At 72.5% G+C, this 54,974-nt stretch carries 65 protein-coding genes (1 of these 65 running past the window's edge); 46 read left to right on the forward strand and 19 right to left on the reverse strand.

The window, feature by feature from the left end:
- Window positions 1-627 precede the first annotated feature (627 nt).
- Window positions 628-1,038 carry a hypothetical protein gene (locus tag P3T34_RS00295; protein WP_280663890.1) on the forward strand — a complete coding sequence of 137 codons (411 nt, stop codon included), beginning with the start codon at window positions 628-630 and terminating at the stop codon, window positions 1,036-1,038.
- A gap of 70 nt (window positions 1,039-1,108) precedes the next feature.
- Window positions 1,109-3,589, forward strand: coding sequence for a DEAD/DEAH box helicase (locus tag P3T34_RS00300; RefSeq protein WP_280663891.1), 2,481 nt, complete (start codon window positions 1,109-1,111; stop codon window positions 3,587-3,589).
- A gap of 174 nt (window positions 3,590-3,763) precedes the next feature.
- On the opposite strand, the gene P3T34_RS00305 is transcribed toward P3T34_RS00300, so the two are convergent.
- Window positions 3,764-4,447 (reverse strand): hypothetical protein, encoded by a 684-nt coding sequence (locus tag P3T34_RS00305; protein ID WP_280663892.1) that lies wholly within the window; start codon window positions 4,445-4,447, stop codon window positions 3,764-3,766.
- Window positions 4,448-5,603: 1,156 nt separating this feature from the next.
- Here P3T34_RS00305 and P3T34_RS00310 point away from each other — a divergent pair.
- The gene (locus tag P3T34_RS00310) at window positions 5,604-6,491 is read left to right on the forward strand and encodes a replication-relaxation family protein (protein ID WP_280663893.1); all 888 of its coding nucleotides are present in this window, start codon (window positions 5,604-5,606) and stop codon (window positions 6,489-6,491) included.
- 347 nt (window positions 6,492-6,838) lie between these two features.
- Complete coding sequence (locus P3T34_RS00315) at window positions 6,839-7,807, forward strand: replication-relaxation family protein (protein ID WP_280663894.1); 969 nt, start codon at window positions 6,839-6,841, stop codon at window positions 7,805-7,807.
- A 1,204-nt stretch (window positions 7,808-9,011) separates the two neighbouring features.
- On the opposite strand, the gene P3T34_RS00320 is transcribed toward P3T34_RS00315, so the two are convergent.
- Window positions 9,012-10,532: a hypothetical protein gene (locus tag P3T34_RS00320; protein ID WP_280663895.1), complete on the reverse strand. Its 1,521-nt coding sequence runs from the start codon at window positions 10,530-10,532 to the stop codon at window positions 9,012-9,014.
- A 939-nt stretch (window positions 10,533-11,471) separates the two neighbouring features.
- Window positions 11,472-12,944: a hypothetical protein gene (locus P3T34_RS00325; RefSeq protein WP_280663896.1), complete on the reverse strand. Its 1,473-nt coding sequence runs from the start codon at window positions 12,942-12,944 to the stop codon at window positions 11,472-11,474.
- Between the two features lie 1,058 nt (window positions 12,945-14,002).
- On the opposite strand from P3T34_RS00325, the gene P3T34_RS00330 reads away from it, so the two are divergent.
- Genes P3T34_RS00330 through P3T34_RS00340 form a run of 3 tightly spaced genes read left to right on the forward strand, consistent with a single transcriptional unit; the run spans window position 14,003 to window position 15,129 of the window.
- A complete protein-coding gene (locus tag P3T34_RS00330) occupies window positions 14,003-14,365 on the forward strand; it encodes a hypothetical protein (RefSeq protein ID WP_280663897.1) in 363 nt (120 codons plus the stop codon).
- Window positions 14,365-14,847: a hypothetical protein gene (locus P3T34_RS00335; RefSeq protein ID WP_280663898.1), complete on the forward strand. Its 483-nt coding sequence runs from the start codon at window positions 14,365-14,367 to the stop codon at window positions 14,845-14,847. Before P3T34_RS00330 ends, P3T34_RS00335 begins: the two co-directional genes overlap by 1 nt.
- A gap of 33 nt (window positions 14,848-14,880) precedes the next feature.
- On the forward strand, window positions 14,881-15,129 hold the full coding sequence (locus P3T34_RS00340; protein ID WP_280663899.1) for a hypothetical protein: 249 nt from the start codon (window positions 14,881-14,883) through the stop codon (window positions 15,127-15,129).
- Window positions 15,130-15,297: 168 nt separating this feature from the next.
- Here P3T34_RS00340 and P3T34_RS00345 read toward each other — a convergent pair whose 3' ends face one another.
- From P3T34_RS00345 to P3T34_RS00355, 3 genes are all read right to left on the reverse strand, one after another.
- Window positions 15,298-15,981 (reverse strand): hypothetical protein, encoded by a 684-nt coding sequence (locus P3T34_RS00345; protein WP_280663900.1) that lies wholly within the window; start codon window positions 15,979-15,981, stop codon window positions 15,298-15,300.
- A gap of 266 nt (window positions 15,982-16,247) precedes the next feature.
- Window positions 16,248-16,550, reverse strand: a complete 303-nt coding sequence (locus P3T34_RS00350) for a hypothetical protein (RefSeq protein WP_280663901.1) — start codon at window positions 16,548-16,550, stop codon at window positions 16,248-16,250.
- Window positions 16,547-16,963 (reverse strand): hypothetical protein, encoded by a 417-nt coding sequence (locus tag P3T34_RS00355; RefSeq protein WP_280663902.1) that lies wholly within the window; start codon window positions 16,961-16,963, stop codon window positions 16,547-16,549. Before P3T34_RS00355 ends, P3T34_RS00350 begins: the two co-directional genes overlap by 4 nt.
- 139 nt (window positions 16,964-17,102) lie before the next feature.
- Here P3T34_RS00355 and P3T34_RS00360 point away from each other — a divergent pair, with 139 nt between their 5' ends.
- Complete coding sequence (locus P3T34_RS00360) at window positions 17,103-17,441, forward strand: hypothetical protein (protein ID WP_280663903.1); 339 nt, start codon at window positions 17,103-17,105, stop codon at window positions 17,439-17,441.
- A gap of 91 nt (window positions 17,442-17,532) precedes the next feature.
- Here P3T34_RS00360 and P3T34_RS00365 read toward each other — a convergent pair whose 3' ends face one another.
- Window positions 17,533-18,078, reverse strand: coding sequence for a hypothetical protein (locus P3T34_RS00365; RefSeq protein ID WP_280663904.1), 546 nt, complete (start codon window positions 18,076-18,078; stop codon window positions 17,533-17,535).
- A gap of 85 nt (window positions 18,079-18,163) precedes the next feature.
- Here P3T34_RS00365 and P3T34_RS00370 point away from each other — a divergent pair, with 85 nt between their 5' ends.
- A complete protein-coding gene (locus tag P3T34_RS00370) occupies window positions 18,164-18,397 on the forward strand; it encodes a hypothetical protein (protein WP_280663905.1) in 234 nt (77 codons plus the stop codon).
- A 605-nt stretch (window positions 18,398-19,002) separates the two neighbouring features.
- Complete coding sequence (locus P3T34_RS00375) at window positions 19,003-19,965, forward strand: hypothetical protein (RefSeq protein ID WP_280663906.1); 963 nt, start codon at window positions 19,003-19,005, stop codon at window positions 19,963-19,965.
- A gap of 134 nt (window positions 19,966-20,099) precedes the next feature.
- Here P3T34_RS00375 and P3T34_RS00380 read toward each other — a convergent pair whose 3' ends face one another.
- The 11 genes from P3T34_RS00380 to P3T34_RS00430 form a co-directional block, all read right to left on the reverse strand.
- Complete coding sequence (locus P3T34_RS00380) at window positions 20,100-20,393, reverse strand: hypothetical protein (RefSeq protein ID WP_280663907.1); 294 nt, start codon at window positions 20,391-20,393, stop codon at window positions 20,100-20,102.
- Window positions 20,390-20,728, reverse strand: coding sequence for a DUF6247 family protein (locus P3T34_RS00385; protein ID WP_280663908.1), 339 nt, complete (start codon window positions 20,726-20,728; stop codon window positions 20,390-20,392). Before P3T34_RS00385 ends, P3T34_RS00380 begins: the two co-directional genes overlap by 4 nt.
- 95 nt (window positions 20,729-20,823) lie before the next feature.
- A complete protein-coding gene (locus tag P3T34_RS00390; RefSeq protein WP_280663909.1) occupies window positions 20,824-21,261 on the reverse strand; it encodes a hypothetical protein in 438 nt (145 codons plus the stop codon).
- Between the two features lie 65 nt (window positions 21,262-21,326).
- Window positions 21,327-22,184: a DUF721 domain-containing protein gene (locus P3T34_RS00395; protein ID WP_280663910.1), complete on the reverse strand. Its 858-nt coding sequence runs from the start codon at window positions 22,182-22,184 to the stop codon at window positions 21,327-21,329.
- Complete coding sequence (locus P3T34_RS00400; protein WP_280663911.1) at window positions 22,181-23,572, reverse strand: helix-turn-helix domain-containing protein; 1,392 nt, start codon at window positions 23,570-23,572, stop codon at window positions 22,181-22,183. Before P3T34_RS00400 ends, P3T34_RS00395 begins: the two co-directional genes overlap by 4 nt.
- Before the next feature lie 1,121 nt (window positions 23,573-24,693).
- Entirely contained in the window at window positions 24,694-24,867 is a 174-nt protein-coding gene (locus P3T34_RS00405; protein WP_280663912.1) for a hypothetical protein, read from the reverse strand.
- Window positions 24,861-25,403, reverse strand: coding sequence for a GNAT family N-acetyltransferase (locus P3T34_RS00410; RefSeq protein WP_280663913.1), 543 nt, complete (start codon window positions 25,401-25,403; stop codon window positions 24,861-24,863). Before P3T34_RS00410 ends, P3T34_RS00405 begins: the two co-directional genes overlap by 7 nt.
- A complete protein-coding gene (locus tag P3T34_RS00415) occupies window positions 25,400-26,188 on the reverse strand; it encodes a GntR family transcriptional regulator (RefSeq protein WP_280663914.1) in 789 nt (262 codons plus the stop codon). Before P3T34_RS00415 ends, P3T34_RS00410 begins: the two co-directional genes overlap by 4 nt.
- A 141-nt stretch (window positions 26,189-26,329) precedes the next feature.
- Window positions 26,330-27,241, reverse strand: coding sequence for an FAD-dependent oxidoreductase (locus P3T34_RS00420; RefSeq protein ID WP_280663915.1), 912 nt, complete (start codon window positions 27,239-27,241; stop codon window positions 26,330-26,332).
- The gene (locus P3T34_RS00425) at window positions 27,238-27,780 is read right to left on the reverse strand and encodes an isochorismatase family cysteine hydrolase (RefSeq protein WP_280663916.1); all 543 of its coding nucleotides are present in this window, start codon (window positions 27,778-27,780) and stop codon (window positions 27,238-27,240) included. The genes P3T34_RS00420 and P3T34_RS00425 overlap by 4 nt, the downstream gene beginning before the upstream one ends.
- 46 nt (window positions 27,781-27,826) lie before the next feature.
- Complete coding sequence (locus P3T34_RS00430) at window positions 27,827-29,029, reverse strand: XRE family transcriptional regulator (protein WP_280663917.1); 1,203 nt, start codon at window positions 29,027-29,029, stop codon at window positions 27,827-27,829.
- A gap of 415 nt (window positions 29,030-29,444) precedes the next feature.
- Here P3T34_RS00430 and P3T34_RS00435 point away from each other — a divergent pair, with 415 nt between their 5' ends.
- The 15 genes from P3T34_RS00435 to P3T34_RS00505 all read left to right on the forward strand — a co-directional run bounded on the left by P3T34_RS00435 (window position 29,445) and on the right by P3T34_RS00505 (window position 42,553).
- The gene (locus tag P3T34_RS00435; protein ID WP_280663918.1) at window positions 29,445-30,233 is read left to right on the forward strand and encodes a hypothetical protein; all 789 of its coding nucleotides are present in this window, start codon (window positions 29,445-29,447) and stop codon (window positions 30,231-30,233) included.
- 109 nt (window positions 30,234-30,342) lie between these two features.
- On the forward strand, window positions 30,343-30,570 hold the full coding sequence (locus P3T34_RS00440; protein ID WP_280663919.1) for a hypothetical protein: 228 nt from the start codon (window positions 30,343-30,345) through the stop codon (window positions 30,568-30,570).
- Between the two features lie 267 nt (window positions 30,571-30,837).
- The gene (locus P3T34_RS00445; protein ID WP_280663920.1) at window positions 30,838-31,332 is read left to right on the forward strand and encodes an ATP-binding protein; all 495 of its coding nucleotides are present in this window, start codon (window positions 30,838-30,840) and stop codon (window positions 31,330-31,332) included.
- 35 nt (window positions 31,333-31,367) lie between these two features.
- Window positions 31,368-31,619: a WhiB family transcriptional regulator gene (locus P3T34_RS00450; RefSeq protein ID WP_280663921.1), complete on the forward strand. Its 252-nt coding sequence runs from the start codon at window positions 31,368-31,370 to the stop codon at window positions 31,617-31,619.
- Window positions 31,620-31,721: 102 nt separating this feature from the next.
- Window positions 31,722-32,387 carry a hypothetical protein gene (locus tag P3T34_RS00455; RefSeq protein WP_280663922.1) on the forward strand — a complete coding sequence of 222 codons (666 nt, stop codon included), beginning with the start codon at window positions 31,722-31,724 and terminating at the stop codon, window positions 32,385-32,387.
- A 140-nt stretch (window positions 32,388-32,527) separates the two neighbouring features.
- Window positions 32,528-33,100, forward strand: a complete 573-nt coding sequence (locus tag P3T34_RS00460; RefSeq protein ID WP_280663923.1) for a hypothetical protein — start codon at window positions 32,528-32,530, stop codon at window positions 33,098-33,100.
- A gap of 388 nt (window positions 33,101-33,488) precedes the next feature.
- The gene (locus P3T34_RS00465) at window positions 33,489-35,030 is read left to right on the forward strand and encodes a DUF2637 domain-containing protein (RefSeq protein WP_280663924.1); all 1,542 of its coding nucleotides are present in this window, start codon (window positions 33,489-33,491) and stop codon (window positions 35,028-35,030) included.
- Between the two features lie 143 nt (window positions 35,031-35,173).
- On the forward strand, window positions 35,174-35,326 hold the full coding sequence (locus tag P3T34_RS00470; protein ID WP_280663925.1) for a hypothetical protein: 153 nt from the start codon (window positions 35,174-35,176) through the stop codon (window positions 35,324-35,326).
- Window positions 35,327-35,457: 131 nt separating this feature from the next.
- Window positions 35,458-36,006 (forward strand): hypothetical protein, encoded by a 549-nt coding sequence (locus P3T34_RS00475; RefSeq protein ID WP_280663926.1) that lies wholly within the window; start codon window positions 35,458-35,460, stop codon window positions 36,004-36,006.
- Complete coding sequence (locus tag P3T34_RS00480) at window positions 36,003-36,206, forward strand: hypothetical protein (protein ID WP_280663927.1); 204 nt, start codon at window positions 36,003-36,005, stop codon at window positions 36,204-36,206. The genes P3T34_RS00475 and P3T34_RS00480 overlap by 4 nt, the downstream gene beginning before the upstream one ends.
- Window positions 36,207-36,332: 126 nt before the next feature.
- Window positions 36,333-38,732, forward strand: a complete 2,400-nt coding sequence (locus P3T34_RS00485; RefSeq protein WP_280663928.1) for a hypothetical protein — start codon at window positions 36,333-36,335, stop codon at window positions 38,730-38,732.
- 14 nt (window positions 38,733-38,746) lie between these two features.
- Window positions 38,747-39,178: a conjugal transfer protein TraB gene (locus P3T34_RS00490; RefSeq protein WP_280663929.1), complete on the forward strand. Its 432-nt coding sequence runs from the start codon at window positions 38,747-38,749 to the stop codon at window positions 39,176-39,178.
- 75 nt (window positions 39,179-39,253) lie between these two features.
- Complete coding sequence (locus P3T34_RS00495; RefSeq protein WP_280663930.1) at window positions 39,254-41,572, forward strand: hypothetical protein; 2,319 nt, start codon at window positions 39,254-39,256, stop codon at window positions 41,570-41,572.
- 78 nt (window positions 41,573-41,650) lie between these two features.
- Window positions 41,651-41,836 (forward strand): hypothetical protein, encoded by a 186-nt coding sequence (locus P3T34_RS00500; RefSeq protein WP_280663931.1) that lies wholly within the window; start codon window positions 41,651-41,653, stop codon window positions 41,834-41,836.
- 105 nt (window positions 41,837-41,941) lie between these two features.
- A complete protein-coding gene (locus P3T34_RS00505; RefSeq protein ID WP_280663932.1) occupies window positions 41,942-42,553 on the forward strand; it encodes a hypothetical protein in 612 nt (203 codons plus the stop codon).
- Between the two features lie 16 nt (window positions 42,554-42,569).
- Here the strand turns inward: P3T34_RS00505 and P3T34_RS00510 are convergent, their stop codons facing one another.
- Entirely contained in the window at window positions 42,570-42,800 is a 231-nt protein-coding gene (locus P3T34_RS00510) for a hypothetical protein (RefSeq protein ID WP_280663933.1), read from the reverse strand.
- An 88-nt stretch (window positions 42,801-42,888) separates the two neighbouring features.
- Here P3T34_RS00510 and P3T34_RS00515 point away from each other — a divergent pair, with 88 nt between their 5' ends.
- The 21 genes from P3T34_RS00515 to P3T34_RS00615 all read left to right on the forward strand — a co-directional run.
- Window positions 42,889-43,356: a hypothetical protein gene (locus P3T34_RS00515; RefSeq protein ID WP_280663934.1), complete on the forward strand. Its 468-nt coding sequence runs from the start codon at window positions 42,889-42,891 to the stop codon at window positions 43,354-43,356.
- A 97-nt stretch (window positions 43,357-43,453) separates the two neighbouring features.
- Window positions 43,454-43,723, forward strand: a complete 270-nt coding sequence (locus P3T34_RS00520) for a hypothetical protein (protein ID WP_280663935.1) — start codon at window positions 43,454-43,456, stop codon at window positions 43,721-43,723.
- A 13-nt stretch (window positions 43,724-43,736) separates the two neighbouring features.
- Window positions 43,737-44,540 carry a hypothetical protein gene (locus tag P3T34_RS00525; RefSeq protein ID WP_280663936.1) on the forward strand — a complete coding sequence of 268 codons (804 nt, stop codon included), beginning with the start codon at window positions 43,737-43,739 and terminating at the stop codon, window positions 44,538-44,540.
- A gap of 74 nt (window positions 44,541-44,614) precedes the next feature.
- Complete coding sequence (locus tag P3T34_RS00530; RefSeq protein ID WP_280663937.1) at window positions 44,615-44,785, forward strand: hypothetical protein; 171 nt, start codon at window positions 44,615-44,617, stop codon at window positions 44,783-44,785.
- A 17-nt stretch (window positions 44,786-44,802) separates the two neighbouring features.
- Entirely contained in the window at window positions 44,803-45,246 is a 444-nt protein-coding gene (locus P3T34_RS00535; protein WP_280663938.1) for an RRQRL motif-containing zinc-binding protein, read from the forward strand.
- Between the two features lie 163 nt (window positions 45,247-45,409).
- Window positions 45,410-45,739: a hypothetical protein gene (locus P3T34_RS00540; RefSeq protein WP_280663939.1), complete on the forward strand. Its 330-nt coding sequence runs from the start codon at window positions 45,410-45,412 to the stop codon at window positions 45,737-45,739.
- A 264-nt stretch (window positions 45,740-46,003) separates the two neighbouring features.
- Window positions 46,004-46,666, forward strand: a complete 663-nt coding sequence (locus P3T34_RS00545; protein WP_280663940.1) for an OB-fold nucleic acid binding domain-containing protein — start codon at window positions 46,004-46,006, stop codon at window positions 46,664-46,666.
- Window positions 46,666-46,803, forward strand: coding sequence for a hypothetical protein (locus tag P3T34_RS00550; RefSeq protein ID WP_280663941.1), 138 nt, complete (start codon window positions 46,666-46,668; stop codon window positions 46,801-46,803). The genes P3T34_RS00545 and P3T34_RS00550 overlap by 1 nt, the downstream gene beginning before the upstream one ends.
- Window positions 46,804-46,925: 122 nt before the next feature.
- A complete protein-coding gene (locus P3T34_RS00555) occupies window positions 46,926-47,429 on the forward strand; it encodes a hypothetical protein (protein WP_280663942.1) in 504 nt (167 codons plus the stop codon).
- 173 nt (window positions 47,430-47,602) lie between these two features.
- Window positions 47,603-48,316, forward strand: a complete 714-nt coding sequence (locus P3T34_RS00560) for an RNase adapter RapZ (RefSeq protein WP_280663943.1) — start codon at window positions 47,603-47,605, stop codon at window positions 48,314-48,316.
- Window positions 48,313-49,041 (forward strand): hypothetical protein, encoded by a 729-nt coding sequence (locus P3T34_RS00565; RefSeq protein ID WP_280663944.1) that lies wholly within the window; start codon window positions 48,313-48,315, stop codon window positions 49,039-49,041. Before P3T34_RS00560 ends, P3T34_RS00565 begins: the two co-directional genes overlap by 4 nt.
- Before the next feature lie 143 nt (window positions 49,042-49,184).
- Complete coding sequence (locus P3T34_RS00570) at window positions 49,185-49,460, forward strand: hypothetical protein (protein ID WP_280663945.1); 276 nt, start codon at window positions 49,185-49,187, stop codon at window positions 49,458-49,460.
- Entirely contained in the window at window positions 49,457-49,672 is a 216-nt protein-coding gene (locus P3T34_RS00575) for a hypothetical protein (RefSeq protein ID WP_280663946.1), read from the forward strand. The genes P3T34_RS00570 and P3T34_RS00575 overlap by 4 nt, the downstream gene beginning before the upstream one ends.
- Window positions 49,669-50,070 (forward strand): hypothetical protein, encoded by a 402-nt coding sequence (locus P3T34_RS00580; RefSeq protein WP_280663947.1) that lies wholly within the window; start codon window positions 49,669-49,671, stop codon window positions 50,068-50,070. Before P3T34_RS00575 ends, P3T34_RS00580 begins: the two co-directional genes overlap by 4 nt.
- Window position 50,071: 1 nt before the next feature.
- Complete coding sequence (locus P3T34_RS00585) at window positions 50,072-50,959, forward strand: hypothetical protein (protein ID WP_280663948.1); 888 nt, start codon at window positions 50,072-50,074, stop codon at window positions 50,957-50,959.
- A gap of 2 nt (window positions 50,960-50,961) precedes the next feature.
- A complete protein-coding gene (locus tag P3T34_RS00590) occupies window positions 50,962-51,492 on the forward strand; it encodes a hypothetical protein (RefSeq protein ID WP_280663949.1) in 531 nt (176 codons plus the stop codon).
- 30 nt (window positions 51,493-51,522) lie between these two features.
- A complete protein-coding gene (locus tag P3T34_RS00595) occupies window positions 51,523-52,227 on the forward strand; it encodes a GGDEF domain-containing protein (RefSeq protein WP_280663950.1) in 705 nt (234 codons plus the stop codon).
- Between the two features lie 20 nt (window positions 52,228-52,247).
- Window positions 52,248-52,472: a hypothetical protein gene (locus P3T34_RS00600; RefSeq protein ID WP_280663951.1), complete on the forward strand. Its 225-nt coding sequence runs from the start codon at window positions 52,248-52,250 to the stop codon at window positions 52,470-52,472.
- Between the two features lie 20 nt (window positions 52,473-52,492).
- Complete coding sequence (locus P3T34_RS00605) at window positions 52,493-52,999, forward strand: hypothetical protein (protein WP_280663952.1); 507 nt, start codon at window positions 52,493-52,495, stop codon at window positions 52,997-52,999.
- Window positions 53,000-53,231: 232 nt separating this feature from the next.
- On the forward strand, window positions 53,232-54,080 hold the full coding sequence (locus tag P3T34_RS00610; RefSeq protein WP_280663953.1) for a ParA family protein: 849 nt from the start codon (window positions 53,232-53,234) through the stop codon (window positions 54,078-54,080).
- Window positions 54,077-54,974, forward strand: partial view of a hypothetical protein gene (locus tag P3T34_RS00615; protein WP_280663954.1) — the 5' portion only. Its footprint extends 14 nt past the window's final position; the window shows 898 of its 912 coding nt (coding positions 1-898); its start codon is at window positions 54,077-54,079; its stop codon lies beyond the right edge, outside the window. Before P3T34_RS00610 ends, P3T34_RS00615 begins: the two co-directional genes overlap by 4 nt.

Here is a 54,974-nt window from a genome sequence, read left to right on the forward strand (position 1 = left end):
CCCGGCTACGCCGGGTAACCACGGGCCTTCGGCCCGGGTTGCTTGCGCCTTCGGCGCTGCGCGGCGCCTTCGGCGCCGGTACTGCCCCGGCCTTTGGCCGGGGGCCCTCGGCTTCGCCGAGGGCTGGCCCGCGCGGTGCGCGGGCGGCGGGCCGGCTGCGCCGGCCGGATCGGGCTGCGCCCGATCGGGTGGGGTGGCGGGCGCTGCGCGGGCTTGGGTGGTGGTGGGTCAACTCCGCGCTTCGCTGCGTAGTTGGGTGGGTGTCAGGGTGGGGCCTTCGGCCCTTGGTGGGGTGGGGGTGGGTGCCGGGCTTCGCCCAGGCTGGCTGGGGTGGTGGGTGGGGGGCTTCGCGCCTTGGGGGGTGGTTGGGTGATGGGTGGTCATGTGGTGGGGTCACTCGTTGGGGTGGTGGAGGGGCGGGCTTCGCCCGTTCTCGTGCATCAAAGACAGCAGCCCGCTAGACTCTGTGCTGTCAGCTGGGCTTCGGTAGGGCCTCCGGCCCGCTGGATGGCGCGGTTTCAGTAGAGGAGAAATACGGTGGCTGAAAGCTCCTACGGAATCTATCTCGCTCGATCCGCTGTGCGCCATAAGGCCCAGGGGAAATCTCCGGAGTATCTCGCCAACCAGGTGGGACAGGCTCGCTGGTGGGAGCGGGAGGCCGGCCTGCTGGACTATGGGCCCTCCGCGAAGGAGGAGGCCGACGAGTGGGAGCGGATTGCCGAGCTCGTCCGCGCCGAGGGGCTGGCTGCCTACGACGCGGCCCACGACGAGCAGGCCCAGGTCTGGGACGCGGAGTACCGGGACCTTGTAGCGGCGCAGCAAGAGGGGACGCAGCGGCTTCGCCGCACCCGCCGGGTGGAGGCCGGGCAGCAGCTGGCGGTGGAGCTGTCCGCCGAGGCGGAGCAGCGCCTGGTGGCGCTGGCGGCTGAGTTGGGGGTGTCTGCGGAGCGGGTGCTGGAGGTCTTGGCGGAGAACGTCGAGAGCACCGGTGAGGGCTTGGTCCGCGTGCCCGGAGTTCGGGTTTCCCCTTCGCCGTGAATAGCTGAATTACCCCGTACTGGTCCTGCTACCGCGTCACCCGAATTCCAGCTGGAAGGAATTGCCCGTCATGTCTAAGAAGCTCCGTCCTAATCAGGAAGAGGCGTGTGACGCTTCGGTACGACTTCTGACGCCTCCGGCGTCGGGTCTGCTGCCTCCGGAGGGGCTGCGGTGTCAGGTTCGCGCGGCGACGGGTTCCGGCAAGAGCTTGACGGCCGTGCACGTGGCCGGGCGGCTGCGCTCGGAGCGGACGCTGGTGCTGGTGCCGTCGCTGCCGCTGCTGGAGCAGACGGTGGCCGTGTGGAAGCGGGAGGGGCACGGCGGGCGGATGGTGGGGCTCTGCTCCCTCAAGGGCAGCGAGCAGCCGGGGATCGCGTGCACCACCGATCCGGTGGAGTTGATCCGCTGGACGGCCGGGCCGGAGCGGGTGACGGTGTTCGCCACGTACGCCAGCCTGGGCCTCGGCCACTTGGAGAAGGCGCATCAGGAGGGTTTGGAGCCGTTTTCGCTGGCGGTAGTTGATGAGGCTCACCGTGTCAGTGGCCAGGCTGGGAAGCCGTGGGCGGCGATCCTGGACAACACCCGGATCCCGTGTGACCGGCGGTTGTTCATGACGGCCACGCCGAGGCTGTGGGCCGTCAAGGAGCGGGATCGAGAGCGGGCGGCGGCGGCCGGCATCGGGTCGGCCGAGCTGATCGCGAGCATGGACGACGAGAGCCTGGCTGCCTTCGGCCCCATCGCCCATGACTATCCGCTCGGGCAGGCAGTGTCGGATGGCGTGATCGCCCCCTACCGCATCGTGTGCGTCGACGTCTCGGACCCGGTCCTCCAGGGGCTGGAGCAGCGCGGTGCGAGCGAGATGTCGGTGGAGTACCGGGGCGCCCGGCTGGCGGCCCTGCAGACGGCTCTGCTGACCGCTGCCGCCGAGTGGGACCTGGCCCGGGTGCTGTCGTTCCATCACATGGTGGCGGAGGCGCGGGCGCTCAGCACCGGGCTGCACGACGTGGCGAAGGTGCTGTGGGAGCAGGACCCGGCGCTGCACGCGGCCCCGGAGCTGATCGGTACGAGCTGGCTGGAGTCCGAGCACACCGCCGCCGAGCGGCGTAAGACGCTCGGGGACTTCTCCTCGCTGCTCGCCGACGACGGGCTGCGGCTGCTGCGCTACGTGCTCTCCTCGGTGAAGGTCTTGAGCGAGGGCGTCGATACGTTCGACTGCGACTCGGTCTTCTTCGCGGACGTGCGCGGCTCGATGGTCGACCTGGTGCAGGCCGTGGGCCGGGCGCTGCGGATGCACCCGGGCAGCGGGAAGGTGGCCACCATCGTCGTGCCGGTGATCCTCGGGCCTGGGGAGAGCGGCACGGAGCTGCTCAGTTCGAAGGCGTTCGATGGGCTCGCCAAGCTGTTGATGGCGCTCCGATCGCACGACTCCGCTGCCGTGGAGCGCCTGGCGATGCCGCAGTCCGAGACCCGGCCTCCCCGTGAGCCGAGGCACGCCGGCGACCCGGACGAGCGCCGCTCAGGCGAAGCCGGGGAGCAGCTGCTGCAGTTCTCCACCCAGCGCGACCCGGCGCTGATTGCGGCGTTCGTGCGCACGAGGGTGCTGGAGCCGGAGCGGGCCGAGTTCCGGCGGGGCCTGGAGGAGCTGCTGGCCTACAAGAAGGCGTTCGGGGACGTGAAGGTCGCCTACGCCTACGTCGCGCCGTCCGGGCACCGGCTCGGGGCGTGGGTGGCCGACCAGCGCCGCTACAAGGCCGCCGGAGTCCTCGACGACGAGCGGGTGAAGGAGCTGAACGCGCTCGGGTTCGTCTGGTCCGCATTCGACTCGGCCTTCACCGACAACCTCACCGCGGTCGCCGGGTACGCCGCCGAGCACGGCCACGCCTGCCCGCCGAACGAGGCCGTGTGGGGCGGGCGGCCGGTCGGGACCATCATGAAGAACCTGCGCACCGCGCAGCGGCGCACCGAAGCGCTCCAGCGGCGTGCCGAGGCCGGCGAGACCGGCCTGGACTGGACGGGAGCGCTGACCGCTGACCGCAAGGCCGCGCTGGATGAGATCGACCCGGCATGGTGCCCGGCCTGGTCGGTGGAGTGGCAGCGGGCCTTCGCCCTGGCCTGGCGTCACGTCAAGGACGACGGCACGCTCGCCGGTGCCGCGCCGGGCAGCGTCGTCGTCCAGGGCGAGGACCTGGCCGGGTGGGCCCGCATGCAGCAGGTCGGCTGGGACAAGCTCGGCCCGGCCCAGCAGTGGGTGCTGGAGCACGTCCTCGGGATCGAACCCCTGCCCGAAGAGCAGAAGCCGGCGGCGAAGGTCTCGCACGCGGAGAAGGAGGCTCGCAACCTCGCGGCCGCCGCCCAGTACCGGGCCCGCGAGGGGCACCTGAATGTGCCTCGCAAGCACAAGGAGCCCCTGGTCGTGGACGACGGCACCGACGACGGCGCCACCGTGCTGATCAGCCTGGGCCTGTTCATCGCCAACAGCCGCAGCAGGCGTGCCGACATCCCCGCCGAACGCGCCGCCCGGCTCACCGAACTGGGCATGCGCTGGGAGTAGGCGGGCGCCGGGGCCGGGCCGTTCAGGGTGCAACACGCCCACTGCAACACGGCCCGGCTGCCCCCCGGAGGAGGCAAAGGCCCAGGTCAGGGGTGCAACGCGGAGCCCGCGTTGCACCCTGTGTTGCAGTCGGCGGCTGGGATGCGTGGGGAAGGTGCCGCAGACCGGGCGGCGTCAGGCGTACCGCGCGGCGATGTCGGCGGCGGTGACGACGGTGACCACGGGGCTGGGCATCTCGGCATCCTCGTCGCCCTCGCAGGGCACGTGGTTGCCGAACAGGGAGCCGAACACCAGCGGGTCACCGTGTTCCGCCGCCAGCACGTCCAACGCCCGCTCGGCCGCCCGGTACAGGTCCGCTGGCGCCATCAGCCGGGCGACCGCGTAGATGTCCGCCAGCTCGCGCACTCCGAAGCCGTACCGGTAGGCGCTCAGTGAGTAGGCCCGCGCCATGCGGCGGAAGCCCGCGTCACCGCGCTCCAGCATCTCCCGGGAGAGGTCGTTGTAGGTGTCCATCACGTGGCTGCAGACCCACATCGCCATCGCAGCCACCAGGGCCGGGTCGCCCCCGAACGACTCCAGCAGGAGCTGACGGCACGTCCGGCAGCCGTCCCGGACCACGCGCATCTGGTGCAGCAGGATCTCAGCCAGCCCGTGGAGACCGAACAGGTTCACCGCCCCGTCCACGACCCCGGCCCGCGCCCGGTCCCGGGTGCGCACCGGGCCCTTGGCTCGCACCAGGTCGCGCAGCTGCCCGCTCCACTCCGCTATCTGATCGTCAGCGCTCTCCCCGCCGTACCAGGCCCACCCGGTCGTGCCCTTGGGGTAGACGTGGTGCGCGAATCCATGGTTACCGGTCATTTGGTGTCAGATCCTCTCGTTCGGGCTACGGCAAGATCCAACCCAGATTCACCTGTGGACAACTTTTCGCGCCCCGTCGCCATACCGTCATGAACGCTGCTCAATCCGGATGGATCGGTCACCGGGCCACAAGAGTCCGCCATCGTCTCCAGCACGGGTCCGAGCCGGTCACGGCGGCGACGGAGCAACAGATACGGGTGCAACACGCCCACTGCAACACGGCCCGACAACCCTCCAGAAGAGCCAAAAGCCCAGGTCAGGGGTGCAACGCGGGGCCGTGTTGCACCCCGTGTTGCACCCCGCGTTGCGGTGCCGCGTTGCAGTCGGGCCGGGGTGCGCGGTGAGCTGCCGCAGGTCGGCACCCGCCCCGGCGGCTACTGTCGCGCGCAGCTGTCGCGCCCGGACCTCGCACGGGGGTAAGCGCCCATCCGCCCAGGTCACAGGGCGCGACAGCCCCCAACGCGACAGGGGGCGCGACAAGGGGCGCGACAGGGCCGCCGGGCAGACCACCAGGCGGAGCCAGGGCGATCTGACGACGCTGTCGGAGAACGTGCGCACCGAGCAGTTGGACCGGCTCGCCGCGCTCGGGTTCGACTGGCGCTGAGACCGGCCGCCACTGCGCCCGCCGAGAAGCGCTCCAGGCCGTCTCTGCCCGCCTGCGCCCGCCGTGTCCGAGGAACACGGTAGCCGGGCCCGGCGGGGCGGCCTGGCGGCCTTCCGGGGCCGCCCGCGCGCCCCGGCCCCCGCCCCCACCGCGAGCGGCCGGCACCAGCCGGACGCGAGAGAAGAAAGGCCCGCCGCAGGCGCAGCGACCCTCACCGCCACCGCCCCACCCAACCAGCCAACCACCACCCACAAAGCCAAGGACAGGAAGGGGAAGGAGAGGGTTGTCGGGGTGGTGAGTTTCGCCTTGATGCCTTGTTACCGTGCCGTCTGAGCTGCGGGTTTACCCGAAATCCGGGCGCCGTGGCCGGGGTGGGCGGCCACCGGTTGGCGCACCGGTTCTCACCACCGGTTGTCGCACCGGTTAGTGCACCCGTTGTCGGATCGTGTCCGGATGGGGCGATCTTGGTGAGAAATCCGGTGAGAACCGCGGGCTTGTCTACGGGTGCTCGCCGCCACCGGGGCGGTGGGCACCGACGTTGAGGAGCCCGTGATGGCGACGCCGCCCGAGATCGACCACGCCGTGGTCGCCGCGCTGTACCAGTTCCGGATGGCCACGGCCGAGCAGCTGCGCACACTCCACACCCCCGGCAGTCGGCCGGAGCTGATGCGCCGACGGCTGCGCCGGCTGAAGGACGAGGGCCTGGTCGAGGACGTCACTCTCCCGCAGGCCGGGAAGCTGCGGGCCTGGTTCCTGACCGAGCGGGGCGCGCGGATCGCCGCCCGCTTCCCGGAGCTGGAGGGCGTGGCCTCGCCGCCGCTGCCGGAGGACAAGACCGAGGCGCGGCTGCGGGTCGGGCACATCCTGGCCGTCACCCGTACCCAGGCCGCGTTCGTGGCCGGCGCCCGCAAGGCGGGGGACGAGTGCGCGCCGCTGGACTTCCTGCCGGAGGTCTACCACCGCTTCGGCGAAGGCCGGGACGGTGCTGTCATCGCCGACGGCCTGCTGCACTACGCGACCGGCGGGCCCGGCCGGACGCTCAGCCGGGCGTTCGTGGAGGTGGACCGCGGCACGATGGCCAGCGAGAAGCTCGCCGCCAGGCTGATCGGCTACGCCCGCTTCCGCGAGCACCACCCGGTCCCGCCGCACCTGCGGCGCACCGCCGGAGCGCAGAGCATCCTGCCGGCCTGGCAGCAGCACTACGTGGTCTTCCCGCGGCTGCTGTTCGTCCTGGCCGACACCGGCGAGCGCGCCGCCCGGCAGCGCATCCGCGACCTCCAGAGCATCGCGGACGCCCACCCGTTGGTCGCCCGGATGCTGATGACCGTGAAGGCCGGCGCGGCCCGCCTGGACGACCTCGAGCAGCACGGCACCAGCGCGGCGGTGTGGCACACCCTCACCGACCACCAGCGGCCCCTGTGCGGGGCCTGGGAGCTGTAGCCCGCTCGGCGGGATCTGTCGGGAACCCGCCCCCGCCCGGGGGCGGGTGTGCCGGTTCTCCAGGGTTCCTGACCCGTCATCAAGGTGTCCGGCCGCTTCATCAAGGTGCCCGGGGCGGTCATCAAGGTGTCCGACGCCCCCTCATCAAGGTGTGCGGCCGGTCCACCAAGGTGTCCGGGGCTGCCATCAAGGAATCCGCCAAGGTTGGCGGCTCACCTTGATGGTCGCCGTTGCGTGATCGTTGTACTGGAGGGGCTGTTCACCAAGGTATCCAGCAAGGGTCGGGGGGTTCAGTTCGGCGACCGCGCGGACATCCGGTTCCGCGCCGAAGCCGAGGAGAGATCCCGATGGTGTCGACGACCAGGACGCGGGCGAGGGCGAGGACGGGCACGGAGCCGGACGGCGAGACGCGGGAGGTGGAGATCACCTGGGCCGTGCTCGCCTCCCTGTTCCAGTTCCGGATCGCCACCGCCGAGCAGCTGCGGCAGCTCCACGCCCCGGACAGCGGGATCGAGAAGATGCGCGGCCGGCTGCGGCGGCTGCGCGTCGAGGGCCTGGCCGAGGAGTTGGTGCTGCCGCAGTCCGGGCGGACCAAGGGCTGGTTCCTGACCGAGCACGGCGTCCGCATCGCCGGCGCCTTCCCGGAGCTGGCGGACATCCCCGCACCCAGGCTGCCCGGCGACGAGACCGCGTTCAAGTACACGCTGTGGCACCAGCTCGCCGTGGTCCGCACGCACCTGGCGTTCCTCGCCGACGCCCGCAAGCGGGGTGACGTCTACGGGGCGTTCGACTTCATCCCGGAGATCACCCACCGCTTCGCCGAAGGCAAGGAGGGCAGCGTGCGCCCGGACGGGCTGCTCCACTACGCGCGCGAGGCCGGCGACGGAGCGCGGGTCAGCAGCCTGGCGTTCGTCGAGCTCGACCGCGGCACGATGGGCGGCACGCGCCTGGCCGCCAAGCTGAACGCCTACGCCCGCTACTGGGCGACCGCTCCCCTGCCGGCCGGGGTACGGCCCGGCACCACCGAGGCGCAGGGCGGCGGCGTGCCGCTGTGGGAGCGCCGGTACCTGCGCTTCCCCCGGTTGCTGTTCGTCCTCACCGGCACCGGCCAGGCTGGCTTCGCCAACCGGGCGGGCGACCTGGAGCTCGCTGCCCGCACCCGGTACGTCGCCAAGATGCTGCGGACCGTCCCGGCCGGTGTCGCCAAGCTGGAGGACCTGGAGGCCGAAGGCCCGGGCGCCGAGCGGTGGTGGCCGCTCGCCGACCTCGACAACGGCCCCGTCCCCTGGTGGGAGCTGACCGGCACCCAGCCGTGACCAGCACCCGCCCGCCGATACCTTGATGCCCGTCCCGGGAGGCCCGGGGCGGGCATCAAGGTATCCGGACCGCCCTTACCAATGCTTTGACCTGTGGCGTTATCCCGCCGTGACCAGACCACCAAGGTATCGGCGCGGGCAGCGGGCCAGCCATCAAGGTATCGATGCGGACGCCTGGGCGACCATCAAGGTCGGCGGCCGGCCAGCGGCCCTACCCGGCCACCGCCCCCGGCGCTCCCCCCTGCCCTTCCTCGCCCTCCCTCCCGCCGGTGGCGCCGCGACGCAGTGCCGCCGGGCCGCCGCGCAGCGGACAACCCATCACGCCGTCGGCGCGCAGCACCAGGTTGCCGGGATCTCGTCTCCGCTCCTGCTCTGCGCGCCTGCTCTTCCCCAGCTCTTCCTCTGCCCTTCGTCCCACCCCGCCCCCGCTCCAGTGCCTGGACTTCTCCCGGCACCGCCAGGGGTCAGGGAGAAGTAGTCGGCGCTCCGCGGCCCTATGGACAATGCGCTCTGAGCTGCGAAGACACCATGATCACCCGAAGGGGCCGAGGCAACCCCGAGTAGCAAGCCCAGCGGCAAGCCCGAGTAGCAAGCCCGAGTAGCAAGCCCAGAGGCAATCTCAGAGGCAACCCCCGCACGGGCGCTTCCTCGGCTGGCCCAGGCTGATCGTCCGGCAGCATCCTGCGCCGCGCTGCCGGGCCGAGGCTGGTGGAGCCTGGGCACGGATCAGCGCTGCGGGTGCGGCAGTGGCGGGTGCAGTCGGGCGGCGGCGCCGACGGGGGCGCCTGGTCGAAGAAGACGTCGTCACGTCGAGGGCTGTGCCCGCCCCACCACCCCGCCGAACCCCACCGCCACCCGTACGGAGCAGCCGCGCCGTTTTCTAACCGGCCTCTGAGCTGCGCGGATGCGGGAACTAACCGGCCCGGCCGGGACCTGCGCGGGCAAACTCACCAGGTGCCCGGCCGGAACTCACCACCTTGGTCGGCGAAACTCACCGGGGCGCCGGGGAACTCCCCAGTGCAGGTCAGACCGTGTGGGGCGGGGTGCAACGCAGGACTGCAACGCAACCGCCCGCCCCGGGCCCGGTTTCCGGGTATCGGCGCAGGTCAGGGCCGCAACGCGGCGGCTGGGCGGCCGGGCGCGTTGCAGTGTGTTGCACCCCCGCGTTGCAGTATCCGGCCCCCGGGCCGGGGCAGACGGCGGGTCAGGATCGGCGCCACCAGGAGCTGGACTTCGCCGCCGCTGCTTCGGCGGCTGCGGCTTCCTCGTCGGCCTGCGCGCGCTCCGCCCGCTTCTGCTCGGCCTGCTTGGACCGGCAGTCGTCGCACAGCCCGTCGCTCCAGCCGGACCGGGACCGGGTCCACTCGTTGTCGGTGAGCGCGGACTGGCAGCGGGTGCAGGCCGGGCGGTCCGCCTCGCGTTCGGCCTCTTCCCGGGCCCGGCGGGCCTCGGTGGCGGCCTGGCGCTCGAGGGCGAGCAGCCGGTCGCCGTCTGGGTTGTCGAGCGCGGAGTTGAGGGTGTGCAGGCCGTCCCGGCCGAACCGTCGCCACACCGGACCGCCGGCGCCCTCGGCTTCGAGCAGCTGCAGCGTGGTGGCGACCACCGGCAGCGCCTGGTGGAAGTCGCGGGCACTCACCCCCTCGAACCGGTACGGGCGCGGACCCCAGTACGCCTCGGAACCGGCCTCCACCTGGTCGAGGCGGCGCAGCAGCCGCTCCCGGTCCAGCTCCGCCTTCGCGGCGAGCTCCGCCGGGGTCGGCGGCTTGTCGCCGGGGCGGGTGCGCTTGCGGCCGGGGGTGAGGACCAGGGCGACGGGCGGGTAGCCCTCGCGGCCGGTCGGCGGGTAGAGCGTCGCCCAGTGCCGGTGGGCGTGGACGGCCGCACCGTCCCAGCGGGCGGCTTTCGCCTTCACCTTGTCGGCGCCCTTGGCCAGCAGCTCGCACCACGCGGTGTAGGAGGCGAGCTTCTCGACCAGCTGGCCCACCGTCATGTTGTCGCGGTCCACCTCCACCAGGAGCACCGGCACCCTCGCGCCGGGCTCGCGCAGCACCAGGTCGGCGTACCGGTCCTGGCCGCCCGGCAGCGCGTGGCGGACCTCCGTGGTCAGGGTCAGCGGGGAGCCGTGGCCGGCGCGGACCAAGTACCCGGCCGTGGCGGCGACGTCCAGGGCGTGCTCGTCGTAGCCGGCGCTCTGCTCGTCGGGGCGCAGCACCGACACCTTCGTGCCGGGCGGCAGCAGTCCGGTGGCCTCCTTGTAGCCGGCCTTGGTCAGGCACCACAGCTTGCGGCCCCGCGCCCGGCCGTCCTGGCGCACCCGGCCCGCGTCCCGCAAGTCCAGCACGGCGTCCCGGACCGCCCGGTCCGACCGCTGTCCGGGCAGGACCAGGTGCCACAGCTCCCGCGGGGTGGCGCGCTGGAAGAGGGCAAGCGCCACCAGCACACCGCAGCGGACCGGACCCGTCGATCCCCGCTTCCACAGTTCACCGTCGGCAGCAGAGATAGAAGGGTTGTCGCCACGCCCGCGACCCCTGGTCCGGGGCGGCTGGCCTGCGGAAACAGGCTGAGCAGCCGTCGAGGGCGTGGAGGTGGCGGCGGAGGTGCCCGTGGAGGCCGGGCCGGACCCCTTGTCCCGGCCGGGCGAGGCCTTCGCCGCCCGGTCCGGCAGGTGGTCGGCGGCCTGGTCGCCGTCGTCCGGGTCGGGCGCGGCAAGAGCGGTGGTGGACATCGGGTTGGCCTTCCGTCAGCAGGAAGCCGGAAGCGGCGCGGTGGCCGGGCCCGGCACCCGGGCGAGCGCCCAGGTGCCGCCGACACTGCACAGCACCCCCTTGTCCGCGGTCTGACCCCACCCCTTGTCCGACCCCTTGACCAGGCACCTTGTCCCGCCCGGTTCGTCCGGGTCTTGGGCCTTGTCCTCCCGGTATGTCCGTGACCGACACCACAGGCCGTCAGAGGGCGGCGCGCGCCCAGGAACCGATGCGCGCGCGGTGCGGTGCGGACCGCGCGGCGCGGTGCGGGCGAGGCCGCACGGCGAGCGCAAGAGATGGTGCGGTGCCGCGCCCACCGCACCCGCCGGTGCGGCGCGGGCAGCGCGGCGCGCGGCCCGGAGATGGTGCGGTGCGGTGGTCGGGCTTCCTCCGGACCGCCGCGCGCGGCTCTTGTCCAGGGGAAACGCGGCCTTGTCCAGGGGAAACGCGGGGCGCACCGGCACAGCCGACGCGCGGCGAACTGGCGCGCGACGGAATCTGCAGGGTCTGTCCATCGCGCGCGGGCACCGCGCGGTGCGGTGCGGTGGTGCGGACGCGCGGTGCGGTGGTGCGGTGCGGTCGACGAACCGCCTCCGGACGACCGGGTGCGGGTCGTCTCTGTCCAGGGGAAACGCGCCTTTGTCCGGAAATGCGTGGCGCGGTCGGCCCGCAGTCCGGCGCGCTGACCGCGTGACTGCGGCACGCGGCGCGCTCTGCAGGGTCTGTCCATAGGCGCGCCGCGCGCGCTCGGACGCTGCTGGGGCTGTCCATCGCGCGCGGGAAGGCGCGCGGCGTGGCGGGGTCAACCGCGGCTGGGCGCGTCATGCCCGCGCGGCCGCGCGGCGGCTGGGACGCGCCACGCCGCCCCAGCCTGCGCGGTCCGGCGGTGTTCAGTCGTCGGCTGAGTTCGGCCCCGGCTGCTACAGCGTGAGTTCCTGCACCAGTGCCCGGCGCAGCAGGGTGAGGGCGTCGGTGCTGGTCGCGCAGAGCAGGGGTTCGCCGCTGGCGTCGTCGGCGACGATGGAGCTGTCGATGAGGGCGGCCCAGATGCCGCGTTCGACGTCATACTCCTCGATCCAACCCAGTACCCGCCCGCTGCGCTCCAGCGCCTGGACGCCGTGGTGGCGGGGCCAGATGAGGTGGACCAGGGCGCCGCCGAGTGCGGAGCGGCTTGGGGTGCCCAGGCCGCGTTCGGTGGGCACCGTCCAGCCGGTCGGTCGCTTCAGCTTCAGGGCCGGGCGCGGCCCGGTCGGCACCGTCGGCGGGCGGTGGGCGGCGTCGGCGAGCATGAGGGCCTCCAGGGCCTCGCTGTAGTCGAGGTGGGTACGCGGTCGGCCCAGGTCGCCGGTGAGGACCTCGGCGGTGCGGCCGTCGGCCCGGTGGCGCAGGGCGACCCAGCCGCCCAGGCCCCACGGGCCGTCCGGCAGCGGAGCGGTCCAGCCCACCGGCAGGCCGTCGGGGTGCACCAGCTGGAACACGCCGTCCGCGTCCGGGCGGGTCCAGGACTCCAGCGTCCAGCCCGCGCCGAAGGTGATGGACAGGTCCTCGACCCGGTCGCCCACGCCGAAGCGCAGCGTCGGGTCGGTGAACGCGCGCCGCCGCGCCGCCTCCTCCAGCTCTTCCCGCTCGCCCGAGGAACCGGTCCCGTCCGGGTGCCAGCCACCGGAAGCCGGGAGCGCGGCCGCGGGCATGGGCACCGGCGCGCCCGTCACGCGGGCAGGCCGCTTTTGGGACCGGTCCGAAACTGCGGGCACCGCCGACCCGGCCAGGACGGACGCCTTTTCGGATCGGCCCGAAATTACGGACCCGCCCGAGGGGTCGGCAGGGACAGGCTTTTCGGACCGATCCGAAATCACGGGCTCGGCCGACGTCCTGGCCTTCAGCTCCGGGGAGACCCGGGCCAGGACATCCGGGCGCATCAGCGTCTCCTCGGCCCGGCGCAGCTCGAGCTCCCACCCGGTCAGGTCGGGCCAGCGGACCGCGTCGCGTGCGTCTTCCGCAGCCTCCTGCGCCCGGACGCCCAGTGACGCGTGCCGACGGTAGAACTCCTCGTACGCGGCCACCGGATCGGCGTTGACCGCGTGCAGGAACGTGCGGGCGGCGTCCACGGCCAGCTCGGCGAGCCGCAGCAGCTCGACCCGGGCCCCGACCGCGGCCTGCTCCGCCTGGTCCTGGTCCAGCCCGGCCGCAGCCTTCGCGGCCTCCTCCTCGGCCTTGATCTTGTCCCGGGCCGCCTTGGACTTGCAGGCCGTCGAGCACCACTTCGCGGGGCGCCCACGCCCGACCACCACCGGCACCGTGTTCTGGCAGGCCGGCCGCCCGCACGCCGCGCCGACCGCCACGTCGAACAGCACGTCAGCGCCGCCGGAATTTCGGACCGATCCGTATTTCATGACCGGATCGTAGCCTTGACGATCACCCAGACCCCAGCGCATATCGGATCGGTCCGAAAGTCCCGCCCGCCTGAGCCGACCGCCCCTGGCCCGACTTTCGCACCGGCTCGAAAGTCCCGCCTGCGCCCTCCCAGCCTTGGTGCAGCCGGGCACGTTGTCCCGGTGCAGCGGAGCAGCGCCGCATGTTGTCCTGCCACCAGCCGTGACCGGGCACCCCCTTGTCCTGCTGTCCGGCAGCAGGTTGTCCCGCTGCTGCACATTGGTGTCACCGGACTGCAGCAGGTTGTCCCGCCCGGGCAGCAGCAGGTTGTCCCCAGCGGAGCAGCGGGTTGTCCCCGCGCATCGCGGCCTGCGCATGCGCAGCGGCTGCCCCGACGCGTGCGCATGCGCAAGGCCAGGGCGTTGCGCATGCGCATGCGGGGCGCCGGGCGGGTGCGCATGCGCAAGGGCCGGGCGGTGGGCGGCTTGCGCAGCGGCGGCTCGAAGACCCGGTCCGGGCCCGGGGCGAGGCCCGCCGACCGGGGCGCGGCCGCTGGCTGCGATCCCGATCGCAACGCGCTGACCTGGGGTGGGGAGTTTCGGTCGCAGTCCGGACGGGGCGGGTTCGCAGCGAACTCACCAGCTTCTTGCGCATGCGCAGCCGGCCTCTGCGCAGGCCGTCGCAGTCGCACCCGAGGACCGGTCCGCGATTGCGCAGCCCGTCGCAGTCGCACCCGTGGGCCTGCGACGTGCAGCAGGCCGGGTGCGCAGCAGCAGCAGCGCCGCGGGTTGCAGCAGCCGAACACGGTGTAGCAAGGCTCCCCTTGCTACACAGCAGCAGCGGCCGCCCAGCGGGTGTAGCAAGGCTCGCCTTGCTACACCCGCTGCTGCCCGTGACCGGGCGGGTGCCGCAGCGGTTGCACCCGGTATGACGACCTCACCGCTGTCCCGGCTGCCGCTGCACTCCCCCGACCACGACGAGACCGAGGCCCCCGACGGCGGGGACCAGGTGCAGCGGCAGCAGGAGGTGGCGGCGCTGCACCGCGCCATCGGCGCGGGGGAAGCAGCGGCCGGGTGGGGTGCGCGAGCTCGCCGGCCGACAGGACGACGAGGGGCACGGCCGGGTGCTGGAGCGCGCGGCCGAGGCGATCGAGCAGGCGAGCGGACGGGAGGTCATCCCGGGCGGCGACGGCGAGCTGGCCGGGGAGCTGCGCTACGCGCTGGCCGCCGACGTGGTGCTCGGCGCCACCTACACCGGCACGCTGCCCGAGCTCCACCCCGGCGAGCGCCTGGCCCTGGTCGCCGTCTGCGCGCTCGCGGCCGCGATGCCCGGCTGCGTGCTCGGCGACCTGGAGCGCGAGCTCACCCTGCTCGCCGGCGAACTGGACCAGGCCGTCGCCGCCGGACGCGCCGCCACCGCGGCCGCCGCGAGCCGGGCCTGATGAGCGCCACCGCGCGGCGCGGGCTCGGCCCCGGCGCCGGCTTCCTGTCCGCCACCGTCCGCGCGCCCCGCACCCCGCTCCCGTGGTCGCCCGCCGCCCTGGACGGCGAGCTGCGTTCCCTGCTGGACACCTTCGAGTCCACGGCCACCGGGTGGCGGGAGGCGTTCGAGGACCTGGACGAGGACGTCTTGGCGGAGGCTGCCGCCGAGGGCCGGATCTTCCGCCGCGATCCGGCCGCCGCCGTCGATCAGCTGGTGGCCGACCTGATACGTCAACTCGCCGACTGGGACCAGGCCCTGGCCGACCTCGCCCACGCGCTCACCGCGGCGACCGAGGGCCGACCGCTGCCCGACTGGGCCGCCGACGCCGGACGCACCGAGGACGTCCGGCTGCGCCAGGCCCGCCAGGCGCTACTGGAGGCCGTCGCCCGCCACCACCACAAGGGCCCCGCCCCCGTGGCCGGCGCAGACCGGCCGTGGTGATCACCACCGGTCGGCGCGCGGGAGAATGACCGGGTGACCAGCAATCAGCCGCGCGGCATAGGCTCCCTGATCCCCACCGCCCGAGCCACCACCCCCAGCGAGCGGGCCGCGGCCCAACTGCTGCACCTGCGCGAGGCGACCGTGCCCGTTCCGGTCCTCGCCGCGGCCGCCGAGCTGATCGCCGAGCGCCTGGACGATCCGGACCCGGCCACCCGGGAGGTCGCCGGCGCCGTCCACGCCCGCCTGCTCGCCGCCATCGAGGACGCCGCACCCGACCGCTAGCCGACCGACCGGGGTGGATGTCCCAGCACTCTCCCACCCCGGGCACAGAACGCCGCCAGCAGGGGAAACAGCCTGGGACTGTCCTAGCGAAACGGTCGAAACCGGACACCCTGGGACGCTGCTGAGACAGCCCTGTCCCAGCTCCGCGAACCCACCGCCGAGCCCCTCCTACAGCGCTACTTCCACCAGATCCAACCCCAGGCCGTTGTACCAGTCGAGATCCCGCACCGGAATCGGGTGGGGCGCGGCGGGCAGCCCGGGCGCGAGCTCCGCCAGCGCCGTGTAGTGCACCTTGCCGGCGGCCAGGCGCTCGGTGAGCAGCGCGCACGGCCACGGCCAGTGGGGGCCGCCGACGGCGAAGTCGGCCAGGTCGCGCAGCACGATGCTCGCGGTGCGGTACGCACGGCGGTCGCCAGCCTCGACCGCCGCAACGAACTGGCGCCAGGCCGCAGCGTGCGGGCCGACCGGCGCCGGCCAGCCGCTGCTGCCGGGCTGCGGGTAGACGCTCTCCGGGCCGATCCAGACGCTCAGCGCGAACTGCACCCGGCCGAGGTCCGCATCGCCGATGGTCCCGACCGGCCCAGTCGAGACCGTGACACGCAGCGCCTCGGCGACGGCGGCGCACACCAGCTCGTACTGCTCGTCGCCCGGGGCCGGCGCCTGGGTGCGCACGCGGTGGTCCTGATCGGCCCGCTCGCGGTGCCAGGCGATGATCGCCCCCGCCCATGGCCACGCGTCGGTGTACGGGTCGCGGCCGGCGAACGCGGCCGCGTACCGCTCGGCATAGCGGATCATTCCGGGCCCGGGATCCCACAGGCCAGTGGCAGCATCAATGTCCTCGTCCTCGGTCACGTGCTCAGTGTGCCCGCCCCAGGGCACCGCGGGGGCCAGGTTCGCCGACGCCGTCCACGCCCGCCTGCTCGCCGCCATCGAGGACGCCGTACCCAACCGGTAGCCGACCGACCGGGGTGGATGTCCCAGCACTCTCCCACCCCGAGCGCAGAACCCTCCCACCAGGGGAAACAGCCTGGGACTGTCCTAGCGAAACGGTCGAAACCGAGCACGCTGGGACGCTGCTGGGACAGCCTCGGTCCCAGCCTGGCGAGCCCTCGGCCCGGTCAGTCCTCGTCTTCGAGCTGCTTGAGCAGCGCCCGCCGGACGTCCAGCGCCGCCGACTTCGCGGCGATCTCCGCCGCCCAGGCCGCCAGCTCCACCGCGAGCTCCGTCAGCGGCCTGCCCGTCTGCACGTTGCTCTCCCGGTACTTGGCGTGGACGCCGTAGCCGCGACCGAACCCACCCTGCAGCTCCCGGTAGCAGTCGGCGATCCCCTGCATCGCCCCGCTCAGGTTCGACTCCGTCAGGTCGATCTCCTCGCGCAGCTTGTCGACCACGCCTTCGTCCTCGCCCACCGCGTTCGTCATGCCCCGATACTTCCAGCCGGCGCCCCGGCCCCGAGCCCGATCACCCTAAAGAGTGCCCGGACCGGCCCGTCCCCTCCCGCCAGCGGTGCCAACCGCCCGCCACGGGGAACCATCTCGGCATGGACGAGCACCAGGAGCAGGCCGGCCCCGCCGACGAGGCGCGGGCCCGGGAGCTGACCGAGCAGCTGCGCACGGCGATCGAGGACGTCCGGGCCGCCGTCCTGGTCCTGGCCCGCCGGGTCCGCGCCGCCCACCAGGCCAGGGTCTGGACCGCGCTGGGCCACGACAGCTGGGCGGCGTACGCGCTGGCGGAGTTCGGGATCGGCCGCTCGACGGCGTACCGGTTGCTCGACCTGGCGGCCGCCGCCGAGGCGATCGAGGGCACCGTGCGGGCCGAGCTCGGGGTGTCCCACGCGTGGGACAGCGCCGACCTAGTCCTGCCGGTGCGCACCCGTCGTCGACATCAAGGGCCGGATCAGCGAGCTGACCGCCCTGATCGCCGAACGCCTCGCCGACGCCCAGGCCGAGGCCGGCACCGCCCTGGAGGCCGCGGTGGTCGGCGAGATCGTCGCCCAGGCCGTCGCCGATGTCCGCGCCCGCCCCGACGTCCCCGCCGCCGAGCTGGAGATGAGACCGGCTCCGGACGGCATCACCGCCGAAGCATGGCGCCACCACGTCACCGTCGGCCGCGACCTGGTCGCCCAGCACCGCGCCGCCCAGCACCGGATCGGCGTCATCGCACTCGAGGTCGTCCCGGCCTACGTCGCCGACCACCAGGCCGAGGACGTCCTCGCCCGGGTCGCCAACGACATCGGCATCACCACCGCCGAGATCCTCGCCTGCCGGCGCTACGCCATCTCCGACGACGTCCGGGCGATGGACGGCTGGTAGAACCCCGGGCCACACGCCGGGGGCTTCTACTTTTGGGCCCTCATTTGAGGGCCCGTCTATGAAACCCCCGCAGGTCAGAGCGCCCGATCCCCTACGTGCTGACGCCCGAGGTGTCAGGCGAGGCGGCGTTGAGAGCGTCGGCCACCGCCGTCTCGGCGTGGCTGAGGGCGGCCAGCATCACGGTCAGGTTGCCCTCGGCACCGCAGCGGGCCGCTTGCTCGAGGAAGACCGCGGCCGCGTTCCAGGAACCTTCGGCGGTGTCGTGCTGGGCGACGAGGTGGGCGACGGCAGCGGCCAGGAAGGCCGGCCACCCGTCGAAGTCGGCGGGGTCGAGTCCGGTCAGCGGGGTGAGCCACAGGGCCGCGTGCATGGGCAGCGCGTCCTCGTGCCCGCGGAAGTCCATCGCCAGGCCGCACTTGTCCCAGATCAGGGTGCCGTCCTCGCGGACCCTGGTGGTCAGACCGGCGAACCACTCCGCAGGGGCGGGATCGTGGGCGGCGCAGACGTGGACGCTCAGCTCCAGGCGCTCCTCGCCGCCGGGCGCCGGCCGGTAGCCGTCGATGACGCCTTCGGCCTTCCCTGTGCAGGAGTGAATCCGGCGCAGGCTCACGATCGAACGAGCTCCCCAGCGACTCATGGATCCATGCTGCCAGCCCGGCCGGGCCGGACGGGGCCGATCGACGAGATCGGACAACACCGCCGCACGGTCGACGGCCGACGGAATGTCAGACCCAGCTGACAGCCTGGCCGTCATGAACGACCACGGCCTGTGGGGCGGCCCCTCCGACGGGGCGCTGGCACTGCTGCTGAGGACGGGGTGGACCGACGTCCACCCCGGCACGCTGCGGATCGAGGAGTCGCTCTTCGGCCGTGTCTTCTGGGCCGTCGACCTGGACGACCGCCCGCTCACCGGCTACCTGACCGAGGTCTCCAGCATCCGCGGCGCCACCCTCTGACGCTGACGCCGAGCACCGCCCAGCTTCCCGCCAGCCCCGCTGCCGCGCGGGTCAGATCTGCCGGTCCGGGTCGGAGAACGTCAGGCCACCGGTGCCCAGGGTGCGGGCGGGCAGGCCGGGGAGCCGGAACGTCATCGCCGGGCGGCTGACGGAAGTCCGCGCCCTGCTCCACCGGCAGCCGGCGCACACCGGACTGGGCGGGCACGGGGGCATCGGTGGCGGGTTCGGAGAAGGCGGGCAGCGACAGGCTGCGACGGTCGGTCATGATCCTCAGTGTCGCAGCCCACGCAGGCGGGGATGGCCAGACCGCCGCTATCTGGCAGGCCGCGAGGTGGTCCCTTGGCCGCCCCTACCCGGTTGTTGGTGGCGGCCGACAGGGCAGCAAGGGGGCACTGGTCGCTCGGGGAGAGCGAGGGGGCCAGCCCCCTCCGAGCAGGCCCGCACCGATGGGCTGGGAGCACTGTCGAACAATGTGACGATCCGATTCCGGACAGTGATCGTTCGGATCGGGACAGTGCATCCCAACATGCCCTCGACGCAGCACGGCGCCCGCCACCCTTGACCCGGCACGGTCACCGCCGCCGCGCCCAGCCACGGGAGAGCACATGACGAGAACCGCCGACCAGATCGCGCTCCTCCGCACCGAAACCGCCCCTGCCCTGTTGAAGGAGCTTCAGGGGCTCCAGGCGGGCAACGAGGAGCTGCGTGCCGGTCTGGTCACGGCGATCAGCCAGGGCCTGAGCGAGACCCGCGAGGAGGTGCGCCGCGTCCTGAACCGGGATCAGCGCGAACTCGCCCAGGCCCGTCAGGAGGTCGATGCCCTGCGCCGGGAACTCGGGGAGGCCCAGGCCGCCTGGCAGGCCGAGCTGGCTGAGCTGAAGTCGGCCTCGGTTGCCTCGCCAGCGGTGGACAAGCCGGCGGTGGACAAGAACTCCGCCCAGGTCGAGCGGGCCGACATCGCGTCCAGCGCAGACACCCGAACCACCGAGCTCGCGGAGGAGACCGCCATGTCCGACCAGTCCGACCAGAGCCCTGACATCGCCGAGCAGGCCGCCGCCGACATGCTGACCGAGCTGACCACGGTGGTCGGGCACCAGGTGCCAGTGCCCCAAGCGGCCACGGCCGTGGCCCCGACGCCCCCGCCGACAGCGGAGCAGGCGCAGGCATCCTTGGATGCGGCGCTGTTCAAAACCCTGATGACCGCTGCTCGGATCAGTACCGCCGAGCTGGTCTGCCACCCTCACACCTGGCAGTTCATCGCCTCGCGTACCACGGCTGCCGAGTACTTCCAGCTGCCCTCGGCCGGGGGCGAGGGCAAGGACGACATGGTGACCGTTCGACTGCCCGGACTCAGTCTCATGGCCACCGTCAACGCCCTCTTCAACACCTACTGGGAAGCCAGCACCGGTCCGGTCCGCAACCTCCAGGACAGTGCCATGGCCCTGGCCTACTACACCGACCTGTCCAGCGCGATCCGCGGCACCAAGCCCGCCGACTCCAGCGCTCAGGTCGACGGCCGCCCCCTGACCCGCATCGTCATCGACAACCGCCCCGCTCAGGGCGCCTGACGACACCGCGGTTCACCGAACGCCTGCTGACCTTCGATCACCACCTTCCTTGACACACGTACGCTGATGGCCGGCCCCCTCGCGATTCGAGCGTGAGGGAGCCGGCCATGTTCTGCGGGCGGGGTGAACGCTGGTCAGGGTCCGGCGATGATCCAGACCACGAACACCGACGCCATGGTCTCGTGGACCCTGTACACGACGCTGATGCGGTCGCCGGAGTCGGCGGCCGGGTCGGTGCGGGCGGTGTAGTCGTCGACCTCGGGGTCGGTGCCGCCCGGCACCGGGATGCCGAGCCGCGGGTGGATGGCCAGGCGCTCGACGAGCTTCTCGACCGCGTCCAGCTCGCCGGGGCGCAGCTGGGCGAGGGCCTGTTCGGCAGCGTCGGAGAGGAAGACGTGCAGCGGGGCCGGCGGTTGCTGGTCGGTCACCGGTCACCGCCGGCGCGCAGCCGGGCGAAGACCTCGGTGGAGACGTTCCACTGCCGGCCGCCGATTGGTGCGGCCAGGGCGGCCATCGCCTCGGGGTCGGTGCGCAGGACCAGGCGGTGGCGGTACTCGCTGATGACGTCGGCGACGGCGCCGAGGTCGCCGATCGGGGACTCGTCGAGGGCGGCCTGCAGGGCCTGCTCGAAGGCGTCGCGGTCGCCGGGCAGGCCGTACCTGCTAAGTGCGGTGCGCAGCTCGCGCAGGGTGGCCGGTCGGGGTGCGGCCGGGGGCTGGTGGTCGGGCTGGACGGTCACCTGGTCCTCCTCGGTGGTGGTCACGGGCGGCGCCGGAGCGAGTGCCCGCGAGATCGACGGTAGCGGTCCGGGGGCGGTCTGCGGAGCGGCCCAGGTCACGCGAATCCCGCATGGCGGTGTCAGGAGCTTGAGGCCCATTCGATCACCAGATCGCGGTTCAGCGTCACTGCACCGCTGCGGTGCCATTGGTGCAGTGTCTCGATGAGTTGGTCCTCGGTGATGGGTCCGTACTCGCTGTCGTCGCGGGCCGCCTCGGCCGCCAGGTCGTTGTTCCAGTCGACGATGTAGTCGGCCATCGTCCATGTGCGGCCTTCTGGGAACCGGATCTCGACCATCGTGAAGGTGCCGCTGGTCAGCAGCTTGTCGAGCTCGATGTCAGCGCGCTGGAGGCTGCCGTCGTGGAGGGCGAGCAGTTCCGCTGCCCGATCAACGCCCAGCTCGCGCTCGGCTTCAGCTTGGGTGCACGGCGTATAGAAGGGATAGCGCAGCTGGAGGCTGCGGAGCCGCGCCTGCTGGCTGTTGTTCGCGCCCTTCCGGGCGTTGCGCTTCTTCGTCACGGGCCCACGGTAGTAGCCGCGGGCGCTCCGGCGATGCGGTACTGAGCATGGTCTGCTCGCCGTTTTCACGCTGCACCGCTGAGGGTCATCGGCTGGCGCGCGGGGCGCAGCGGGACCGTTCCGGCACGCTCAGCCTGGGCAGCACGCTCGGCCTTGTCGGCGATGGCGCGGCGTTCGGCGATGGCCTGGCTGCTGGTGGCGGCCGCCGTGCGGGCGGCGCGTTCCTCCTGCTCGGCCTGGACGGCGACGGCGTCGGTGAATGCGCTCTCCGGCTCGCGTCGGCTGAGCAGTGCCTGTTCCTGGCGTGCGATGGCGGCTGTGACGGCCGGGTTGGTGATGGCGGCGGTGCGCTGGGCGGCCTGGTGGGCGGCCAGAGCCCGGCGGTAGCCGTCGCAGGCGTCCTCGCGGGTGCGGGCCGGGACGTCGGGCTGCTCGACGGCAGCGCGGTGTTCGGACTGCTGGTCGGGGCCGGTCGCGGAGACGGCGCGGGGCGGCAGGACGCGCAGCTCGCGCACCACGACCCGGCCCATCGCGCCGTTGATCCGGGCGACGAGCTGGCGGCCGAGCAGGCGCAGCTGGGTGGCGTAGGCCGGGGAGGAGGGTTGGAGGTGGAGGCGACCGGTGTGCGGGTCGTAGTGGGTCGGCGTGACCTTGCCGATGAGTTCGGGGGCGATGGCGGTCCACTGGTCGAGGATGCTGCCGCCGGCGGCGGGTTCCTCCCAGGCCCGCTCGGCGACCAGCCCGGCCAGGGCGTCGCTGAACGAGATCGGTTCGCGGCCGCTGGCTCGTACGGTGCGGCGGCGGGTGGGTCGGGTGGTGGAGCTGCGGCCGCCGGGGGCGTCGGCGCCCCGGGCGCGGGCGGCATCTTGGGCGGCTTTGAGGGCGACGCGGGCGATGTCGACGCCGGTGGACGTCTCGGTCACGCGGACCTCCAGGTCTGGTGGATGACCATGCGGCCGGTGTGCCGCAGGCGCAGGACCTGGTCGACCAGGCCGTGGGTGTAGAGCTGGCGGGCGTAGGGCTCACCGCAGTCCCGGATGGCCATCAGGACCATCTCCGGGTCTTTCTGGCCGAGGGCGCGCAGCTCGATGACGTCCTCGCGGGTGAGCTGGTGAAGGTCGGTCAGGCCGTCCTCGTCCTGGGCGAAGAACTCCAGCGCCTGGGCGCCCTGGCCGCCGGCCTGCTGTACCTGGGCGAAGGCGTCGTCGACCAGACGGGCGGCGGCGCGGGTGGCTGGGTCCTGCCAGTCGGTGAAGGTCCACTCCGCCGAGGTGCGGTCGTGGCGGGCCTGCTCGGCGGAGCGGGACTCGCGCCAGTGCTCGACCTGTCGGGCCCGCTCCTTCGGGGTGCGCCAGCCGGGCATCTGGGTCATGCCGTGCAGGCGGAAGGCGAGCAGGCCGGAGGGCCGGTAGCTACCGCGCTGCGGCTCCTCCAGCGTGGACAGCCAGGAGACGACCTCCTCTGCCGTCCAGCCCGCGTCCGACACCTCCCGCACCACCCAGGCGATCCGCGGAACCAGGGCGCGGCGCAGCCACGGCACCTGGCGCACCAGCTTGGCGGCCAGCTGGTAACGCTGCCCGACCTGGTTGAGCTTGCGGGCGCCGGGGCCCGACTTCGTGGACTTCTTCGCGGTGGTGGACTTCGGCTTCCCGCTTGCGACGTCTGTCTCAGAGGGAAGGTGAGTACAACCGTCAGCAGGAGAAGTACAGCAACCACCCTCCATTGGGGTGCAACGGCTGTCGGCTGCTGAGGTGCCGTCAGCGGCCTGTGACACCTGGGACAAGGCACCGGCCGGAGCGGCCTGAACGGTGGTCACCGGGGCCTTCGCGGACGTCTTTCCCCTGGGTGCCCGGACCTTGCGCGAGGCCCGCTTGCCGAGCAGCGCCATCACCGCCCGGCCGGCCTCTGCGATCCCGATCACCCGCCGGCCGGTGTTCTCCCCGACGGTCCGGATGCCCAGCGCGACGTCGAACGCCTCCGGGATCACCCGCGCGAACTCCGACGCCTTCGCCTTCTCGCCGCGCACCCGCGTGCCCTTGGCGATGTAGACCAGCAGGCCGGCCTCACGCAGCATCCGTAGGTGGTTCTGCACCGTCCGCTCGGTCAGCTTGAGCTTCCGCATCAGGTAGCCCACCCCCGGGCGGCACGGCGACAGCGCGGCCAGCTCCTGGGCGACGCGGACCGTGGTGCGACCCGTCTCCCGGGGACCGTGCGACCAGGCCGGGACATAGCAGCCCGACGCGACCACCCAGTGCACCGCCTGCATCCAGCCGTACGGGTCCGAGACGATCCGGCCGCGAGTGGTGGTCACCCACTGGTCCGCCGCCGACACCAGCAGCCGCGGTAGCACCGGGACGCACGGCACGAACCGCCGCGCGGACTTCGACACCTCCACCGGGACCGGCTCGGCGACGCCGTCGGTCGACTCCTGCCGCTGGCCGGGAACCGGCGTCGCGGCCGGAACGACATGGTTCGGACCCGATCGTGTGACACTCGAAGGGTCACCCGAATGAGTGATGTGCGTCACATCTGATGTCGGGCGCGCGGCGTGTTCGACAACCGGTCCGCTAACCGGTCCCCGGACAGAACCCAAGGCAGGAACGGGGGAGGAGATCTCTCCCCCCTCCCGAACCGCATCCTCCAAGCTCAAACCGGGGACACCACGCCCTTCGGCAGCGGCGCCGGGTGACTGGAAAGGGGTGCTGAGCTGCTGCAAAATGACAGAGCCCTCCTACTCGCAAGTGGATACGGCAACGGCCCCCTTCATCGGGGGTCGGGACAACAGCCCCCTCGCGGGGGTGCAACAACGACCCCCCTCGCCGGGGGTCGGTACAACCGGTCGGCTCCCTCCCAGGAGCCGGTACAGCAAGGCGGACCCCCTCGGGGGTCCTGGTTCTGGAGAACCGCACTGCGCCCTTCCCGGGCCCCGGCCGCCAAGCCGGAGCCCGTTCCGGGCCCTCGTCCGACGCACATCGGACGGTTCACGTAAGACCGCAGACCGGTGGTCTCACCCACTGGTAGCGGCCCTGGGGTTGCTGGCCTCGCCAAAGGCCGGCGCCCCCAAGATGGTCTAAGTCACCACACCGACCCCCTCCGGGGGAGAGGTGTGTCCAAATACGACGACGGCACCCCGCCGGAGCGACCTCGAACCGGTCGCATCCACGGCGGGGTGCCGCGCGTGTGCCTCGTTCCGGGTACGGGTACCCTTCACTGCGTCACCACCCTTCGCGTGGTCGACCGGGACGGACCGCCCCCGGCCAGGGGCGCCGACCCACTTGAACGCCGTCCGGACCTTCGGGTTCGGGCGGCGAAGTGCATTTTGGATCACAGACGATGACAGCCTACCCCTGTGGACAACCCGCAGAGTAGCGGCAGCCTCACCGTGTCGATCTGACGTTCCAACGACCTGATAGCCGGACAAGTTCGCTCCCATCAGCGAGGATTCCGCAGCTCACGAAGGTGCGCGACGTCGAGATCGCCGTCCCGGGCAGCCACCACCCCGAGCGCCACCCGGGCTTCAGCGATGCGCATCGGCGCCTGCTCCGTCCCGTCGAAGCCCGGGCTCGCGCGGATCACTTCGCTCGCCAGTTGCTCGGCCATCACCATCTGCAAGCTGTCTGGTCGTCGAGGCCATGTTCTGCGTGTTTGGCGGGGCGTTGAGCTACCCAGCCCGATCCTCCGACCTCGGGGTCGAGAACAGTGCGCACGTGCTGGAAGCCCTGCTCCGCGTAGTACTTGTGGAGTCGGGTATTGCTGGTCCAGGCGTCGAGGCGCAGCCACTGCGCACCGCACCGTGCTGCCCGATCCCCAGCCCAGTCCAAGAGCTGAATGCCTAGGTCTCGTCCGGCGAACTTCCTGTCGACAGTTAGCTTGTGTACGTACAGCACATCGTCCTGAAGCTCGCGGGGCGTCCAGAGAAGAGGGTCGGCTGCCTTGTCGAGCGTGATGGTTGCTGCGAGTTCGGCTTCCGCGGACTCTCGGACGACGAAGACCTCCCGAGCCCGAATGCTCTGCGCTATGTGGTCGCTCGGGAAGTCCGTCGACCACTGGTCGCTGCCGAGCGTGGCCAGCCACGCTGCTGCATCGCTGCGGAACTGCGTCAACCGAGGCAGGTCGGTGAGTTCAGCACAGGTGACGATCACTTTGTGGCCTCCCCGTCTTCCTCGGTGCGCCGGTGCCGCTCGTAGACGATCACGTGGCGGTCGCCGGGCAGAAGGCAGATCGTCACCTGGATCGGTCGACCCTCGCGGTCGTGGCCGGTGCTGATCAGTTCGGCCATCGGCGTGCCAGCGGGAAGAGCGAGCCGCTCCAGCTCAGCCGGACGCGGCATCCTCGGGTAGATCTCGTCGAGTGATTCGACGAGTTCGTGGCCGAGCTCGGCCAGGACTTTGTTGGTGCCGCGCTCGACGCTGCCCGGCGTCATCCACTCCGAGCCCTCAACTATCCGGTGGGGAACGTAGGAGTCGTCGGTGGCGAAGGGCATGTCGTCGACGAAGCTCGTCCGCCGGCGGACCGCCACTCGCTCGCCCGGGGCGAGCTGCAGTCGCTGTCGTACGGCCTCGTCCGGCACCACGACGCCGACCTCAATGGTCTGCGTGCCGTCGCGCCCCTCGTCGTGGAGCAGGTTGGTGAAGATATCGACGGCTGGCGGCTTGCGCCGGAATTCGCTCTGCGGTCGGTAGACCAACGGCCGCCACTCGCGGACGTACACGCCAGACCCTTGGACGGACCTGACAACGCCGGCGGCCTTGAGCTTGATGATTGCCTGCCGCACGGTTTCGCCCGTGACGCTGTACTTCTCCGCCAGCTCCCGCGTGAGCGGGAGCCGGTCACCAGGCTGCAGTCGGCCAGAGTCGATCTCCTCGCGCAGGTCTTGCGCGATCCTGTCGGCTGCGCCTGGGCGCCGATGATCACGAGCAGCAGTCATGCGAGGAGAGTACCCGATTTCACTAGCGAAGTCTGCGGGAGGGGAGGAGCTGATGTTGCCGAAGGCCAGCTTGGTGCTGGCATCGTCGGGAATTCCAGGTGGCTCCGTGGAACTCGGTGTGGAACTCGTAGGCCCACTCAGTCACGCAGCGACTCGCAGTGCAGTGGAGTAGTAGCAGCTCAGGACGGCTTGGGCGCCCGAGCCTTGAGCTGTGACGATGCGTTGGAACCGGGCCGAGCGCAGGTCGCCGGCTGTCGCGATGCGCGGTCCCTGCGACTCGGGCGGGCAGTAGCCGTCGCCGTCTGTGGTGAGTCCGGAGAGTACGGCGGGCCGGCTGCCGATATTGGTGAGCAGCGTGTCGCAGGCGTAAGCCGCGGTTGAGCCGTTCACGGCCTCGACGTCGACGATGTAGCCGCCGCCGGGGGCGGGGTTGATCGAGACGTGGCGTGCGCGGCGCAGCTGGGCTCGGGAGTCGTGCTGCACTTCGGCGACCTTGTAATCGTCGCTAACGGGATGGACGACCAGGAGCTGCCGCTGCACGTCGGGGTGAGCCCGCAGCCAGGTACCCAACGGTCGGTCACCGCCCAGGACGCACGTGCGGCCCTTCAGGTCTGCGGGCCGTGCTCGCCAAAGCGGTGCAGGATCCAGGGATGCCGGCGCGGAGATCCAATCGGCCTCTGCCGGAGTGACCGACGAGACGCCCGTGGCCGCGATCACTGCGTTCCCCGTGATCACAGAACTGCTGTTCAGAGTGACACTGGCTGACTGGCCGTCGGCAGAGACCGCGACCGCGAGGTCCTTGACGACCGTGCAGTGACCGGATTCCTGGATTCGCTGGATATCCCGGGCCAGGGCGTTGGCGAGCGAGGGTCCGTCGGTCCAGTCACCGGGCACGTTCGCGAGGGCCCCGATGACTTGCAGCCGGCCGCCGATGTCGTTGCTCTCGATCAGGACCGAGCGTAGGCCCAGACTGGCCGCCATCAGCGCTGCCGCGCACCCAGCGGGACCGCCACCAACAATCACCAGGTCCGGGTCGCCGAACGGAGTGCTCACGAGTAGGCCCTTTCGGTGCTGGTCAGGCGTGCGATGGCGTCGTGGCTCGTAATGAGCTGAGTGCTGCCGATGTTGCGGCGGGCGAGGAGCAAGGCTGCTGAGTGGTACTCCTCGCCGCCGCTTGATGCGCAGGCATCAACGGCGATCCATGGGCAGAAGCCCGAGTGGTAGGCGCCGATGGCACTGTCGTAGACGCAGGAGTCTGTGTCGATGCCCGCGAAGACCAGATCGGTCCAACCGGCCTTCGCCAGGGCGCGGCCTCCGTCGTGAGCGAAGACGGACGACGTCCCCTTGTCGATCACCACGGCGGCGTCTCCGAGATACGGCTGGAGTTCCGCCACGATGGCCTGCTCTTCAGGTGTCCGCAGTCGCGTCCACCCGTTGATCCTCTCGTAAGGGGAGTTCGGCAGGTTCTGGAAGCGGGCGAACACGATGGGGGCGCCCGCCGACTTCCACGCTTCGATCATGCGGACAATCACCGGGACAGCTCCGGCGCTGTGCGCGTTGATGAAGCCTTGCTGTACGTCGATGACGATCAATGCCGTGGTCCGAGGGTCCATTTCTGCCTCTCGTCGTTTCGCCTGCTCACACACGACTGTCTCGGAGTGCTTCCTGGGCGTCACGGAGGCGGTCAGGCAGATCGCTGGTGCTCAAGACCGCCTCTCGCATGGCCCGGTGTTGTGCGGTTTCGGCCGGGCGGGACGCTCGGAGCCGAGAGTACGCGCCTCTGAGGTAGCGCCAGCCGTACTTCTCGGGCATGACCGGATCCTCTCCTTCCTCGATGGAGTCGAGGACCCGAGAGGAGAGCGCCCACAGGCCCTGGACGTCCACCTCGAGCGCGACGATCTCGCGCACCGTCAGGGCGCGCTCGTCAGCTTGGGGGTGGTAGGTGACGCCGGACCAGCCTGCGAGGCCTGGCGACGAGCCGCCGTGGAAGGGCACGACGTCGGGGTGTGTCCAGGCCGAGCTGAACTTCTCTGCCTCCACGTGGGGTCCGATGGACTCGACGGTTTCAGGGTTCTGCCGGTTGACCAGCACGGAGGGAGTGGTGAGGAGATGTAGTGCCGTCGGAAGGACTGACGGCGACCAGCTGTGATCGCGGAGCTCATAGGCGGACAGGACGTACTGCGGATCCTCGACTTTGGGCTGGCCGGGGACCGTGGCGTCCAGGAGAGCATTGAGGCTGGCACCAGCCCATGCTCGATCGGTCGGGTATGTGCGGTAGCGCCACAGGGCGAGTTCGGTGATGTTCCCGAGCGTCAGCTCTTCCGCCAGGTGAACCACGGACACGCCGCAGGCCAGCAGGTGCGCGGTCGCGGAACTTCCTGTCGGGTGTTCCAGTGGCAGGACTCGCTGTTCCAGGCCGCCGGGCCCTTCCGGATGAGGCAGCGCGTTCTCGAACGCAGCCTGGAGCTGTGGTCCCACGTACACAGGGATGAACTTGTGGGAGACCACCACGAACGGCCCGGCCGGCTGGCCGGGCTCCCCTGCGGTGCCCACCGGCAGGGCGGCCAACTTGGCGTAGAAGGTCTCGCGCTGCCCCTCAGACGCTAGGTCCAAGGTGCGGCTCAGCACCTCTTGCATCTCGTCGTTGCAGGTCAGGCCATCCCCGTGCTTCCGCCATTTGGTGACGGTGCGGGGGTCCACTCCCAGCTTCCTCGCGAACTCGCGGATCGAAAGCTCGAGCGTCTCCTGGAGTAGCCGCGCCTTCTGGCCGGTCCACCGGATCGCCGTGTCCACGGCCACCTCCCTTCTCTCCGCGCTGGTGTGGGCCTTGCTCAGTTCCACAGCAGTGCCACGCGGGAGGCTCGCGCCCACCCGTGCTGCTGTGGATCCTGATTGACGAACAGTCACGTTCGGAGCACTCAAGGCCATCGCTGAAGCAATTTCACTAGCGAAGCCCTTGACGGTCAAGCCCCAGACCTGTTCACTAGTGAAATCAGGAGGCCGCCTAGCGGCTCTCCAAGGCTCCCGAGTGCCGCCCATCAGGGCTTATTTGGCGTGCCTTCGTTCCACCGCGAAACCGCAGGTAAGTCGCCGCCCGAGTGGGCGCCGGGTAGCTCCACCAAACCCCCGCGACTGCCACGCAGCGCCGATGCGCTGTCCGCTCGTCAGGGCACCGGATATTCCGGACGGCCTGGCGGGCGGAGAGAGCACCGCGACGCGGCCCTCAACCTCCCTCCGCATCTCCGAGGAGCCCTTGATGACCACCTCGACCGCGATCCCCACCGCCCGCGAACGCAAGCGCCGGACCTGCACGAAGAACGTCTCCTGCAAGCCGCCGCTCCGCCTGTCAGAGCTGCCGCGCAACCTGGTCGACCTCACGCCCCGCGCCGAGCACGTGGGCTGCCCCGACTGCAAGACCTGGTGCCCGCTCACCACCCACAAGGGCAGCAAGGACTGGAAGCTGGTCCCGCACCACACCACCAAGGCCGGCACCCCCGGCGCCCGCCGCTGCGGCAACTCCAACCGCCTGTTCACCATCGACATGCCGATCACCGAGTGGGAGCAGCGGCGGGCCGAGGCCATCGCCGACGTCGCCGCCCGCCGGCCGACCACCGTGCTGAAGAAGGTGAAGACGCCGGTCGCCCCGGCGATCACCCAGCTCGACCCGGCGCCCGCCACCGCCGACTCCGCCCGCCGCACCTACGAGACGCACCGCTCCCGCTGCGCGGCCTGCACCGGCAAGGAGCACTGCCGGGACGGCAAGCGCCTGGGCGCCGACTACCTGCGCCTGCTGCGCCGCGAGCCCGAGCACCGCCGCAACCGCGCGCTGTACGAGGAGGTCCAGGCCGCCGCCGAGCGCGACAGGGTTAACCAGCACCCGGCCCGCCGGGCCGCCGAGTGGCACCAGGTCGACGAGGCCGTCAAGGCCGCCGACACCCAGCGGTCCGAGTCGATCCGGGGCGCGCGCAGCCCGATCTTCCCGCTGACGCTGCTGAAGGACACGCCCGCCGAGCAGCTCAAGCTCCCCTCGGGCCGCATCGTCTGACCTTCGCCCCCCGGGCCCGGCCCGGTCGAGAACTGAACCGACATCACCAGCCAGCTGCGGCGGCCCGGACTCTCCGGGCCGCCGCTTCGCGTCCCAGGAGGAGATCCCCGTGCGCTACGCCACCGTTCCCCGCGCCCTGCTCGAGCAGCTCATCGAGATCAGCACCCCGAAGGCGAAGAAGAACACCGACATCGAGCGGCCCCGCACCGACGAACGCCGCACGCCGGCCGAGGACAAGCTGGTCGCCGCGCGCAGCCCGCTGCGGTCCGGCCCGCGCTGGACCTTCCGCCGGCCGATGCTCTACGCGACGGGCGCCCCGGCCCCCGTCCACGCCTGATCCGCGCGTTCTCCTGCGACGCTGCCCGTCGCCGCCGCCCCGGATCCCCGGTGCGGCGACGGCGGGGGGACGGCAGGAACCGCCCTCACAACAGCGACGGCCCCGGGAAGGCGATCCCGGGGCCGTCCACGTCGCCTGACTGGAGGCAACGACCTTGCTGAACACCATGATTGCACGCTCTGAGCTGAACGCCGCTCCGGGGGACAGCGACCCGGACGCGGACGAGCTGCTGCGCCGGGCCATGGAGCGCCGGGGCGGTGGCCGGTGATGACCACCACCACCTTCGGCACCGGCATCGCAGCCGGCCTGACCGCGCAGGGGCCGATGCTCCCCGCCCCGCGTCCGGGCCTCTACCTGGCCAACCGACTCGGCGGGATCACCGCCCATCTGACGGCCGACCAGGAGACGGTCAGCACGGTGCGGGCGCTGGCCCTGACCGTCCTGGTCGCCCACGGCATCGACCGTGAGTCGGCCGAGGACGCGCAGCTGGTCCTGTCCGAGCTGATCGGCAACGCGGTCCGGGCCTGCGGCGCGCACGTCCCGCTGGTCGTGGAGGTCTACCGCGCCGAGCACGACGCGATCGTCGCCGTGCACGACCCGCTGGCCGGCACCGGCCCACGCCGGACCACCGCCGAGCCGGACGGCGACGAGGCGGAGTCCGGGCGCGGCCTGGTCCTGCTCGACGTGCTCGCCCCCGGCTGGACCGTCGAGCCGTCCGCGATCGGCAAGCGGATCCGCTGCCGCATCCCTGCGGCTCGCTGACGAACCACCCACGACGCAGAAGGAGAGGTAACCCCATGGACTGGCGTCACCGCGCGGTGTGCCGCGAAGAGGACCCCGAGCTGTTCTTCCCGATCGGCAACACCGGCCCGGCCCTGCTGCAGATCGAGGAGGCCAAGGCCGTGTGCCGCCGCTGCCCCGTGATGGAGCAGTGCCTGACCTGGGCCCTGACCACCGGTCAGGACGCCGGCGTGTGGGGCGGGATGAGCGAGGACGAGCGTCGGGCGATGAAGCGCCGAGCCGCCCGCAACCGCGCCCGCACCTCCTGACCCGCAGCGGTTGCTGTCGTTCGCCCCCGCCCCGGACCGCCGGCTGCGGGGGTGTTCGACGGTGCCCGACGCACCGGCTCCACCACTTCGACGGAGGACACCATGTTCGTGATCAGCCTCAGCGACTTCGACAAGATCGCTCAGCAGCTCGAAGGCCGTCACCACCCGCACTACCAGGGCACCACGAAGACCGAGTTCAACAACCTCGTCTTCACCTTCAAGCCGTTCACCGGCACCGAGAAGAAGCCGGTGCTGCCGGCGCAGGCATGGCACGACGAGTCCCTCACCCGTGCCGCCCGCGAGGCCCTGGCCGCCGAGTACGAGGACGCCCACAGGCTGTGGTTCGACGCCCAGTACATCCGCGAGCTGAACGTCGCGGGTCTCGGCGCCGCCGCCGTGTGGACCGCCTATACCCAGGCCCGCCAGGAGATGGACCAGCTCTTCGCCTCCCTGGACTCCACCGCCGAGACCCGGTGGCGCTCGACCGTCTTCCAGCTGGTCACCGCCCAGGAGAAGGCGCTGACGGCGGCTGCGGCCTGGGACCGCACGGCCCGGGCCATCGTCGACGTCCACGCCTCGCACAACTTCAGCAACCTGTCCCAGCGCGAGGCCGCCGCGAAGGCCGGCCTTGACACCGCCTGGGAGTTCGGCGCCCGCAGCGACTACGACAGCTGGGGCCGCAACCCGCTGAACCAGGACGTCTTCAACGCCGTCGAGCGCCAGCGCGAGCACCTGCGCCAGGTCGCGAGCCTGACCGGCGACCACTAGTCCTGACCACCACGTCGGTCGGTTGTCGTTCGCCGCCGCGCCCCTTCCCCCATGCCGGGAGCGGGGCGCGGCGGCGTTCGACGGTGCCCGACGCACCGCCCCTATAAGAGAGGACATCTCCGATGGCGCTTCCCGCCTGGATGACTGACCGCACCGAGACCTCGCCGGCGCCGATGGCCGCGCTCGGTGAGCTGCTGGCCTGGCTGAACACCCTGGACAACCGGGTGACCTGGCGGGCCTCCCGCCTGGCCCGCGAGATGGAGCTGATCGAGGCCGAGCGTGCCCTGAGCCAGGCCCAGTACGGCCGCCGCAAGCCCGCCGCCCCGGAGCAGATCGTCGCGTGGCGCGAGCGCGTCGCCGAGGCCAAGGGCCGCCTCGGCCTGGCCGAGCTGACCGAGGAGTTCATCGAGCGGACCCGGCTGCGGATCGCCGCCACGGCCCACCAGACGAGCCTCTACAGCGGCAGCGACGAGGCCCTGCGGTCGCTGGCCGTGCAGGTCAACCTCGGCACCCGCAGCGTGATCGCGGCCCTGGCCGACGAGGAGCCCAACCGCCCGGCCGAGGTGTACCGCAACGCCAAGGCGGCTCTGGACGACCTGACCTCCGGCTACCGCGCGGTCCGGGCCACCGGGGCGGCGAGCGACCTGCGCGCCTGGGCGGAAGCCCTGGAGCTGGCGCTGGACGTGACCAGGCTGACCGCAGCCCGGGCGTGACAGCACGCACGACCGCCCTTCGGCACCCCGACCACCCAGCGGTCGGATGGCCAGACGGGCTCACCCAACGACGACAGCCCGTTGAGCTTCCCCGGTTTCGCTCTCGCCGACTGCCGCTCCCGGAACGCGAGATCGCGTTTCGGGAGCAGCAGTCGCCGTTTCGGGAGCACCGGCCGCCGTTTCGACCCCACCTTGAACGCCCCCTGCGGAGGTCACCTTGAGCACCATCGACTGGCCGCGCACCGCGGCCCCGACCGACTCCGATCCGGCTCCACCGGCTACCGCTTCGCGCCCGCCCCGGCCGACTTCGCGCGCAGCCGAGTTCGTTTCGCCCCCGGCCCCGACGGCTTCGGAAGCACCCGGCGAGAGCCGCGGCACCAAGGCGCTCATGATCGCCCTGTCGGTGGCGGCGGCCGTCGGCGGGATCCTGGTGGGCGCCATCGGATTCGCGATGTCCTACGACACGCTGTCCGCCGTCGCACTGCACTGGGGCTTCAACCCGGACCTGGCGCCGTGGTTCCCGGTGGGCGTCGACGCCTCCATCGTGGCGTTCCTGGCCCTGGACCTGTACCTGATCCGCAAGGGCACGCCCTGGCCGGTGCTGCGCATGGCCGCGCACGGCATGACCGGCGCCACGATCTGGTTCAACGCCAGCTCACAGGGCGCCGTCCAGGCCGATCCGGTCCGCTCCGCCGCGCACGGCATCATGCCGTTCCTGTTCGTCGTCGGCGTGGAGGCCGGCCGCCGCCTGATCATCCAAAAGGCCAGGCTGGAGGCGGGGACCGCCACCGACCGGGTGCCGGTGCACCGCTGGATGCTCGCTCCGGTGAAGACCCCGCGCTTCTACCGCCAGATGCGGCTGTACGGCATCACCTCCTACCCGGAGATGGTCCGCCGGGAGCAGGACCTCATCGCCTACGAGCTGTGGCTCAAGCGCAAGCACAAGGGCGACATCAGCAAGGCCACCGAGGACGAGCTGCTGCCGATGACGATGGCCCCGTTCGGCTACACCGTTGCCCAGGCCTTGGCGATGCCGGACGAGCAGGAGCGCGAGGCCGAGGCCCGCAAGGAGGAGGCCGAACGCCGGCGCCTGGCGGCCGAGACCCGCCGCAAGCTCGCCCAGGCCCAGGCCGAGACGGAAGCGCTGCGCGCGGACGGCCAGGTGGAGACGGTCCGCGCACAGGTGGAGGGCGAGACCGGCGAGGCCCGCGCCCGCGCCAGTGCCCAGGTCACAGCCGCCGAGCGGGCCGCCGCGCTGGAGGAGGCGGCGCTGGAGACTGCGGTGATGGCCGAGGCCCGCTCCCGCACGGCCGCCGCCGAGCATCAGGAGGCGATCGAGCGTAAGGCGAAGGCCGCCGCCGACCGGGATGCGGCGGAGCTCGAGCGGCTCGCGGCGGAGGACCGCCGCGCTGCCGCCGAGGCCGACAAGGTCGCCGCAGCGGAGGCCCAGGCGATCGACACACAGACCATCGCCGTGGCTCGCCGGGGCACTGCCGAAGCGGACCGGATCGCTGCCAAAGAGGAGAAGGCCGCTGCCGAAACGCGGCGGGCTGCTGCCGAAGCGGACCGGCTCGCGGCGCTGGAACGGGCGGGCGAGGAGGCTGCTCTGGCCGACATCGAGCGGTCCAGGAGGGACGCTGCCGAAGCGGCACGGGCTGCTGCCGAAACGCGGCGGGCTGCTGCCGAAATCGAGCGGCTCGCGGTCGAAGCCGAGGACATTGCGAAGTTGAAGCCGCGTGAGCGGGCGGTGCGCAAGGTCGCCCGGATGATCCTCGCGCTCGCCGACGACGCCGAGGGCCTGCGGGTGTCGGACGTCCAGCGGCTGCCGCTGTCGGACATCCAGCGCGAGCTCGAAGTCTCCTCCGCCGGCACCGCCTCCGAGTACCGCCAGGAGGCCGCCGAGCTCCTCGCGGCCGGCTACCGGCCCTGACGGCCACCCGCACCGCGCGCATCACCTTGTCCGGCACCACCAGTGAGGGCCAGCCCATTCGACCTGGGCTGGCCCTCGCTGCGACTGCCGGAAGCAGTCACAACCCCAGTTCAGCAGAACCGACCCCGTGGAGGAACCCCGCCATGAGCACCGTCGAGTACGCCCTCGGCCTGGCCCTGGTCGTCCTGGCCATCGCCTGCGCGGTAGCCACCCCGTACCTGCTGGTCCACGCGCGCAGCGAGCACGACCACGGCCCCGCCTGCTGGTGGTGCCACCCCCGCCTGCGCCGCCGCTGACCGGGCCGGCCTCTCCGCCGGTCCCCAGCCCGCCCGCGTTCTGGGGGCCGGCGAAGGCGCCGGCCCGACGCCCAGCACCACCCCGACCAACTCCTTCCCCGCCGCAAAACCGCAGATCAGAGGGACCACACATGAACATCGACCACCTGTTCACGGACGCCGGGATGCGCGCCTTCACGGACTCCCAGCGCAACCAGCACATGAACGACGCCCAGCAGTACGGGCAGCTCGCGGAGATCATCCGCAGGCGCCTGGAGCAGACCGAGATCGACGGCGACAAGCCGCTGTCGGCCCGGTTCCGGGCCTGGAGGGTGGCCCGGGAGATCCGCTCGATGGAGAAGCACTCGCGCAAGGCCGCGGCCAGCAGCGAGGCGCTGTACGTCTCCTACGTCAACCAGGTCCTGGAGCTGCCGGGCCGCCGGGAGCTGGCGGCGGCCCGCAAGGAGGACAAGAAGGCCCGCAAGCAGGGCCAGACGGCAGCGCTGGCCGCGAAGTCGCTGGACAAGACGCTCGCCCACTTCACCGGCAACGTCACCAACGGCGCGTTCGGACAGGCCGGGCAGGGCGGGGACTACCTGGACGCCGAGGCCCACCCGTACCCGATGGCCGCCGGCGCCGAGACCCAGCGCGGCCCGCGCAGCGTCAACGACTTCTTCCCCCGGCAGGAGGGCCGCCGATGAGCCTGGCCCGCCGAGCGAAGAACCGCGCCAAGCACTGGGCGGACCGCCAGGACGCCGCCGCCACCCCGCAGGAGAAGGCAGCGGTCATGTACGACGCCTGCCGGATGGTCGCCGCCAACGCCGAACTGGCGGGCCGTCCGGAGGTCTGGAGCAAGCTCGCCGAGACGCTGCAGAAGTTCTACGCCGACTACACGCGGTGAGGCTCTTCCTCATCATCATCACCGCGCAGCTAGCCCGATGAGGACCCCAAGGCGGGCGCAGGTGCGCGCACCTGCGCGCGCGAGGGTCCCGCATTCCTCACGCTCTGTCAACTTCAAGGAGGAGCCGTGGCCGACGACAACGTGCGTCTGTTCCCGGTGATGAACCCCGCCGGCCCGCCGGACGAACCGCCCGACAGCCCCCCGGCCGACCCGCCCGAGACCGCCGCCGCGCCCTCCCCGGAGAGCGTGCTGCTCCCCGCCCCGGCCGCCCGCCGCTCACCGCTGGAGACGATCGCGGGCCTGGAGAGCCCGGCGGTCGTGGAGCCGATCCGACCCCTTCCCGAGCCCGGGCACGTGCCCGACACCTTCCGCTCGGAGAGTCACCTCGCCGAGCACGGCCAGGCCCCGGCGCCGGGGCTCGGCACGCTCTGCTTCGCCGCCGCCCTGGCCGTCGCGGTCGCCGCCATGCGCGGCATCCACGGCGCCCTCACCGGTGTGCGGGCCAGCCGGGAGCAGCGCCGGGCCGCCGCGGACCTCGCGGCCTCCGGCCGGGGCGAGGGGGCCGGCCGCAGGGGCCCGCTCCAGTCCGCGGGTGAGTGGGGTCGCCGGATGCTCGGCCGTGACCGGGTCACCGGCGGTCCCGGCCCCCGGGGCGGCGGGCCCGGCGGTGGCCGGGGCGGTGGAGGAGGCGGCTGGAGCGGCGGTGGCCGGGGCGGCGGGGGATCGCCCGGCGGGCCGGGTCCGCGCCGCAGTCCCAGCTCGCTCGGCGCGGACGCTCCCGGCCGCCGCCGAGGCAGCGTGGCGCCGGGTGGTGGACCCGCCGGAGCCTCCGGCGGGTCCACCGGGCCGGGCGGGCGCCGCCGCAGTGGCGGCGGCGGCGGAGCCGACGGGGCGTCATCGCCCCGGACCGGCGGCCGCATCAAGGACCGCGCGGGTTCCCCGGGCGGTGCAGGCGGTGGCGGCGGCCGCTCGCCCGGGGCCAAGGACGGCTCGGGTGGCGGCCTGCTCTCGCGCCGGGGCCCGCACCGCACCTCGCAGGGCGGGCCGGGGGCCCGGCTCCGCAAGGGCAAGGGGCCGACAGCCGCCGGGTCCGCCGGATCTGGCGGGTCTGCCGGGTCCGGCGGCGGCGCCAGCCCCGGCGGCCCGTCGCCCAAGGCCGGGAAGGGCCGCACTCCGAGCCCCAAGGCCGGCACCGCCCCGAAGGGCACGCTGCGCTCGAAGCGCTCGAAGAAGCCCAAGGGTGGACCCAGCGGTTCCGGCCCGGGTGGCACCGGCCCGGGCGGCACGTCGCCGACCGGGAAGAAGGGTGGCAAGGGCGGCACCGGGCCCAGCGGGGTGAAGGCCGGCGTTCCGCACGGCACCACCGACGGCTGGGACCAGGGCTGCCGCTGCGGGCCGTGCACCTCGGCCCAGGCGAAGGCGACGTCGGCGGTGGGCGCCAAGGAGAAGCTGCCGCCGGGCGTGCGGCACGGCACCGCGCAGGCGTTCCAGGACTACGACTGCCGCTGCCGCCGGTGCGTGAAGGCCGCGATGCGCGCGAAGAACACCCGGCCGGGCTCCTTCAAGGAGGCGGTGGGGGAGGAGTTCGAGCGGCGCTGGGCCAAGCGGATGCGCAACCACCGGCCGGTGATCTCGAAGCTGTCGAAGAAGGCCCGGCGCAAGGCCGCAAAGAAGAAGAAGGCGAAGCCCGGCGGGACCACGCCGCCGGGCGGGCCGGCCGGAACGAGCCCGGGCGGGTCCGTTCCGGGCGGCAGCAAGCACTCTGCGCGCGGCGGCGGGTTCTGGGCTCGCGCCCACCGCCGTTCCCGCGAGCGGTGGGAGGAGCGCAGGGCCTCCCACGCGGGCCCGGACGACGAGTTCTGGTCCACCTGGCGGCCCGGCGGCCGGCGCCGCTCACCGTGGGAATCGGCGGCGTACGCGACCACCGAGACCGTGATCACGGTGGAGCGTGCGGACCGGCCCAGCAAGAACCCGGACAGCCGGGGCGGGGCGGTCACCACCGGGGCACGCGCCGTGGGCCCCGCACCGACCCCGCACACCAAGCGCCCCGGAACCACCGCACCCGACCGAAAGGGGACGACCGGCATGACGTCGTCGCTGTCCACCCGCACCACCGGCACCACCGTGGCGGGCATGTCCAGTGAGCACGCCACCGAGGTCACCCTCGACGACACCCTGGACGTCCTGGAGCAGCTCACCGCCGAGAGCTTCGCCGCGCACGAGGTCTGCACCCGCCTCGCGAGGGAGGCCCGCCGGATCCGCCGGTCCCTGGAGGAGCTCGCCGTCGACCTGCGCACCCGGCACAACGTCATCGGCCGGATCACCGCGTCGGCGATGGAGCGCCTGGCGGAGGCCATGGACCTGGTGGCCCGCAAGGCGGAGGAGATGAAGGCCAGCTCGCTGAACGCCGCCGAGCTGTCCGAGGTGGCCGAGAACGCCATGTTCGACGCCTACCGGCCCATCACCCAGGCGACGGCCGACGCGGGCCTCGCCGTGCCCAGCTCCCGCGCCCACAACGAGGACTGAAGGAGAACCAGCCCATGACCGACATCGTCCCCGCATCGTCCGGATTCGCTGCCCCCTCCCCCACGGGAGGCGGCAGCGGCGGCAACGGCTTCCGGTCCCTGGCCGTACGCGTCACCGCCCTCGCCGCCCAGGCGCTGCGCCTGAAGGAGGGCATGCGCCAGCTCCAGCGGCACATGGCCGCCAACGCCTCCAAGGCCGCGACCCTGTCGGAGATGTGCCGCCAGGCCGACGTCGACGACGTCTTCGTGGTGCAGATCCTCGGCGTCTCCGATGCCCTGCAGCACGTCGCCAAGGCATCGGGCGACCTGGCCTCCGGCGCGGACGCCATGGAGACCAGCGCCCGCGGATTCCGCGACGCCCACGAGCGCGAGTACCGGGGCGTCTACGAGGCCGTGAACGCCTCCCCGTACCGCCAGCCCAAGCCCGGCTTCAACCGGGTCCGCTGACCACCCGTCCGCACGATCCACCAGGGCCGCACCCCCGCACGCGGGGTGCGGCCCCTCGTCTTCGAAGGAGGCCCGGTGGCTACCACCACGCAATCCCCCGCTCCCACCGCCCGGCGTGTCCCGGGCCATGAGATCCAGCGCAAGAAAAGGCGCGAACGCGGCTGGCACCTGGCCGCGGCCGCCGCCGTCGCCGCCGGCCCGCAGCTGTACGCCAGCGGCTACGCGGAGCTCGGCGCGGTGGGCGCGCTGACCGCCACCGGCCTGTGGCTGTACTCCAAGTCCAAGCCCGACGCCGAGACCGGCGACCTGGACCACGTCGGCCTGCTGCGGTCCTCGCAGCGCGCCGTGCCGGCCCTCGGCTACAGCGCCGCCTACCTCGCCGACGTGGTCCAGCAGCTGCACGGCGGCTTCGCCTGGTGGCAGCTCGCCGCGCCGGCCGCCTGGGGCGCGCTGATGGCCTGGGCCGCCCCGATCACCCACAGCAAGGGCCTGGTCCCCGAAGCACTCCCCCAGCCCGCCCCGGCCGGTCCGGACGGGGCGCCGTCGGCCCCGCCCGGCGACTACCCCGGCTTCCTGGCCTGGCTGTGGAGCACCTCCGAGCGCACCGCCAACACCCGGCTGGTCGCCGTCGAGCACTACCTGCCCGGCCGCCCCGACTTCGAGGCCGTCATCGTCGCGCAGCGCGGCCGCGAGGTCCCCAACCTGTCGGAGGCCGCGCTGGCAGCGGTGTTCGACTTCCCCGTCGGCAGCGTCCAGCTGCGCCCGGTGCGCGGCTCCGGGCCGGGCCGGATGCGGCTGATCGCCCGCCCCACCCTCACCGAGATTCCGCAGGACGCCGCCGACTTCCCCGAGTTCTGGGAGGAGCGGATCTCCGGCCCCGGCGGGGCCGCGCCCGGGGTGGCCCTGGTGCGCCACCGCGAGGAGGACGACCGGATCGTCGTGCAGGTCCAGGCCCCGATCGGCAAGGAGATCCACCTGCCCCACGGCAAGGTCTGCTCGGCGCTCGGCATCGACGACGTCTCCCGGCTGGTCATCGAGACCGACGGCGTGCGCAACGGCCTGGTCTCCATCTACCAGCGCAACCCGCTGATGAAGGTCCGCAAGGCGACGCCCGAGGACCTGACGATGGACTCCAAGGGCCGCATCGCCATCGGGGTCCGCCACGACGGCAAGCCCTCGAAGGTGCGGCTGTGGGATCCGCAGCTCGGCGCGATCCGCGGCATCACCGCAGGGGCCACCGGCGCCGGCAAGAGCGTGCTGCAGCTGCTGCTCCTGGTCGGCGAGAAGCTCTCCGGCGTCATCTCGTGGGTCGGCGACCTCCAGGGCGGCAAGTCCCTCCCGGAGGCGGAGGGGCACGTCGACTGGTTCGCCAAGGGCGAGACAGAGACGCTCGGGATGCTGCTGGCCGCGCACGCGGTCATGAAGTACCGCGAGCGCGAGAGCCGCGAGCGTGGCGACTTCGCGCTCGGCCGGCCCTGGCGGCTGCTGTCGATCACGCTGGACGAGATCAACCGCCTGCTGTCCCACCCGAACGAGATCATCAAGGCTCTCGCGGCCTACTTGATCGCAGACATCCAGAAGACCGGCCGCAAGGTCGGCGTCGGGGTGAGGCTCGCCGTCCAGTCCCTGCACCTCAAGGACTTGGGCGACGAGGAGGCGATCCGCCAGCAGGGCAAGTCCGGCATGGTCGTGCTGATGCGGACCCTGTCCTCCAGCACCCAGGCGATGGGCCTGGACGGCATCGCGCCGCTCGGCTTCCAGATGGAGAACATCCCCGCGCGGATTTATGAGACCGGCCAGATCGAGGCGCTGTTCGACGGCGAGGACGACGACGACGGCGAGAGCACGGCGGGCATGGCGTACATCTTCACCGACGGCCGCGCGGAGTTCATGAGGACGTTCACCGCGCAGAAGGAAGACGGACTGTACGTCGACCTGATCGAGCTGTTCGGCGACGACGAGCCGCCCACCCTCACCCCCGGCGAGGCCGCGGCCGCCACCGAGGCATACGCCTGGCGCCACGACCACGAGCAGCTCGCCGTCGTCCTCCAGGCCCTCCTCGCCCTCAACGGCATCACCGAGGCACCCGGCGACGGCGCCATGATCGCGGCCCTCGCCAAGGCCAAGGGCGGCGCCAAGAAGAAGGCCGGCGGGGAGGCGAAGGACAGCCTGCCGGACCGCGTGTACGAGCTGCTCGCCCAGGGCCCGATGAGCCTGAAGGAACTGCGCGCCGCCCTGCCGGACGTCAAGAACCCCACCAGCGTCTCCAACGCCGCCACCGCGCTGCGCGACCGCGGCCTGGCCAAGCCGGTCAGCCGCGGCGTGTGGCAGCGCATCGAACGCGACGACACCGACGACACCGACTACGACGACTCCGACGACTCCGACTACTGACCCGCCCCAGCAGGCCGCCGCCGCAACCGCAGGCGGCGGCCTTCACCTTGCCCGAACCCAACCCGAAGGAGTTCTCCCATGACGGTCTCCGCCGCCCTGGTCTTCACGGTCATCACGATCATCCTGGCCCGCTCCGGCCGCACCACGTACAGCGCCGCCATCGTCGCGCTGATCGCCGGGTTCCTGCTGGCCTCCAGCAGCCTGGCCCCCACCATCAGCAACCTGCTCACCAGCACCGGAGCCGCGCTCAGCCGGATCGTCTGACCCGGCCGCGACGCCTCCCCCGGTCCTCGCCTCGAGCGAGGGCCCCAGAAGACGCCGCAGCCCCCGCCCCCACATCCCCCGCACCACTTCCCCGGGAGGTCCCCGATGAGCACCGACCGCTACGCCGACTTCGCTCCCGCCCCCGACACCGAGCCCACCCACCCGCAGAGCCTGATCCTGCCGCCCGGCTACATCACCGCCCTCGACCCGACCACCGGCCAGCTCGTCGCCCTCCGCACCCAGGAGCAGCCCCTCCCCACCGCGCCCGCCCCGCAGCCGGTACCCGAGCCGAGCCTGCTGGACAAGGCGCAGCGCTATGCCGCCGCCCAGCCCGACCCGATCCCCGCGGCTGCGCCCCCGGCCTGGCAGGGCGTCAGCCCCCTCGTCGGCCAGGCCGTCGTCCTGGGCGGCATCACCTCGATGGGCATGCTCGCGGCCGGCGGCGCGATCTACCTCGCCGGTGGGGGCCTGCAACTGGCTGGGCCGTGGTTCCACGACGGCGCCGAGTTCCTCGGCTACGCGGCGCTGTTCCTCGCGGTCGCCGCCGCCGTCACCGTCGCGGCGGCCCGCAAGCTCAAGTCCAAGATGACCGCCCGCCCTGCGGGCAGCGAGGGCGCGCCGATCGTCAACGCTCTCTTCCACAAGCAGGTCGAGGTCAACATCGGCAAGCAGTCCGCCGGCTTCTTCAAGGGCACCGTCAACAACAACGTCCGCTGAGCTGCGAAGGCCGGGCTCAGTCCTCGTCGTCCTCGTCGAGGTAGAGCCGGCCGTCGTCACCGAGGTACGCCGCATACACGTAGTCCCCGATCACCACGCCGTCCGGGACGATCACCAGATCCGGGTCGTAGTCCTCGTCCAGGTGCACGACGCCGTCGTCGTCGGTCCACACGTCGTAGGCGATCCCGCCGGCCACCACGGCGTCGAACGTGAAGTCCGGCTCCCACCGCCGAGTGAAGAAGCCCACGGCGTTTCCCCTCTCTCGTCCTGCACGGTGCGCACCAGCCTGACGCACCGCCAGGTGTTCGCAACAGCCTTTCACCCAAGGAGTCCCCGTGTTCGAGCCCCAGCACACCGTGAACACCGTCCCGGCCTCCGGCGCCGGCCGCACCCCGGCCCTGCACGCCCTGGTCACCACCGCCCGCGCAGCCGGAACCGAGGTGTGGCTGACCGACCCCGGCGAGCGCCACCACGACCTGGCCGACCACGTCGACCGCCACGGCGCCGGCGTCCCCGGCAGCATCGCGCTGCTGGAGGCCGCCGCCGCCCTGATCCGCGAACGCCAGGACGCCGCCTTCGCCGAGGGCGCGCACTCCAGCGAGCCCGCCGTGCGGGTCCTGGTCACCGACCTGCCCGCCATGATCCAGCGGCCGGAGGTCGCCGAGCTGCTGGAGCGGATCCTGCGCACCGGCCGCAAGGCCGGCGTCCTGGAGACCGTGATCGAGGAGACGGGCCGCGACGCCTTCCCGGGTCACCCGTACCTGCGCGGCCAGTTCGCCACCCTGCGGTCCAGCGGCTGCTGATCCGGCCGCTCCGTCTCGTCTCCACCGCGCCCGCCCCGCCGACCCGGCGGGGCGGGCGCGGTGGCGTCGGGGCAGGCCGACCGGCCCGCACCGCCCTGTGTCCCCGATCCAGGAAGGCCCCGCCTTGGCGCTGTGGCGCAAGCCCGCTCCCCCGACCGTCATCGGTGTCCTCACCGCCCCGCCGTCGCCGACCTGGTGGCGAATCAACCGGCACCTGGTCCTGCTCGCCATCGGCATAGCCGCCGGCTTCTGGCTCGCCGTGAAGTTCGGCGTCGCCGCTGACGCCACCTCGGCCTGCCCGCCCACGCCCGCCCCCGCGGCCACCGCACACCACTCCCCTACAGCGCCCACCGGCGCCCAGCACTGAGGAGCAGCCACCCATGACCACCGAGCACACCGACCGCGCCCAGCACCAGCAGCCGTACGGGCAGCTGGTGAAGCTCCTGCCCGCCCCGGCCGCCCAGGCCGGGCGGCTGACCCGCATCCGGCAGGCCATCGCCGCCTTCTTCGACCAGCGCGCCGTTCCGTGGCTGTGGGCCCGCGACGACGACCTGCGGTTCTGGTGCCGCTACACCGCCCGGCCGTGGCTGCGCCGCCGCGGCCGCGACATCGAGGCCGCCCTGATGGGAGGCTGGCCCACCACCGCGGCCTGGCTGCGTGCTCTGGTCTACCTGACCGCCTACGCCGCACTCGTCGGCATCGTCGACAGTGTCATTCCGCTGGTCGTCGGCTTCTGGCAGCACACCATGGTCGGCGCGCACCACAGCGGCGTCGTCGCCACCGTCACCCGGCCCGTCCACGACTACCTCGTGACCCACGGGGGCCTGCCCGCCGACTCGGTCACCGTGTGGGCGCTGTGGCAGACCGCCGGACCGGTCCTGTTCATCGCGGGTGCGATCGGCTTCACCAGCGCCCGCGCCCTGTGGGTGGCCTACGGCGCGGCGACCGCGGCGATGGTCTGGGCCGCCACCCCGGAGACCGGGCGGCCCGTCGCCACCGCCCTGGCCGTCGCCTGCTGGGTCCTGCTCAGCACGATCGCCCTCCACGGCCTGCGGCTGCGCCCGGTGTTGGTCGTCCCGGTCCTCGTCCGCATCAAGCCGAAGATCACCGTCAAGGCGGCCACCGGTCGGCCGAAGCCGACCGACAGCGGCCCCGTCGACTCCTTCGGCGACGCCGACCAGTAGCCGTCCAACCCGGCCGGGGCCGCCGCGAGGTCCCGGCCGGGCGCCCGCCCCGACCAGCTCACCGAGAGGCAGCCATGCGCGACTTCGACGTCAAGGTGCTCAGCACCGACGACTACCCGCTGATCATCACCGTCGACAAGAACAGCGTCGCCGAGGTGCACGGCCAGATCTCGGCCGCCATCGTGGCCGGCATCCTGCGCCACCTCGCCGAGCACTTCGAGAAGCAGGCCACCACCACCGGCTGACCAGGAAGGAGAGCGCGGTGCGCGCGATCGACCTCGACCCGGCCGGCGAGAACAACGGCGGCACCCCGACGTTCCCGTGGAAATTCGGACCGGAGAAGGAACGGATGGCCACCCGCCGCCAGCTGCGCGAGATGGGACTGCGCCCCGGCGGCCAGGACGTCGCCGCGCAGATCGTGTGCCGAGGCGGAAAGCGCGTCGGCCATCTCTTCCCGGTCGCCGGCGCCAAGCCGGTACGCCCGATGACCCCCGCTCGGGCCGCTGCCCTCGCCAAGGCGATGAAGGCCCGTCAGACCTGCCCGATCTGCCGGGTCACCTACGAGTTCTGCCTGCCGCTCAAGACCCTCGGCAGCTGCCTGCCCTGCTCGGAGCTGACTGACGCCGAGCGCGAGGAGCTCGCCACCCTGGCCGCCGCCGCGTCGGTGGAGGACGCCCTCGTGACGCCGCTCCGGCCAACCGGCTAAGGCCGTCGCCCCTCCTGCTCCGGGCACTCACGCTGCCCACCGGCCTGCGCCCCGCCCCCGGCACCCAGCCGGGTCGGCGGGGCGCTCCGGTGAGCGGCGCGGCCGCCCGGCCAACGACTGACCTTCAGTCCCCTGCCGCACCACCAACCGAGGAGAACCCGCCATGACCAGCCCCACCACGTTCGAGACCCTGATCGCCACCTACTCCTCCAACCTGATCCCGGCCATCAACGCTCTGCCGGGCGCGGAGCTGCCCGCCCCGCTGGTGATGGACGCCCGCACCTTCACCTACCTGGTCGAGACCCTGTCCGGACGTCTCGACGGCTGCCGCAGCGTCTACGACAGCCAGGCCGACACCGCGGACGAGGCGTACCGGCACTTGGCCGACGCACTGATGGCAGACGACGCCGACCAGCACGTCCACCTGCGCCTGGCGGCTACCGAGCTCGCCGAGCTGGACGGCATGGCCGCAGAGATCGCCCTGTCCGCGTGACCCGGTGACCCGCTCTGGCGGTGCGGACACCCCGATGCCCGCGCCGCCGGGCAAACCGCGATCCTCCCCCAGCCGCCGGGCGGATCGGACACGACCCCCGCCCACGAAGGCAGAGCCAAGCCGTCTACGCGGCCCGCAAGCCGGGCACTGACTCTGCCCACCACACCGCTCCGCCCCCGGTGCCAGCCAGGCCCGACGAGCGGAGCGCCGTGGTGGGCCGGAGCGGCCGCCCGGCCGAGACCGAAGACCACCATGGAGGACCACGTGATCAACGCTCAGCCCGTCTGCCCGCCCCCGGCGCCGACCCGCCAGACCATCGCCGACCTGCGTACCTCGGGCCGCATCGAGGGCGAGGTTCGGCTGACCGGCACCATCACCGAGGCCCGCCGGCACACCAACAAGTCCGGCAACGAGTGGGCCGGCCTCACGCTCACCGACACCAGCGGACAGATCGAGGTCGTCGTCTTCCCGCGCACCTGGAGGCAGCTGCTCGACCGGGACGCCGTGGAGGTCGGCCGACCGGTGAGCGTCACGGGCCGGATCAACGCGCCCGGCCGCGACCTGGTGCAGGTCTACTGCCACGACCTCGCCCCGGCCCACGCGCAGGCGCTGCCGCCGCAGACCACCGACCCGGTGACCGTCCAGGCGCTGATCGGCCGCCACGCCGCGGCGCTGGTCGACCTGGCGGCCGTCGAAGAGCGCGCCCCTCGCACGTTGGCGGCGTTCACCACGCTGGTCCGCGACACCGCCAGCCTCCTCCGGGACACCCGGCTCGACGAGGCCGGCGGGCACCTTCTCGCGGCGGGCCAGTACCTGCGGGCCATCCCCGCGGCGGCCGACACGCGCCATCAGCTGCTCGAGTTCGCGGCCGCCCATCTCGCCCAGGCCCAGGACTGCGCGGACTGGCCGCGCGGCGCGGCCTCCTGATGTCCGGCGAACTCGTCCTCGCCGTAGTCGGCGTCGCCGGCACCCTCGCCTCCGTCGCCGCTTCCGCCGAGGCGCTCGCCCGCGGCCTGGACGACGACGCCACCGCCATGACAGGCCGGGTCTCCGTACCCCGCTGACGGCATCCGGGCGCTCACGCCGCGCCCCGGCCGCACACCGCATCCCGGCACCCAGCCAGGCGGCGATGCGCAGCCGGGGCGCGGCGCGGCCGTCCCGGCCGCCCCGACACCGGAGGTACTTCGTGAACACCGCCCGCACCGCCTGCACCGCCCGCTTCGCCGCCGCCTACGCCCTGATGCGCGTCGGGGCCGACGTCGGTGACCACCTCGTCCAGTCCGATTTCTGTGCTCGCACCAAGGGCGCCACCGACGCCGCCCCTGTCACCGAGACCGACCAGGAGGGACGCGTCATCGCGACGCACGGCACCGCCGCCGGCCGAAAGGCATGTGCGGTCCACTGCCTGACCTACTCGGCCACCCAGGCCGCCGTTCTTCTCCTTGCTGCCCGCACCCTCGGCCTGCGGCTGCGCCCCGGACAGGTCGTGGCTGCCCTCGCGATCAGCGGGCTGACGCACTACGCGATCGACCGAAGGGTTCCGGGTGGTGTTCTCCAGCGGTTCGCCGATGCCACCGGCAAGGGGAAGTTCTTCCGCCTCGCCGACTACGGCATCAACGGCGCGTACTGCATGGACGGCGCGTGCCACCACGCCTTCGAGACCGTAGCCGCAGCCGTCCTCGCCCGCTGACAGCCGCCGCCAGAACCTGCGAGGGCTTCAGCGAGACCCGTCATCAACCACCGGGCAGTGACGCCGCGCACCACCGCGCCCCGCGCACCGGCCATCCAGGCCCGGGCGGCGGGGCGCGGTGGTGCGCGGCGCGGCCACCCGGCCGGTACCCAACCCCCTGTGATCGGAGAACCGTGGCACCCGACACCACCGCGGACACCACCACGTCCTGCGACCGCCGTCTGCGGCAGCTGGAGCGCACCGAGTCCCCGCTGATCGCCCAGCTCGCCGCCGCGATCGGCCACCTGCGCACCGCCGGCGAGCACACCGACCCCGCCCAGAGCCTCCCCCACTACCCGGGCCGCACCGCGCGGGACCTGACGAGCTGGGTGGGCGGCAACGTCCAGATGATCTGCGAGCTGCTGGTGCCGCTGATCGCCCCGCACACCCGCGTGGAGATCACCAGCTACGGCATCCTGCACCAGGACCCGCCGCTCGGCGACGCCCTGACGCTCGATCTGACCACCGCGCTGCGCAACCCCCCGGAGGACCCCGAGGTCCGGGACGTGATGCTCCACTCCAGCGGCCTGGACCAGGTCGTCTACGACTACGTTCTCGAGACCCCCGGCGCCGTCGAGATCGCCGAGCGCACCGTACTGCGCACCCTCGCCCAGGCCGCAGCCCTGCCCGGCCAGACGGTCGCCCTGCACGTCTACTGCAGGGGAGGCAAGCACCGCAGTGTCGCCCTGGCCCGCAAGACGGCCGCACTGCTCCTGGAGCTGGGCGTGGACGTGGAGGTGACCCACCGCCACGTCCACCTGCCCATCGTCGAGACCGACCCCACCGAGACCCCGGTGCCGACGCTGGGCAGCGACGACCCCACCGGCGCCTGGATCGGAGAAGCGTGAAGCGCACCGCACTCCTGACCGCCGCCGCCGGCACCGTGCTGGCCGCCGCGGGCATCACGCTCCGGCAGCGGCGCAGCGCCGTCGCCGACCGCGACACCGCCCCGGCCGAGCAGCTGGACCGGTGGGGCGAGTTGCCCTGCCCGCCGCTGCGCGAAGGCGTCGGGCACCTGCACGACTGGCTCTCCTCCGGCGACTGGACGGACCCCGCCGACGTGCTGACCGCCCTCCAGGAGCAGGCGCCGGCCTACCTGCTCGCGGACCTGGTCCGCGACCTGGCCACCGACCTGCGCGCCGCCGATCACCCCGGGCTCGCCGCCCAGATGCACGAGGCCGAGCAGCTGCTGCGCCAGGCCGCCGCCGTCCTCGGCGAAGTCGACTACGACGAGGACGGCTCCCCGTGCCCGGACGAACAGGAGGAGAAGCACCCGGCCGACTGCCCTGGCGGCTGCGGCGGTGACGGCGTCGTGATGGAGACCCTGACCTGGGAGGACCAGGGCGACGGGATCCACATCCCGGTTCACCAGGAACCCGTCGACTGCCCGCTCGGCCGCTACCGCCTGACGCATGGCCAGGACTGCGAGTGCGGCGGCACCGGCTACACGTACGAGCCCGGCTACCGCCACCGCTGCCTCGGCCTGCGCCGACTGCAACCGCTTCCGCTCTCCGACGAGGACCCCTGGGCCAGCGCCCCGCCCTACGCCAACGCGGACGACTACCCGGGCTGACCCACCCCTGCACACAGCACCGCGGCCCGCCTGACGGATCAGGCGGGCCGCAGCTTCACCCGGACGCGGCCGAACCACGCCTCTCACAGCCGACCGGCCGCACCCGGGCCCCCTCCGACACGAGATCAGAAGGACACCCCAGTATGGCGACCGCCCTCCTCCCCCGCACCGCCCTCCACCCCACCCTGTCCCCGCAGCAGCGCCACCAGGCCGCCACCGCGATCCGCTCCATCGGCCGACTCGCCCCCCGCCCGCACCGCTCCCGCTACGCCTGCGCGACCTGCTCGGTCGCGTGGACCGGGCCCGAGGCCGACTGCTTCTCCTGCGGGCGCCCCGCCACCCACGCCCACAACGACGCCTCCCTGCTCCACCGCCTCCTGCTCGCCCCCGTCACCCCCAGGAAGGCAGGACCGCGGTGAGCACCCACCTGCCCGAGGACCTCGACCAGCGCCTGGCCGCCGAGCTCGTCCCCCAGTGCCCCGCCCCGCCGGCCCGCCGCCGCACCGGCACCGCGCTGCCGTTGCCCCCGCCCGCCGACCCCCGCGCCGCCGAGCACCGCGCCGAACTCCTCGCCGCCCTGCGCCCCACCACCCGCACCGCCGCTTCGAGTCCGAGGGAGACAGCAGCATGAGCACCGACCACCACGGCCAGGCCGTGCCGCTCGACCTGATCCTCGGCCCGCACCTGGCCGGCACCCTCATCCGCCGCATCGCCAACCGGCTGCAGCACGACGACCTGCTGCCCGAACCCGTCGCGCTGCGCCTGGCCTGCGAGCGCGCCACCGACGGCGACCCGCTGGTCCTGGCCGCGCCCGGGCAGATCTGGGAACTGCGCGAGGACATCGACATCGACGACGCCCCCGCCCGCCGCCTGGCGGTCCACCTGCGCCTGACGGAGCCGCCGTGCGTCTACGTCTCCGACGCGGACGCAGGCGACGACGCCGAGATCGACGAGCTGCTCCTGGAGGTCCTGGAGCTGTACGTCCTGGCGTCCTGGGACGTCCGGTTCCTCGCGCCCGCGGTGGGCTGACGTGCCGTCCGACACCGCCAACCCCGCGACGGTCCTGATCGCCGCCGAGAGCATCGACTACTCCCCCACCACGACCGAGCAGGACGCCGACGCCGCCGCCCAGGCGGCCCGCCGCGCCCACGACGAGCACGACCTGGTCCTGCTCCTCGGCGTGCTCGGCCTGCCCCACGACGAAGACGACCTCGCCCCGCTGCGCCCGCACCTCGCCACCACCCCGGCCGACACCGCCACCGGCCGTCCCGACACCCTTCACGGAGGTACCCCTGTGTCCGACACCCTCACCACCACCGACGAGCAGGACGAGGTCCTGGCGGCCGTAGACCCGGTGACCCGCGAGGTCGCCCTGGCCATGCGCGCCAAGGGCGACAGCCCGCTCAAGATCCTCGCCGCTACCGGCCTGACCGAGGACGAGCTGCAGGCCCTCGCCGCCCAGCACCCGAACTCCGAGACCGGGCCGGACTCGGAGTTCGGCACCGCCGTGGACGAGCTGCTCGCCTGGGGCGAGCAGCACCCGCAGGCCAAGGTCCAGCGCCTGGCCGAGCAGGCCCGCCAGGCGCTCGACAAGCTCGCCGCGCAGCGCACCGCCGACCAGGCCGTGGCCGCCCACGAAGCCGAGGTCGCCACCCTCAAGGCGAAGCTGGCGAGCGCCGAGCAGGCCCTGCGCGACGCCAAGGCCGGCAAGCCCACCACTTCGGCGCCGACCAGCCGGGTCGGGGCGGGCGGTGCAGTCGGTGGGTCCGAGCTGGCGCAGCCCGCGGACAAGGTCACCCGTCTCGCGATCCGGGCCTGGGCCCACCAGCACGGCTACCAGGTCGCCGACCGCGGCGTCATTCCCCAGGGCATCCTGCGCGACTGGTACGCCGCGCACCCCGACGCGCTCGCCGGCTGACCATGGCCGGCCGCCCGACCGCTGCGCCGGGCCACCTCACCGGTGCGGGACAGGTCACCCTGTCCCGCACCGGCGGGGGCGCCGGCCCCGACTGGGGCGCCTACGCGCTCCTCTACACCACCCGGCCCCTTCCCGGCGGCGGCACCGAGGCCGTGATCGGCTACTGCCCGCCCGACGCCGACCTGCTCGACCCCGCCTGGGGCCTGCACCAGCGGCGGCCGTACGGCCCGGCCGGTACCGCGACCCGGCCGCTCGGCGACTACGCCGCCGCGGCCAACCCGGCCCGCGCGAAGAGCGAGTCCCCCGCCGCCTACAGCCAGCGGATGGCGCTGTACCTGCTGCGCATCGCCACCGCGACCCGCGTCAACGCCACCAGCCCGCACGTCATCGACCTGCCCTGGGCCGCCTGGATGCTCGCAACCGAGCAGTACGTAGTGCTCGCCGTCGACCCGGACCACCCGCACCGAGGCTGGGCCGGCCACTACCAGGTCCGCGTCGGCCGCCTGATCACCCTGCAACCCAAGCAGCCCTGACCACCCGCCACCGAGGGGAGCGCCACCGTCATGCCCGCCACCATCACCGACCTGCCCGAGGCCATAGCCCGCACCCAGGCCAGCCTGTCCCGCTACCAGCACGCGCTCGGCCCCGGCCCGGACTCCGACCCGGCGATCGACGCCGCCTGGACCCTGCACCGCGACGTCGCCGCCCTGCTACCCGCCGCCCTGGCACTGCTCGCCGAACGCGACGACCTCGCCCGGCGCCTGGAGACCGCGCGCCGCGACCCGCTCACCGGCCTGCCCACCCACGCCGCCTTCACCGCCGCCGCCGAGCAGCTGCTCACCACCGCCCGCCACCCGGTGGTGCTGATGCTGGACCTGGTCGACTTCAAGACGGTCAACGACACATACGGCCACCAGGCCGGAGATGCGGTCCTGACCGCCATCGGCCGCCGCCTCGCCGACTGGGCCGGCCCCGCCGCCGCGTGCGGCCGGCTCGGCGGCGACGAGTTCACCGCCGTCCTCGACACCGACCCCGCAGACCTGCCCGAGCGGATCGCCAAGCTCCGCGCACTCCTGGAGCAGCCCGTCGAGCACGACGGCCAGGTCCTCGCCGTCGGCGCCTCGATCGGCACCGCCACCCGCACCACCGGCCACCCCGACCTCGGCCTGTCGGCGCTCCTGCACGCCGCCGACCAGGCCATGTACGCCGACAAGGGCCGCGGCCGCCGCGGCCGCCGCCAGACCCTCACCCACACCCTCGCCGCCTAACACCGGGAAGGAACCCCCCGATGGCCCGCGTGACCATGCCCATCACCTCCGTCCACGCCGACGGCACCCCCTGCACCCACCAGGTCAACCAGCGCACCGGCCTCCCCAAGGACCCGACCAGCGACTGCACCGGCCGCACCGGCTACGCCGCCACCTGCTCCGCCTGCGACGAGACCATCACCAAGCACCTCAAGCTCCTCGTCACCCCCGAGGTCACCAAGCACCTGCGCCAGCACTCCAACTGACCACCAGGAGGACCACCGACATGACCGTCCCCACCGGCTTCACCACCCTCTACGGCCTGACGATCGCCTGCTGCGACGAGGACGGCGATGCCTACCTCGCCCTCGGCCACCACGACCCCCGCCGCATGACCGCCGCCGCCAACCGCCTGCTGCGCACCGAACGCCTCGAGCGCTACCGGCCGATGGTCGGCGAGCTTCCGCGCCTCACCCATACCTTCGGCACCCTCACCGAGCAGCCGGTCGACGAGGACGGCGAAGGCGGCTGGAGCTTCGAGTTCGCCAGCCCCGATGAGGCCGGCGCCCAGGCGGTCACCCTGCTCGAGGTCGCCGGCCTGGGCGACTTCGAGCTGCTGGCCGTTCCCAGCCGCTGCCCCGACTGCAGCCGCCTGACCACCACCGGCCACTACATGTCGGCCAAGATGCGAGCCCTCAGCGCCCCCAGCCCGCTCGGCCACGAGTGCCGCATCTGCGGCGCCATCTGGCCCGGCGTACTCCGATTCGCCCTAACTCCGGCCGCGGCAGCCTGATCGCCGCCGCCCTACAGACCTGCACGCGACGGGCCCGTCCCTCGGCATTAGCCGAAGGGGCGGGCCCTTCTGTGTTTCCGGGGCCTTCATCCCCGACCAAGATCATTCTTGCCCAATTGTGCAAGAATGATCTTGGTCGGGGAATCTGCGCCTGCGGTGACGTGAGTACCGGATGGAGTGAGGTCCGGACGTGCCGCCCCGCGCCGGATGCTCCAGTGGCTATCGTCCCTGCATGACCGAAACCACGACGGCGCCCTTCCTCGGCGTCCCGGCCCTGCCCGGGCCACGCCCCGGCGAGGCGTTCATCGTCGCCTTGTGCAACCAGAAGGGTGGCGTCGGCAAGACGACCACCACCATCAACCTCGCCGGCGCTCTCGCCGAGCACGGCAAGCGCGTTCTCGTGGTCGACTGCGACCCGCAGGGCAATGCCACCATGGCGTGCAAAGTGCCGTTGCTCGACGAGGACCGGGGCCCCACCCAGGCCACCGTGCTCCTGGAGATGAGCGACCCGCGGCCGCTCATCTCCGAGACCAAGGTGCCGAACATCCACATCCTGCCCGCCAGCATGGACATGTGCTTCCTGCCGTCCCGGATGCGCGAGTCCGGCGCAGGCATCGGCCTCTACCGCCGGATGCTCTCCCACGTCCTCCACCTGTACGACTTCATCCTGCTCGACCTGCGCCCGGCGCTGGACACCGATACCGACGCGCAGACCGCCGCCGCGAACGCGGCGATCATCCTGGTGGACGTCGACGAGTGGGCCATGAAGGCCGTCAAGATGCAGACGGCGCAGCACATCGCCGTCATGCGCCGGGCCGAGCGCCCGGACAACGACCTCACGATCCTCGGCCTGGTCATCGGTCGCATCGTCAAGCCGATGGGCGACATCGACCTGAAGATCTACAGGCAGCTCCAGAAGCACCCCCGGATCCGCTGCATCGGCGAAGTGCCCATCCGGTCGACCGACCTCAAGGAGTCCCGCGCCGTCGGCCTGCCGGTCGTCCAGCACCGGCCCAAGACCGACACCGCCGGCTTCTTCCGGGACATCGCCGTCAACGCTGGGCTGGTGAAGGCCGCGTGAGCGACGAGTACGAGATCGACGGCTGGGACGATGACGACGCCACCGAGGCCGCCGTCAAGAGCCTGGTCAGCACCTCCCAGCGCGCCGACGAGGAGCGCCGGACCACATCCGACCAGCAGATGGCCGAGCAGATCAAGGCCGCGGTCGCCGCTGCCCGCCCCGGCCTCGACAAGATCCCCGACCCGGTCGAGCCCTCCGGTGACGGCGACCTGACCCCGGACGAGGAGCAGCGCCTGGCGGCCTGCGTCGAAGGCGTCGAGCTCCTGTCCACTGCCTACTGGGTGGCGGGCAAGTCACTGGACACCATGGCGGTCGGCCGACTCTTCCGCCGCCTCCCCCACAAGCTGGACCCGACCCGCTGCTACGCCACGATCGAGGAGTGGGCGGACGTCGAGCACGGCATCAAGCAGTCGCGGGCCAGCAAGCTGCGCGCCGGATGGGAACTCGGCGAAGTCCTCAACGCCTGCGGCTACAAGGTCCCCGAAGGCCAGGTTCGTGAGCTGGTCCCGCTCAAGAACCGGCACGGTCTCAAGACCGCCGTCGGCGTCTACCAGCTGGTGGTCAACGCCGTCGGGGCCGACAAGGTCACCGCTGAGCGGATCCGCGAGACTGTGCGCCTGCTGCCCGGTGACCTTGCCCTCAGCGACGAGGACGATCCGCAGGTCATCGCCCACACGCTGAACGGTGCGATCGAGGGGGCCGAGCCTCCGCAGCCGAAGCCGTCCACGGCCCTGCCGGCCGAGCTCAAGCGCGACGTCGACCGGCGGGCCGTGGCCCTCGCCGACCGGCTCAACCGCAAGCGCATCGACCGCCAGGAAGTCCTCGGGCACCTGCTCGCCGCGTTCGCGGACGATGAAGACAGCCGCGTCTTCGACGCTGTTTTCGACCGGATGA

Source organism: Kitasatospora sp. MAP12-44 (genome assembly GCF_029892095.1).
Lineage (GTDB): Bacteria > Actinomycetota > Actinomycetes > Streptomycetales > Streptomycetaceae > Kitasatospora.

Excerpts from the sequence above, each read along its gene's own strand:
- P3T34_RS00365 (WP_280663904.1), bottom strand. The coding sequence starts at position 18,078 with ATGAGTCGCTGGGGAGCTCGTTCGATCGTGAGCCTGCGCCGGATTCAC.
- P3T34_RS00460 (WP_280663923.1), top strand. The coding sequence starts at position 32,528 with ATGACTGACCGCACCGAGACCTCGCCGGCGCCGATGGCCGCGCTCGGT.
- P3T34_RS00415 (WP_280663914.1), bottom strand. The coding sequence starts at position 26,188 with ATGACTGCTGCTCGTGATCATCGGCGCCCAGGCGCAGCCGACAGGATC.
- P3T34_RS00550 (WP_280663941.1), top strand. The coding sequence starts at position 46,666 with ATGTCCGGCGAACTCGTCCTCGCCGTAGTCGGCGTCGCCGGCACCCTC.
- P3T34_RS00525 (WP_280663936.1), top strand. The coding sequence starts at position 43,737 with ATGACCACCGAGCACACCGACCGCGCCCAGCACCAGCAGCCGTACGGG.
- P3T34_RS00405 (WP_280663912.1), bottom strand. The coding sequence starts at position 24,867 with ATGGTGATGGCCGAGCAACTGGCGAGCGAAGTGATCCGCGCGAGCCCG.
- P3T34_RS00610 (WP_280663953.1), top strand. The coding sequence starts at position 53,232 with ATGACCGAAACCACGACGGCGCCCTTCCTCGGCGTCCCGGCCCTGCCC.
- P3T34_RS00580 (WP_280663947.1), top strand. The coding sequence starts at position 49,669 with ATGAGCACCGACCACCACGGCCAGGCCGTGCCGCTCGACCTGATCCTC.
- P3T34_RS00350 (WP_280663901.1), bottom strand. The coding sequence starts at position 16,550 with ATGACGAACGCGGTGGGCGAGGACGAAGGCGTGGTCGACAAGCTGCGC.
- P3T34_RS00475 (WP_280663926.1), top strand. The coding sequence starts at position 35,458 with ATGAACATCGACCACCTGTTCACGGACGCCGGGATGCGCGCCTTCACG.
- P3T34_RS00465 (WP_280663924.1), top strand. The coding sequence starts at position 33,489 with ATGATCGCCCTGTCGGTGGCGGCGGCCGTCGGCGGGATCCTGGTGGGC.
- P3T34_RS00530 (WP_280663937.1), top strand. The coding sequence starts at position 44,615 with ATGCGCGACTTCGACGTCAAGGTGCTCAGCACCGACGACTACCCGCTG.
- P3T34_RS00310 (WP_280663893.1), top strand. The coding sequence starts at position 5,604 with ATGGCGACGCCGCCCGAGATCGACCACGCCGTGGTCGCCGCGCTGTAC.
- P3T34_RS00300 (WP_280663891.1), top strand. The coding sequence starts at position 1,109 with ATGTCTAAGAAGCTCCGTCCTAATCAGGAAGAGGCGTGTGACGCTTCG.
- P3T34_RS00325 (WP_280663896.1), bottom strand. The coding sequence starts at position 12,944 with ATGAAATACGGATCGGTCCGAAATTCCGGCGGCGCTGACGTGCTGTTC.
- P3T34_RS00305 (WP_280663892.1), bottom strand. The coding sequence starts at position 4,447 with ATGACCGGTAACCATGGATTCGCGCACCACGTCTACCCCAAGGGCACG.
- P3T34_RS00540 (WP_280663939.1), top strand. The coding sequence starts at position 45,410 with ATGACCAGCCCCACCACGTTCGAGACCCTGATCGCCACCTACTCCTCC.
- P3T34_RS00370 (WP_280663905.1), top strand. The coding sequence starts at position 18,164 with ATGTCAGACCCAGCTGACAGCCTGGCCGTCATGAACGACCACGGCCTG.
- P3T34_RS00335 (WP_280663898.1), top strand. The coding sequence starts at position 14,365 with ATGAGCGCCACCGCGCGGCGCGGGCTCGGCCCCGGCGCCGGCTTCCTG.
- P3T34_RS00505 (WP_280663932.1), top strand. The coding sequence starts at position 41,942 with ATGAGCACCGACCGCTACGCCGACTTCGCTCCCGCCCCCGACACCGAG.
- P3T34_RS00445 (WP_280663920.1), top strand. The coding sequence starts at position 30,838 with ATGACCACCACCACCTTCGGCACCGGCATCGCAGCCGGCCTGACCGCG.
- P3T34_RS00480 (WP_280663927.1), top strand. The coding sequence starts at position 36,003 with ATGAGCCTGGCCCGCCGAGCGAAGAACCGCGCCAAGCACTGGGCGGAC.
- P3T34_RS00600 (WP_280663951.1), top strand. The coding sequence starts at position 52,248 with ATGGCCCGCGTGACCATGCCCATCACCTCCGTCCACGCCGACGGCACC.
- P3T34_RS00320 (WP_280663895.1), bottom strand. The coding sequence starts at position 10,532 with ATGTCCACCACCGCTCTTGCCGCGCCCGACCCGGACGACGGCGACCAG.
- P3T34_RS00455 (WP_280663922.1), top strand. The coding sequence starts at position 31,722 with ATGTTCGTGATCAGCCTCAGCGACTTCGACAAGATCGCTCAGCAGCTC.
- P3T34_RS00490 (WP_280663929.1), top strand. The coding sequence starts at position 38,747 with ATGACCGACATCGTCCCCGCATCGTCCGGATTCGCTGCCCCCTCCCCC.
- P3T34_RS00435 (WP_280663918.1), top strand. The coding sequence starts at position 29,445 with ATGACCACCTCGACCGCGATCCCCACCGCCCGCGAACGCAAGCGCCGG.
- P3T34_RS00500 (WP_280663931.1), top strand. The coding sequence starts at position 41,651 with ATGACGGTCTCCGCCGCCCTGGTCTTCACGGTCATCACGATCATCCTG.
- P3T34_RS00315 (WP_280663894.1), top strand. The coding sequence starts at position 6,839 with ATGGTGTCGACGACCAGGACGCGGGCGAGGGCGAGGACGGGCACGGAG.
- P3T34_RS00570 (WP_280663945.1), top strand. The coding sequence starts at position 49,185 with ATGGCGACCGCCCTCCTCCCCCGCACCGCCCTCCACCCCACCCTGTCC.
- P3T34_RS00450 (WP_280663921.1), top strand. The coding sequence starts at position 31,368 with ATGGACTGGCGTCACCGCGCGGTGTGCCGCGAAGAGGACCCCGAGCTG.
- P3T34_RS00605 (WP_280663952.1), top strand. The coding sequence starts at position 52,493 with ATGACCGTCCCCACCGGCTTCACCACCCTCTACGGCCTGACGATCGCC.
- P3T34_RS00595 (WP_280663950.1), top strand. The coding sequence starts at position 51,523 with ATGCCCGCCACCATCACCGACCTGCCCGAGGCCATAGCCCGCACCCAG.
- P3T34_RS00590 (WP_280663949.1), top strand. The coding sequence starts at position 50,962 with ATGGCCGGCCGCCCGACCGCTGCGCCGGGCCACCTCACCGGTGCGGGA.
- P3T34_RS00375 (WP_280663906.1), top strand. The coding sequence starts at position 19,003 with ATGACGAGAACCGCCGACCAGATCGCGCTCCTCCGCACCGAAACCGCC.
- P3T34_RS00470 (WP_280663925.1), top strand. The coding sequence starts at position 35,174 with ATGAGCACCGTCGAGTACGCCCTCGGCCTGGCCCTGGTCGTCCTGGCC.